This window comes from Acuticoccus mangrovi, assembly GCF_016411865.1.
GTDB classification, from domain to species: Bacteria; Pseudomonadota; Alphaproteobacteria; order Rhizobiales; family Amorphaceae; genus Acuticoccus; species Acuticoccus mangrovi.
Genome location: NZ_JAEKJA010000009.1, coordinates 113,302 through 169,284 on the forward strand (window position 1 = coordinate 113,302; position 55,983 = coordinate 169,284).

At 70.0% G+C, this 55,983-nt stretch carries 54 protein-coding genes and 1 pseudogene (2 of these 55 cut by a window edge); 30 read left to right on the forward strand and 25 right to left on the reverse strand.

Annotated features, from left to right (window positions below; translation table 11 throughout):
• The 4 genes from plsX to JCR33_RS12385 form a co-directional block, all read left to right on the forward strand.
• On the forward strand, positions 1 to 87 hold the end of the coding sequence (gene plsX, locus JCR33_RS12370; RefSeq protein WP_198882393.1) for a phosphate acyltransferase PlsX. It extends 963 nt beyond the left edge of the window; 87 of the gene's 1,050 nt are visible here — the last part of the coding sequence; its start codon lies off the left edge, out of view; its stop codon occupies positions 85 to 87.
• 76 nt (positions 88 to 163) lie between these two features.
• Positions 164 to 1,138, forward strand: coding sequence for a beta-ketoacyl-ACP synthase III (locus tag JCR33_RS12375; RefSeq protein WP_232372548.1), 975 nt, complete (start codon positions 164 to 166; stop codon positions 1,136 to 1,138).
• A 152-nt stretch (positions 1,139 to 1,290) separates the two neighbouring features.
• A complete protein-coding gene (locus tag JCR33_RS12380) occupies positions 1,291 to 1,602 on the forward strand; it encodes an integration host factor subunit alpha (protein ID WP_198882394.1) in 312 nt (103 codons plus the stop codon).
• 43 nt (positions 1,603 to 1,645) lie between these two features.
• Complete coding sequence (locus tag JCR33_RS12385; protein WP_198882395.1) at positions 1,646 to 2,140, forward strand: MerR family transcriptional regulator; 495 nt, start codon at positions 1,646 to 1,648, stop codon at positions 2,138 to 2,140.
• Between the two features lie 101 nt (positions 2,141 to 2,241).
• On the opposite strand, the gene lexA is transcribed toward JCR33_RS12385, so the two are convergent.
• The 6 genes and pseudogenes from lexA to JCR33_RS12410 all read right to left on the reverse strand — a co-directional run bounded on the left by lexA (position 2,242) and on the right by JCR33_RS12410 (position 8,495).
• Positions 2,242 to 2,973: a transcriptional repressor LexA gene (gene lexA, locus JCR33_RS12390; protein ID WP_198882396.1), complete on the reverse strand. Its 732-nt coding sequence runs from the start codon at positions 2,971 to 2,973 to the stop codon at positions 2,242 to 2,244.
• Positions 2,974 to 3,120: 147 nt separating this feature from the next.
• Positions 3,121 to 4,290, reverse strand: coding sequence for a molybdopterin molybdotransferase MoeA (locus JCR33_RS12395; protein ID WP_198882397.1), 1,170 nt, complete (start codon positions 4,288 to 4,290; stop codon positions 3,121 to 3,123).
• Positions 4,287 to 4,724 (reverse strand): cyclic pyranopterin monophosphate synthase MoaC, encoded by a 438-nt coding sequence (gene moaC, locus JCR33_RS25630; RefSeq protein WP_232372549.1) that lies wholly within the window; start codon positions 4,722 to 4,724, stop codon positions 4,287 to 4,289. The genes JCR33_RS12395 and moaC overlap by 4 nt, the downstream gene beginning before the upstream one ends.
• Positions 4,725 to 4,760: 36 nt before the next feature.
• Positions 4,761 to 5,558 (reverse strand): annotated as a pseudogene (trpC, locus tag JCR33_RS25635) (indole-3-glycerol phosphate synthase TrpC); the annotation flags it as partial.
• Positions 5,558 to 6,580, reverse strand: a complete 1,023-nt coding sequence (gene trpD / locus JCR33_RS12405) for an anthranilate phosphoribosyltransferase (RefSeq protein WP_198882399.1) — start codon at positions 6,578 to 6,580, stop codon at positions 5,558 to 5,560. The pseudogene trpC and the gene trpD, both read right to left, overlap by 1 nt.
• A gap of 28 nt (positions 6,581 to 6,608) precedes the next feature.
• Positions 6,609 to 8,495 (reverse strand): peptidylprolyl isomerase, encoded by a 1,887-nt coding sequence (locus JCR33_RS12410; RefSeq protein WP_198882400.1) that lies wholly within the window; start codon positions 8,493 to 8,495, stop codon positions 6,609 to 6,611.
• Between the two features lie 110 nt (positions 8,496 to 8,605).
• Here JCR33_RS12410 and tpiA point away from each other — a divergent pair, with 110 nt between their 5' ends.
• Complete coding sequence (gene tpiA, locus JCR33_RS12415; protein ID WP_198882401.1) at positions 8,606 to 9,346, forward strand: triose-phosphate isomerase; 741 nt, start codon at positions 8,606 to 8,608, stop codon at positions 9,344 to 9,346.
• Here the strand turns inward: tpiA and JCR33_RS12420 are convergent.
• Both JCR33_RS12420 and JCR33_RS12425 read right to left on the reverse strand, forming a co-directional pair.
• Entirely contained in the window at positions 9,310 to 9,999 is a 690-nt protein-coding gene (locus tag JCR33_RS12420; protein WP_332461174.1) for a ceramidase domain-containing protein, read from the reverse strand. The two genes, tpiA and JCR33_RS12420, sit on opposite strands and share 37 nt — an antisense overlap.
• A gap of 61 nt (positions 10,000 to 10,060) precedes the next feature.
• Positions 10,061 to 10,675, reverse strand: coding sequence for a glutathione S-transferase family protein (locus JCR33_RS12425; protein ID WP_198882403.1), 615 nt, complete (start codon positions 10,673 to 10,675; stop codon positions 10,061 to 10,063).
• A 140-nt stretch (positions 10,676 to 10,815) separates the two neighbouring features.
• Here JCR33_RS12425 and JCR33_RS12430 point away from each other — a divergent pair, with 140 nt between their 5' ends.
• On the forward strand, positions 10,816 to 11,829 hold the full coding sequence (locus JCR33_RS12430; RefSeq protein WP_198882404.1) for a methyltransferase: 1,014 nt from the start codon (positions 10,816 to 10,818) through the stop codon (positions 11,827 to 11,829).
• A 36-nt stretch (positions 11,830 to 11,865) separates the two neighbouring features.
• Here JCR33_RS12430 and JCR33_RS12435 read toward each other — a convergent pair whose 3' ends face one another.
• Both JCR33_RS12435 and parE read right to left on the reverse strand, forming a co-directional pair.
• Positions 11,866 to 13,467, reverse strand: coding sequence for an APC family permease (locus JCR33_RS12435; protein WP_232372537.1), 1,602 nt, complete (start codon positions 13,465 to 13,467; stop codon positions 11,866 to 11,868).
• Positions 13,468 to 13,587: 120 nt separating this feature from the next.
• Positions 13,588 to 15,648, reverse strand: a complete 2,061-nt coding sequence (gene parE, locus JCR33_RS12440; protein ID WP_198882405.1) for a DNA topoisomerase IV subunit B — start codon at positions 15,646 to 15,648, stop codon at positions 13,588 to 13,590.
• Positions 15,649 to 15,768: 120 nt separating this feature from the next.
• Here parE and JCR33_RS12445 point away from each other — a divergent pair, with 120 nt between their 5' ends.
• On the forward strand, positions 15,769 to 16,314 hold the full coding sequence (locus JCR33_RS12445; protein ID WP_198882406.1) for a thioredoxin family protein: 546 nt from the start codon (positions 15,769 to 15,771) through the stop codon (positions 16,312 to 16,314).
• 864 nt (positions 16,315 to 17,178) lie between these two features.
• On the opposite strand, the gene JCR33_RS12450 is transcribed toward JCR33_RS12445, so the two are convergent.
• The 4 genes from JCR33_RS12450 to erpA all read right to left on the reverse strand — a co-directional run bounded on the left by JCR33_RS12450 (position 17,179) and on the right by erpA (position 19,709).
• Positions 17,179 to 17,607: a VOC family protein gene (locus JCR33_RS12450; protein WP_198882407.1), complete on the reverse strand. Its 429-nt coding sequence runs from the start codon at positions 17,605 to 17,607 to the stop codon at positions 17,179 to 17,181.
• Positions 17,608 to 17,679: 72 nt separating this feature from the next.
• Entirely contained in the window at positions 17,680 to 18,507 is an 828-nt protein-coding gene (locus tag JCR33_RS12455) for a helix-turn-helix domain-containing protein (RefSeq protein WP_198882408.1), read from the reverse strand.
• A 90-nt stretch (positions 18,508 to 18,597) separates the two neighbouring features.
• Positions 18,598 to 19,380, reverse strand: coding sequence for an exodeoxyribonuclease III (gene xth / locus JCR33_RS12460; protein WP_198882458.1), 783 nt, complete (start codon positions 19,378 to 19,380; stop codon positions 18,598 to 18,600).
• Positions 19,377 to 19,709, reverse strand: a complete 333-nt coding sequence (erpA, locus tag JCR33_RS12465; protein ID WP_198882409.1) for an iron-sulfur cluster insertion protein ErpA — start codon at positions 19,707 to 19,709, stop codon at positions 19,377 to 19,379. Before erpA ends, xth begins: the two co-directional genes overlap by 4 nt.
• 45 nt (positions 19,710 to 19,754) lie before the next feature.
• On the opposite strand from erpA, the gene JCR33_RS12470 reads away from it, so the two are divergent.
• The 13 genes from JCR33_RS12470 (at position 19,755) to JCR33_RS12530 (ending at position 33,664) form a co-directional block, all read left to right on the forward strand.
• Positions 19,755 to 20,954 (forward strand): deoxyguanosinetriphosphate triphosphohydrolase, encoded by a 1,200-nt coding sequence (locus JCR33_RS12470; protein ID WP_198882410.1) that lies wholly within the window; start codon positions 19,755 to 19,757, stop codon positions 20,952 to 20,954.
• 102 nt (positions 20,955 to 21,056) lie between these two features.
• Positions 21,057 to 22,784, forward strand: coding sequence for an arginine--tRNA ligase (argS, locus tag JCR33_RS12475; RefSeq protein WP_198882411.1), 1,728 nt, complete (start codon positions 21,057 to 21,059; stop codon positions 22,782 to 22,784).
• A 170-nt stretch (positions 22,785 to 22,954) separates the two neighbouring features.
• Positions 22,955 to 25,039: an SPOR domain-containing protein gene (locus JCR33_RS25515; protein ID WP_198882412.1), complete on the forward strand. Its 2,085-nt coding sequence runs from the start codon at positions 22,955 to 22,957 to the stop codon at positions 25,037 to 25,039.
• A 4-nt stretch (positions 25,040 to 25,043) separates the two neighbouring features.
• Positions 25,044 to 26,045 carry a beta-N-acetylhexosaminidase gene (gene nagZ / locus JCR33_RS12485; protein WP_198882413.1) on the forward strand — a complete coding sequence of 334 codons (1,002 nt, stop codon included), beginning with the start codon at positions 25,044 to 25,046 and terminating at the stop codon, positions 26,043 to 26,045.
• Positions 26,042 to 26,845 carry a segregation and condensation protein A gene (locus tag JCR33_RS12490; protein ID WP_332461175.1) on the forward strand — a complete coding sequence of 268 codons (804 nt, stop codon included), beginning with the start codon at positions 26,042 to 26,044 and terminating at the stop codon, positions 26,843 to 26,845. The genes nagZ and JCR33_RS12490 overlap by 4 nt, the downstream gene beginning before the upstream one ends.
• Positions 26,838 to 27,491 carry an SMC-Scp complex subunit ScpB gene (gene scpB / locus JCR33_RS12495; RefSeq protein WP_198882414.1) on the forward strand — a complete coding sequence of 218 codons (654 nt, stop codon included), beginning with the start codon at positions 26,838 to 26,840 and terminating at the stop codon, positions 27,489 to 27,491. Before JCR33_RS12490 ends, scpB begins: the two co-directional genes overlap by 8 nt.
• Positions 27,466 to 28,545, forward strand: coding sequence for an ABC transporter ATP-binding protein (locus tag JCR33_RS12500; protein ID WP_198882415.1), 1,080 nt, complete (start codon positions 27,466 to 27,468; stop codon positions 28,543 to 28,545). The genes scpB and JCR33_RS12500 overlap by 26 nt, the downstream gene beginning before the upstream one ends.
• A gap of 148 nt (positions 28,546 to 28,693) precedes the next feature.
• The gene (locus JCR33_RS12505) at positions 28,694 to 28,921 is read left to right on the forward strand and encodes a twin-arginine translocase TatA/TatE family subunit (RefSeq protein ID WP_198882416.1); all 228 of its coding nucleotides are present in this window, start codon (positions 28,694 to 28,696) and stop codon (positions 28,919 to 28,921) included.
• 17 nt (positions 28,922 to 28,938) lie between these two features.
• Positions 28,939 to 29,421, forward strand: a complete 483-nt coding sequence (gene tatB, locus JCR33_RS12510) for a Sec-independent protein translocase protein TatB (RefSeq protein ID WP_198882417.1) — start codon at positions 28,939 to 28,941, stop codon at positions 29,419 to 29,421.
• Entirely contained in the window at positions 29,418 to 30,209 is a 792-nt protein-coding gene (gene tatC / locus JCR33_RS12515; protein ID WP_198882418.1) for a twin-arginine translocase subunit TatC, read from the forward strand. Before tatB ends, tatC begins: the two co-directional genes overlap by 4 nt.
• A 108-nt stretch (positions 30,210 to 30,317) precedes the next feature.
• On the forward strand, positions 30,318 to 31,601 hold the full coding sequence (serS, locus tag JCR33_RS12520; protein ID WP_198882419.1) for a serine--tRNA ligase: 1,284 nt from the start codon (positions 30,318 to 30,320) through the stop codon (positions 31,599 to 31,601).
• Positions 31,598 to 32,251 (forward strand): protein-L-isoaspartate(D-aspartate) O-methyltransferase, encoded by a 654-nt coding sequence (locus JCR33_RS12525; RefSeq protein WP_332461176.1) that lies wholly within the window; start codon positions 31,598 to 31,600, stop codon positions 32,249 to 32,251. The genes serS and JCR33_RS12525 overlap by 4 nt, the downstream gene beginning before the upstream one ends.
• 246 nt (positions 32,252 to 32,497) lie before the next feature.
• A complete protein-coding gene (locus tag JCR33_RS12530; protein WP_198882420.1) occupies positions 32,498 to 33,664 on the forward strand; it encodes a peptidoglycan DD-metalloendopeptidase family protein in 1,167 nt (388 codons plus the stop codon).
• A 21-nt stretch (positions 33,665 to 33,685) separates the two neighbouring features.
• Here JCR33_RS12530 and JCR33_RS12535 read toward each other — a convergent pair whose 3' ends face one another.
• From JCR33_RS12535 to folK, 3 genes are read right to left on the reverse strand one after another with little or no spacing between them, the layout of a single operon-like run.
• Positions 33,686 to 34,534 carry an ATP-binding protein gene (locus JCR33_RS12535; protein ID WP_198882421.1) on the reverse strand — a complete coding sequence of 283 codons (849 nt, stop codon included), beginning with the start codon at positions 34,532 to 34,534 and terminating at the stop codon, positions 33,686 to 33,688.
• Entirely contained in the window at positions 34,495 to 35,361 is an 867-nt protein-coding gene (gene folP, locus JCR33_RS12540; RefSeq protein ID WP_198882422.1) for a dihydropteroate synthase, read from the reverse strand. Before folP ends, JCR33_RS12535 begins: the two co-directional genes overlap by 40 nt.
• Positions 35,358 to 35,843 (reverse strand): 2-amino-4-hydroxy-6-hydroxymethyldihydropteridine diphosphokinase, encoded by a 486-nt coding sequence (folK, locus tag JCR33_RS12545; RefSeq protein ID WP_198882423.1) that lies wholly within the window; start codon positions 35,841 to 35,843, stop codon positions 35,358 to 35,360. The genes folP and folK overlap by 4 nt, the downstream gene beginning before the upstream one ends.
• A 233-nt stretch (positions 35,844 to 36,076) precedes the next feature.
• On the opposite strand from folK, the gene yajC reads away from it, so the two are divergent.
• From yajC to JCR33_RS12570, 5 genes are read left to right on the forward strand one after another with little or no spacing between them, the layout of a single operon-like run.
• Positions 36,077 to 36,409, forward strand: a complete 333-nt coding sequence (gene yajC / locus JCR33_RS12550; RefSeq protein WP_198882424.1) for a preprotein translocase subunit YajC — start codon at positions 36,077 to 36,079, stop codon at positions 36,407 to 36,409.
• The gene (secD, locus tag JCR33_RS12555; protein WP_198882425.1) at positions 36,409 to 38,028 is read left to right on the forward strand and encodes a protein translocase subunit SecD; all 1,620 of its coding nucleotides are present in this window, start codon (positions 36,409 to 36,411) and stop codon (positions 38,026 to 38,028) included. Before yajC ends, secD begins: the two co-directional genes overlap by 1 nt.
• A gap of 4 nt (positions 38,029 to 38,032) precedes the next feature.
• Positions 38,033 to 38,998 (forward strand): protein translocase subunit SecF, encoded by a 966-nt coding sequence (secF, locus tag JCR33_RS12560; RefSeq protein ID WP_198882426.1) that lies wholly within the window; start codon positions 38,033 to 38,035, stop codon positions 38,996 to 38,998.
• Positions 38,998 to 39,387: an Mth938-like domain-containing protein gene (locus JCR33_RS12565; RefSeq protein WP_198882427.1), complete on the forward strand. Its 390-nt coding sequence runs from the start codon at positions 38,998 to 39,000 to the stop codon at positions 39,385 to 39,387. The genes secF and JCR33_RS12565 overlap by 1 nt, the downstream gene beginning before the upstream one ends.
• Complete coding sequence (locus JCR33_RS12570; protein WP_198882428.1) at positions 39,387 to 40,241, forward strand: squalene/phytoene synthase family protein; 855 nt, start codon at positions 39,387 to 39,389, stop codon at positions 40,239 to 40,241. Before JCR33_RS12565 ends, JCR33_RS12570 begins: the two co-directional genes overlap by 1 nt.
• Before the next feature lie 25 nt (positions 40,242 to 40,266).
• Here the strand turns inward: JCR33_RS12570 and JCR33_RS12575 are convergent, their stop codons facing one another.
• Complete coding sequence (locus tag JCR33_RS12575; RefSeq protein WP_198882429.1) at positions 40,267 to 42,090, reverse strand: PHA/PHB synthase family protein; 1,824 nt, start codon at positions 42,088 to 42,090, stop codon at positions 40,267 to 40,269.
• 174 nt (positions 42,091 to 42,264) lie between these two features.
• Here JCR33_RS12575 and JCR33_RS12580 point away from each other — a divergent pair, with 174 nt between their 5' ends.
• The 5 genes from JCR33_RS12580 (at position 42,265) to JCR33_RS12600 (ending at position 47,953) form a co-directional block, all read left to right on the forward strand.
• A complete protein-coding gene (locus JCR33_RS12580; protein WP_198882430.1) occupies positions 42,265 to 42,813 on the forward strand; it encodes a flagellar biosynthesis protein FlhF in 549 nt (182 codons plus the stop codon).
• Between the two features lie 34 nt (positions 42,814 to 42,847).
• Complete coding sequence (locus tag JCR33_RS12585) at positions 42,848 to 44,062, forward strand: LL-diaminopimelate aminotransferase (RefSeq protein ID WP_198882431.1); 1,215 nt, start codon at positions 42,848 to 42,850, stop codon at positions 44,060 to 44,062.
• 4 nt (positions 44,063 to 44,066) lie between these two features.
• Positions 44,067 to 45,368 (forward strand): homoserine dehydrogenase, encoded by a 1,302-nt coding sequence (locus JCR33_RS12590; RefSeq protein WP_332461177.1) that lies wholly within the window; start codon positions 44,067 to 44,069, stop codon positions 45,366 to 45,368.
• A 395-nt stretch (positions 45,369 to 45,763) separates the two neighbouring features.
• Positions 45,764 to 46,753 carry a class II fructose-bisphosphatase gene (glpX, locus tag JCR33_RS12595; protein WP_198882433.1) on the forward strand — a complete coding sequence of 330 codons (990 nt, stop codon included), beginning with the start codon at positions 45,764 to 45,766 and terminating at the stop codon, positions 46,751 to 46,753.
• A gap of 96 nt (positions 46,754 to 46,849) precedes the next feature.
• The gene (locus tag JCR33_RS12600) at positions 46,850 to 47,953 is read left to right on the forward strand and encodes an amidase family protein (RefSeq protein WP_198882434.1); all 1,104 of its coding nucleotides are present in this window, start codon (positions 46,850 to 46,852) and stop codon (positions 47,951 to 47,953) included.
• A 13-nt stretch (positions 47,954 to 47,966) separates the two neighbouring features.
• On the opposite strand, the gene recJ is transcribed toward JCR33_RS12600, so the two are convergent.
• The 7 genes from recJ to JCR33_RS12635 form a co-directional block, all read right to left on the reverse strand.
• Positions 47,967 to 49,778 (reverse strand): single-stranded-DNA-specific exonuclease RecJ, encoded by a 1,812-nt coding sequence (gene recJ, locus JCR33_RS12605; RefSeq protein ID WP_198882435.1) that lies wholly within the window; start codon positions 49,776 to 49,778, stop codon positions 47,967 to 47,969.
• Between the two features lie 115 nt (positions 49,779 to 49,893).
• Positions 49,894 to 50,700 carry an enoyl-CoA hydratase/isomerase family protein gene (locus tag JCR33_RS12610; RefSeq protein ID WP_198882436.1) on the reverse strand — a complete coding sequence of 269 codons (807 nt, stop codon included), beginning with the start codon at positions 50,698 to 50,700 and terminating at the stop codon, positions 49,894 to 49,896.
• 71 nt (positions 50,701 to 50,771) lie between these two features.
• Positions 50,772 to 51,629, reverse strand: a complete 858-nt coding sequence (locus tag JCR33_RS12615) for a C40 family peptidase (RefSeq protein WP_198882437.1) — start codon at positions 51,627 to 51,629, stop codon at positions 50,772 to 50,774.
• The gene (locus tag JCR33_RS12620; RefSeq protein ID WP_408628756.1) at positions 51,626 to 52,984 is read right to left on the reverse strand and encodes a leucyl aminopeptidase family protein; all 1,359 of its coding nucleotides are present in this window, start codon (positions 52,982 to 52,984) and stop codon (positions 51,626 to 51,628) included. Before JCR33_RS12620 ends, JCR33_RS12615 begins: the two co-directional genes overlap by 4 nt.
• Positions 52,985 to 53,234: 250 nt before the next feature.
• A complete protein-coding gene (locus JCR33_RS12625) occupies positions 53,235 to 53,453 on the reverse strand; it encodes a hypothetical protein (protein ID WP_198882439.1) in 219 nt (72 codons plus the stop codon).
• A gap of 106 nt (positions 53,454 to 53,559) precedes the next feature.
• Positions 53,560 to 55,059, reverse strand: coding sequence for a phosphomannomutase/phosphoglucomutase (locus JCR33_RS12630; RefSeq protein ID WP_198882440.1), 1,500 nt, complete (start codon positions 55,057 to 55,059; stop codon positions 53,560 to 53,562).
• Positions 55,060 to 55,170: 111 nt separating this feature from the next.
• Positions 55,171 to 55,983, reverse strand: partial view of a glycosyl hydrolase family 8 gene (locus JCR33_RS12635; RefSeq protein ID WP_269751184.1) — the 3' portion only. 324 nt of this gene lie beyond the right edge of the window; only the last 813 of its 1,137 coding nucleotides appear in the window; its start codon lies off the right edge, out of view; it ends in the stop codon at positions 55,171 to 55,173.

Here is a 55,983-nt window from a genome sequence, read left to right on the forward strand (position 1 = left end):
GACATGGTCCGCAACGAGTTGCAGCGCCGCATCGCGACGGATGTTGCCGCCCTCAAGGAGAGTCAAGAGTTTGCAGACGCGGGTTGATCCTCACGACGCCATGAGTGCGGCGCGCGACGGCGTGGCGAAAGACGACAGCGGCGCGGTAAGCCGATCGAACCGGCTGCCGGCCGCGACGGTCGTCGGCGTCGGCGGGGCGCTTCCCGAGCGTACGCTGACCAACCACGAGCTGGCCGAGATGGTCGACACGTCCGACGAGTGGATCGTGTCGCGCACCGGCATCCGCCAGCGCCACATCGCGGCCGAGGGGGAGTTCACCTCCCACCTCGCCGAGCGGGCGGCGCGCGAGGCGCTGTCGGCCGCAAGCCTCGCGCCGGACGACATCGACCTGATCGTGCTCGCGACAGCGACGCCGGACAACACCTTTCCGTCCACCGCGGTGATCGTGCAGGAGCGGCTCGGCATCACCCGCGGCGCGGCGTTCGACGTCGCCGCCGTGTGCTCCGGATTCGTCTATGCCCTCACCACGGCCAACGCGCTGATCGCCGCCGGGGCGGCGACGCGGGCGCTGGTGATCGGGGCGGAGACCTTCTCGCGCATTCTCGACTGGAGCGACCGCACCACGTGCGTGCTCTTCGGCGACGGGGCCGGCGCCGTGGTGCTCGAGGCGAACGGCGCGGGCCGGGGAGGTCCCACCCCCCGCGGCATCATCGCGACCAGCCTGCGCTCTGACGGGTCGCACAAGGAAAAGCTCTACGTCGACGGCGGCCCATCCTCCACGGGCACCGTCGGGCACCTGCGGATGCGGGGACAGGAGGTGTTCCGCTTCGCGATCTCCGCCACCGTGGACGTGGTGGAGGAGGTGCTCGGCAAGGCCGGCATCAGCGCGGCGGAAATCGACTGGTTCGTCCCCCACCAGGCGAACAAGCGGATCATCGACGCCAGCGCCAGAAAGCTCGGCATCGCGCCCGAGAAGGTCATCCTGACCGTGTCGGATCATGGCAACACGTCGGCCGCGTCGATCCCGCTGGCGCTCGCCGAAGCGGTGTCGGCGGGTCGCATTCGGCCCGGCGATCTGGTTCTCCTGGAGGCGCTCGGGGGCGGCTTCACCTGGGGGGCGGCGCTCATCCGCTGGTGAGCCCGCGGGCGGAACCGCCTGCTGCGAAACGCGCATTGACCGTGGATTAACCTCCGCATAGATTTTCAGTGCGTGATAGTCAGATAAGAACAGGTCCTCAGGCGGTCACCGATCCGGTATCGGCTAGTGCAATGGGCCATTGGGCAGGGCAAATGGCGGGTCGCACCATTACACGAGCGGATCTTTCCAATGCGGTCTGCCGCAAGGTGAAGGTTTCGCGGACCGAAGCGTCGGATTTGATCGACCAGATCATCGAAGAAATCGTCAGCGCGCTGGAGCGGGGGGAGCCCGTGCGGCTCTCGTCTTTCGGCGCGTTCGAGGTGCGGCAGAAGAAGGAGCGCATCGGCCGCAACCCCAAGACGGGGCAAGAGGTGCCGATCGAATCGCGCCGTGTGGTGACGTTCCGCCCCAGCGATGTGCTTAAGCGCTACATTAACTTCATGAAGGCCAACTCGTCCGACTGACTGACAGCGCCGGGAAATGGCCGGCGGAGAGCCGGAGGGCGCGATGGGGAAGGCTGGCGCAGGCGAGGAGACGGGCTCGGGCCGCGCCATCATCACCGCCGGCCGTCTGGCGACCCTCCTCGGCGTGCCGGTGTCGATCCTCGCCTATCTGGAGGCGCGCGTTCCTGAGATCCGGGCGCTGGTGGAAGGGCGCGAGCGCGTCTATCGCGCCAAGGATGCGGTGCTCCTCGCGGGTCTTTCCGAGCTTCTTTACGGCGAGGGTCTGTCGTTCCGCGAGGTCGTGGAGCTGATGCGCTCCGGCGGCCGGCAGAAGATCGTGGAGCGTGGGAGGCGCCGTCTCGCCGGGGCGCTCGGACCGGCGCGCAGCACCCCGCGCGCCGGCGAGCGCCGCGCGATCCCGCCCGATGCGATGGTCCGCCCCAAGGGGCTGCAGCCGGTCAACGGGACGGGACACCGTACGCCGGCGCTCTCGCGCGAAGCGGCGTCGGTGCTGTCGGAGCTGATGGAATGCGTGCGGCTGTTGGAGGCCGCGCGGTAGGGCGACGCGGCGGCAGGGTAGCGACGCGCGGGCTGTGGCGCGACGGTGCGACGTGAGGGCGCCGGAGACGCCCGGCGGCTGCGAAGTTGGTCTGGCGCGCTCTAGTAGTGGCGGAGGAGGGCCGTCAGGCGGCCTTGGATACGCACGCGGTCGGCACCGAAGATGCGCGTTTCGTAGTCCGGATTGGCCGCCTCCAGCGCGATGGTGTTGCCGCGCTTGCGCAGGCGCTTCAGCGTAGCCTCCTCCTCGTCGATCAGCGCCACGACGATCTCGCCCGTGTCCGCCTGGTCGGTGCGGCGGATGACCACCGTGTCACCGTCGTGGATGCCCGCGTCGATCATCGAATCGCCCTGCACCTCGAGAGCGAAATGTTCGCCGGGGCCCAGCATGTCCGCCGGCAGGTGGATCGCATGGGTCTTGTGCTGGATCGCCTCGATGGCGACGCCGGCGGCGATGCGGCCCATCACCGGAATGTCGATCACGTCGTGGGCGGCGGCGACCGGGCGCAGGGGCGGGCGGCGGAACTCGCGGCTCCCGTCGAAGCCGATCGGCCGGCTCGGACCCTCGATCACCGATGGGGAGAAGCCGCGGCTGCGGACGGGCGGATCGGCCGACACCGAGTCCGGCAGGCGCAGCACTTCCAGCGCGCGGGCCCGGTTGGGCAGGCGGCGGATGAACCCGCGCTCCTCCAGCGCCGTGATGAGGCGGTGAATGCCCGACTTCGACTTGAGATCGAGCGCGTCCTTCATCTCTTCGAACGAGGGTGGCACGCCGGTGCTGCTCATCCGCTCGTGAATGAACATCAGAAGATCATACTGCTTCTTGGTGAGCATGGCTCGCGACGGTCCCGTTATGGCGCGGTCAGCGCGTTGCAGGTTTGCGAATCGTTTCCCTCGATTCGCTGAACACCTATACACGTTCGTCGTGTGTTCTACAACCCCTGGCTGGAGGCGGCCGCATACTCGCGTGGCCGCGAACGCCTAGAGAGGCAGATATTCGCAGGGGCTCCCTGCTTCAGCCGGCGGTGCACCAGGCGGACGCACCAGAAGAACTTCGGCCCGGGACAGAATCGAGAGCATCGAGGAATCCTGCACCTCGAAGGGGTTGATCCGCCCGTCCACTACCTGCGCGCGCATATGGTCGCGGCGGGGTCCGTTCTGCGGCACGTCGGCGCCGAGGATGCCGGCGAGCGGCTGCGGCCCCGGCGAGGCGACCCCCTGCAGCGCCTCCACCAGCGGCACCAGAAAGAGGAGGGCGCACACCACGCTGGAGACCGGATTGCCGGGCAGGCCGAGCACCAGCGGGTCGGAGGCGAACATCAAGGGCTTGCCCGGGCGGATCGCGACGCGCCAGAAGTCGATGGCAATGCCGAGATCGGCGAGGGCGGGGCGGACGAGGTCGTGGTCCCCCACCGACGCGCCGCCGAGGGTCACGAGAATGTCGGCGGTGCTGAGGCCGGCCCGGGCGCGGGCGACGATCTCGGACCGAATGTCTGGCGCGATGCCGAGGTCGATGGCTTCGGCGCCCGCCGCCGCGACCATCGCCGACAGGGTAGGGGTGACGGAGGCGACGATCTGGTCGGGCCCAGTCGGCTCGCCGGGCGAGACGAGCTCGTCGCCCGTCGCGAGGAAGGCGACGCGGGGACGGCGGACCACCTCGAGCCGGGCGTGGCCGCCCGCCCCGGCGAGGGCGAGATGGCGCGGCGCGAGCCGGGTTCCGGCCGGCAGCAGCGTGCCCCCCGCCTGAAAATCGAGTCCCATCGGGCGAATGTGGGCGCCGACCTCGACGGTGTCGGTGGCGGTGAGGAGGTCGCCGTCGCGCTGCGCGTCCTCCTGGATCAACACGGTGTCGGCGCCGTCGGGCACCGGGGCGCCGGTGAAGATGCGCACCGCTTCGCCCTTGCCGAGCGCGCCGTCGTGGCGGCGTCCGGCGACGGATTCGCCGACGACCCGGAGCGGTCCGTCGGCGAGGTCGGCGGCGCGCAGGGCATAGCCGTCCATCGCCGAGGCGGCGAAAGGGGGTTGGGTGCGCAGCGCGGGCAGCGGGGCGGCGAGCGTGCGGCCCGCGGCGTCGGCGAGTGCGACCGTCTCGGTCGGCAGCGTCGCGGCGGCGGCGAACAGCCGCTCGCGGGCCTCGTCCACGCTGATCATCGTGCGGCGCGCCATTCGCCGGAGCGGCCGCCCGACTTTTCCAGGAGCCGGATCGGACCGATCTCCATCCCCCGATCGATCGCCTTCGCCATGTCGTAGAGGGTGAGGCAGGCGGCGGACACAGCGGTGAGCGCTTCCATCTCGACGCCGGTCTTGCCGGTGGTCGTGGCGCGGGCGGTGACGCGGTAGCCGGGCAGATCCGCGTCGGCGACGAGATCCACCGACACCGAATCGAGCGGCAGCGGATGGCAGAGCGGAATGATGTCCGCAGTCTTCTTCGACGCCATGATTCCCGCAATGCGCGAGACGGCGAGCACGTCGCCCTTCTTCACGTTGCCGGCCTCGATGGCGGTGAGGGTGGCGGGCGCCATTCTCACGCATCCCTCGGCCACCGCCACGCGCTGGCTGACCGCCTTCTCACCGACGTCGACCATGCGCGCCGCACCTGCCGCGTCGAGATGGGTGAGGCCGCCGCCGAGGAGGGCGCGGGTCGCGGCGGCGACGTCGTCCTGGCGCATCAGGCTCTCGCCGACGAGGAAGGCGGCGCAGCCGGAGCGCTGCAGGCGCACCACCTCGGCGTTGGTGGCGATGCCGGACTCGGCGATGAGGAGGCGATCGGGCGGCACCAGGGGGGCGAGGCGCTCGGTGACGGCGATGTCGGTCTCGAACGTCCTGAGGTCGCGATTGTTGACGCCGATGAGGGGGGAGGGAAGGGCGAGGGCGCGCTCGAGATCGCGCTCGTCGTGGACCTCCAGGAGGGCGGCCATGCCGACGGCGCCGGCGGCCTCCACCAGCGCACGGGCGAGGCGATCGTCGACCGCGGTCATGATGACGAGGATGCAGTCCGCCCCCCACACGCGCGCCTGCCAGACCTGCTCGGGGACGTACATGAAGTCCTTGCGCAGCACCGGCAGCGTGCAGGCCTCGCGCGCCGCCCTCAGGTACTCCGGCGCGCCCTGGAAGGAGGGACCGTCGGTGAGCACCGAAAGGCAGCTCGCGCCCCCCGCGGCGTAGGCGCGCGCGAGCGCGGGCGGGTCGAAGTCGGCGCGGATGAGGCCCTTCGACGGGCTCGCCTTCTTGATCTCGGCGATGAGGCCCGGCCGCCCTGCCGCGGCCGCCGCCCGCAGCGCGCCGACGAAATCGCGCGGCGGCGGCGCGGCGTCGGCGCGAACGCGCCAGAGGGCGGCGTCCTCGACGAGGCGCGCGTCGGCGATCTCATCGCGCTTGTAGGCCTCGATGCGGGCGAGAATGTCGGGCGGTGAGTCCATCAGGGAGCAACAGCCTGGGAGACGGCGACGAGGGCGTCGAGGCGACGCTCGGCCGCCCCTTCGTCGAGAAGCTTTTGGGCGAGCACGACGCCTTCGGCAAGCCCCTCCACCTTCTCCGCGACGACGAGGGCGCCGGCGGCGTTGAGGCAGGCGATGTCGCGATAGGGTCCGGGCTTGCCGGCGAGGACGGCACGCAGGGCCGCCGCGTTGTGGGCCCCGTCGCCGCCGACGAGCGCGTCGAGCGGCACGGTGGCAAGCCCCACGTCGGCCGGGTCGACGGTGAAGGACCGCACCGTGCCGTTCTCCACCGCGGTCACGTCGGTGGGGCCGACGGTGCTCATCTCGTCGAGCCCGCCGGCGCCGTGGACCACCCAGGCGCGGCTCGTGTCGAGCGTCGCCAGCACCTCCGCGATCGGCTCCACCCACTCGCGCGCGAAGACGCCGACGAGCTGGCGGTCGACACCGGCCGGATTGGAGAGGGGGCCGAGGAGGTTGAACACCGTGCGCGTGCCGAGCTCCACCCGCGCCGGCCCCACGTGCTTCATCGCCGCATGGTGGGCGGGGGCGAACATGAAGCCGATGCCGGCCTTCTCGATGCAGGCCGCGATGCCGATCGGCGACAGGTCGATGCGCACGCCGAGCGCCACCAGCACGTCGGCCGCGCCGGACTTCGAGGACAGGGCGCGGTTGCCGTGCTTGGCGACGGGCACGCCGGCGGCCGCCACGATGAAGGCGGCGCAGGTCGAGACGTTGTAGGTGCCCGAGGCATCGCCGCCGGTGCCGACGATGTCGATGGCGTCGGCGGGGGCCGTCACCCGCGTCATCTTGGAGCGCATCACCTCCACGGCGCCGGCGATCTCGTCGACCGTCTCGCCGCGCACGCGCATCGCCATCAACAGCCCGCCGATCTGGGCGGGGGTGGCCTCGCCCGACATCAGCACCTCGAACGCCTCGGACGCCTCGTCGCGGCTCAGACGATCACCGGCCGCCGCCTTGGCGATGAGGGATTTCAGGCTCGCCATCACGCGACCTTCCGCATCGTCGTCATCGTCAGGATCCCGCCCGGTCGAGGCCGACGATGCTGTTGATGACCGTCGGGTTCTGCGTCGCGCCGACCTCCTGCTGCCAGCCGTTGAGGAAGCCGAGGAGGAGGGCGGTGCCCATCCCGTCGTCGAGGGCACGGCGGATCTGCTGGAGATCGGCGGCCCCCTCGAAGAAGGCGGGCTCGTTCACCTCGGTCACCTTGAGGACCACCTGGGCAAAGTCCCCCGTCATCACGAGGTCGACGTGGCCGAGCGGACCCTCGAACGCGGCGGCCGAGGCCGGCTGCGGCAGCCCTTCGGGCGGCTTACCCTGCGAGAAGGGTTCGCTCACCTGCGCCTCGGCGCCATATTCGGCGGCGACCTCTTCGACGCTCGCGCCCTCGCGCACCTTCTTCTCCGCCTCTTCGGCCACCGCCTCGATGCGCTTGGCCTTCTCCGCCTCGGTCCAGGCGAAGCGGACGTCGCCCTCGACCTTCTCGAAGGGCTGATCGGCGGCCTCCTTCACGCTGTCGACCTGTACCCAGATGGTGGCGTCGCCGTCCTCCACCGGGCTCGCGTCGTCGCCCGGCGCATCGCTGAAGGCCTCGGTGAGGACGGTCTCCTTGGCCGGGATGTCGACGGGGGCGCCGTCCTCGCCGAAGCCCTGGCGGCTGACATAGGAGATCGTCGCGACGGGCAGGTCGAACCGGTCGCCGATCTCGGCGACGCTGGCGCCGCCCGCGACGGCGTCCTCGACGTTCGCGACGAGGGTGCGCATCTGATCGTGTGCCTCCTCAAGGGCGAGCTCCTGGCGAATCTCGCCCTCCACCTCCTCGAACGGGCGCTTTTGCGCCGGCACGATCTCGCTGACGCGCACGAGCACCGGGCCGAAGCGTCCGTCGACGGCGGCCGCACCCTTCACGTCGAGCGAGAAGGCGGCGTCGGCGACGGCGGGGTCGACGAGGGCGGAGCGCTCCACGAGGCCGAGATCGACGTCGGCGAACTTGCGGTCGAGCTCGGAGAGGATCGCGGCGAAGGCGACGCCATCGTTGAGTGCGGCGGCGGCCTTCTCGGCGAGCGCCTTGTCGCTGAGCACGATCTGCTGGACATGGCGGCGCTCTCCGGTGCCGTAGGCGCCCGACGCCTCGTAGGCGCGGCGCACGGCGTCGGCGCTCACCTCGGCGGGCTTGGCAAGGGCCTCCGGGCTCAGCGTGACGGTGGAGAAGCTGCGCCGCTCCGGCGAGCGAAACTCGGCCTGATGCTCGTCGTAGAACGCTTTCAGCGTGTCCTCGTCGGGGTCGGGGATCGCGTCGATCATCGAGTCGTCGACGGTGAACCAGGTCACCCGGCGGGTCTGGTTGGCGTAGCGGTTGAACGCCTCGAGGTAGGGCGTCGGCGCGGTGACGCCGCCGACGACGCCGTTCACCCACATCTCCTGCGCCGCGGCGTCGCGCTGCAGCTCGATGAAGTCGGCCTCGTTGTAGCCGTTCTCGGCCATCAGGCGGTTGAAGCGGGCGCGGCTGAAATTGCCGTCGGGGCCGGCGAAGGCCCTGTTCTCGCGGATGCGGCTCGCGAGCGTGTCGTCGCCGAGGTCGACGCCGAGGGCGTGGGCCGCGTCGACCTGCAGCGCTTCGGAGACGAGGCTGTTCAGCACCTGCTGCGGTAGGCCGATCGCCTGCGCCTGGCTCGGGGTGATCGGGCTGCCGAGCTGCTGCGATAGCCGGTTCGCCTGCGCCTGATAGACGCGGGCGAAGTCCTGCGCGCTCACCGGCGTGCTGCCGACGCGGGCGACCTCGGTCGGGTTGACCTGGTTGACGAAGCCGGAAATGCCCCACACGGCGAAGGAGAGGACGAGGATGATGATGAGGATCTTCGCGAAGATCCCTTTCGATCCGCGCCGGAGTGCGTTGAGCATAATGAACTGGGCTTTGCTGTGGTTGTTCGGCGAACCCGCTGTTCCGCAGGCACGGCGATGATAAGAAGGGCAAAGAGTGCCCGCAAGGCACGCAAGGGAAAGGGCACGGGATGCTAATCGCTGGCAACTGGAAAATGAATGGCGACCCGTCCTCGATGGACGAATTCGGCCGCATGATCGCCAGGGCGCCGGAGGCGACGGCTCGTGGGGTGGACCTGATCGTCTGCCCCCCGGCCATCTTGATCGCGAAGTTCGTCGACCGGGCGACGGTGTCGAAGATCGGGATCGGCGGCCAGGACTGCCACGCCGAGCCGAAAGGGGCGCACACCGGCGACATCTCCGCCGAAATGCTGGCCGCCTGCGGGGCGACGGCGGTGATCGTCGGCCACTCCGAGCGCCGCACCGACCACGGCGAGACCGACGAGATGGTCGGCAAGAAGGCGCTCGCGGCGCAGCGGGCGGGCCTCACCGCCATCGTGTGCGTCGGCGAGACCGAGGCCGAGCGTGACGCCGGCGAGGCGGAGGCGGTGGTGGGCCGCCAGCTCGCGGGCTCGCTGCCCGAAGGGCTCGACCCGGCGCGACTCGTGGTCGCTTACGAGCCGGTCTGGGCGATCGGCACCGGCCGCACCCCCTCGCTCGACGACATCGCGGCGATGCACGCCTTCATCCGCGCGACGCTCACGGCCCGCTTCCCGGAGACGCCCGTGCAAATCCTCTATGGCGGGTCGGTAAAACCCTCCAATGCCGCCGAGATCCTCGCGGTGGAGAATGTCGACGGGGCCCTCGTGGGCGGCGCCAGCCTCAAGGCCGACGACTATCTCGGCATCGCCCTCGCGGCGCCCGCCGCCTGAGGCCTTCCGAACCGCACCATCGCGATCAGCAGATAGCCGAGCAGCAACCCGTTCAGCGTGTGCCACAGGAAGTGGGTGCCGATGGGGAGCGCTGCGCATACCGCCATGTCGACGGTGCGGAAGGTGAGCGAGACGGCGAAGATCGCCGCGGCGACGATCAGCGCGCCACCCGGTCCGCGTCGCCCCGAAAGGACGAGGGCGACGCCGACCAGGAGGAGGGCGGCGAGCGGCGGCAAATAGCCTTCCGAGCCGTTGAGCGAGACGCCCGCCCGGTCGAGGAGGGCGCCGCCGGCGACCGAGAAGACGATGAACCCCACCGTCGCCGCGCCGGCGGCCCACCAGGCGATCCCCACGAAGCGCCGCATCGCGAGTGCGAAATAGGTGAGGATGAAGAGCTGGATCGGCACGATGTCGGCGAACGCCGCCCACCGCGTCGCCACGGTGTGGAACAGGAAGGAGCCCACACCGACGGCGAGGGTGATCGCGACGAGCACGGCGAGCGGCCAGTCGAGCGATCTGCGCCGCAGAGCCACACGCAGCGCCACGAGGGCCGCCACCACGAAGGCGGCGTTGGTGACGGCGTTGAGCGGCTCGGCCCAGAACTCGGGGCCCAGCCGCTCGCAGTAGTTGTCGATGGCGGCGTTCCAGTCCACGGCGTCCTCCGCGAGCGGTCCCCGAGCCGGCCGGGACGGTCCGAAGGGTGGTCTCTGTGGCTCAGTCGGTCCGCCCGGCGAGGCTATCGTCGATCGACCGCGCCCGCACATAGGCCGGGCGCGCCGTCATCCGCGCGATCATCTCGGTGAAGGCGGGGCGGGGCTCCACGATCTTCATCAAGATCCCGAAGGTGATCTGGGCGCCGAGATAGAGGTCGGCGGCGGTGAAGTGGTCGCCGGCGAGATAGGGCCCGTCGGACAGCGCCCGTTCCACCACATCGAGCGTCCGGTCGACCGTGCCGTAGCCGAGCATCCGCTCCTTGTCCGGCTGCTCCTGATGGAGGGCGCGGGCGGTGACGGCGGCCTCCAGCGGCCCGGCCGCGAAGAACAGCCAGCGATAATAGGCGCCCCGCTCGCCCGGAGGCGGCGCGAGGCCGGCGTCGGGAAAGGCGTCGGCGAGGTAGGCGCAGATCGCGGCCAACTCCGTCACCACCGTGTCGTGATGGCGCAGGGCCGGCACCTTGCCCATCGGGTTCACCGCCAAATATTCCGGTGCCTTCATCGTCGTGTCATAGTCGAGCACGACGGTCGAATAGTCGGCGCCGATTTCCTCAAGCATCCAGCGGGCGGTGCGCCCGCGCGAGAGGGGATTCGTGTAGAGGATCAGATCGCCCATCGCGCGGCTCCTTCGGCGTCACAATGGCGCGAATCTAATGCGTCGAGCACCGGTCGGCGAGATTCATTGTGCCGCATCGGTTCCATATCTGGCACGGGCTGCTAAATCATAGGCTATCTCAACAGGACAAGGAGCACACGGTGGCGCTTGCGACCAAGGCAGACGAAATTTCCGAAATCGCTTTCGGCTTCATGGGGTCCAAGGCCCTCTTCGCCGCACTTCAGCTCGAGGTGTTCAGCCACCTCTCCAAGGGGCCGCAGACCGCGGCCGAGGTGGCCGAAGCCGCTGGCGTTCACGAGGATCGGATGCTCACGCTGCTGACGGCGCTCGCGGGCCTCGGCCTCGTCGCCTCCGAAGACGGCAAGTGGGTCAATGCGCCGGCCTCCGACGCCTTTCTGGTGAAGGGCGCGAAGTACGACTTCGGCGACTATCTGCGCCTCCAGGTGGGTCGCCAGATGTACGGCCTGCTCGATCAGATCGAGGGCGCCCTCACCAACGACCTGCCGGAAGAGGCGACCGCCTCCTACGCCGACTGGTTCTCCGATCCCAAGGAAGCCCGTCTCTATTCGGAGAGCCAGCACGCGGGCTCGCTCGGCCCGGCGCGCCAGCTCGTCAAGGGGCTCGACCTCTCGAAGGCGAAGACGATGCTCGACGTCGGCGGCGGCACCGGCGCCTTCGCCATCACCTTGTGCAAGGCCTTCCCGAACCTCACGGCGACCATCGTGGAGTTCCCCAACGTCGCCGCCATCGGCCGCGAGTATGTGGGCAAGGCGGGCCTTTCGGACCGCATCAAGTATGTGGAAGGCGACGGGCGGGAGGACATCTGGCCGAAGAACCAGGACGTTCTGTTGATGTCCTACCTCTTCTCCGGCATTCCGGGTGACGCCCACGAGCCGCTGATCGCCCGTGCCTTCGACCACCTCGCGCCCGGCGGCCGCTACCTCATCCACGACTTCATCGTGGATGCGGACCGCACCGGCCCCAAGCTCGCCGCCCTCTGGCAGCTCCAGCACACCGCCTTCACGCCGGAGGCGCGCTCGCTCGACACGGCCTGGCTCGCCGACGCGCTGGAGCGGGCCGGCTTCGAGAACGTCTCGGTGGACACGATGATCCCGGAGATGACGATGCTGGCGCAGGCGACGAAGCCCGCGTGACGCTCGGCGGGCGCCGCCCTGTGGCGGCGCCCGCACTCAGCCGGCCTGCGGCACCTCCGCCGTGCCGTACTCTTCGGCTTCGAGCACCTTTTCCTCGGCGATGAAGCGCTCGTAGTCCTCCCGCGGCAGCCGATCGCGCACCGCCATCACGAAGACGGCGAGGGAGAGGACGGCGACGATCACGCTGTCGAACGGATGGGGCACAATGCCGTAGCCGCCGCCGTAGCCCCCCATCAGCGACATCACCGTCAGCCCGACGAGGTAGGGCGCGAGCCACAGCGCGCCGCGCGGGGAGAGGTCTTCGCGTCCGCCGATCGCAAGGCGCAGCCCGAAGAGGGCGAGGCCGACGACGAGGAGCAGGAGTAACCGCCAGATGGTGTCCCAGCCCGACCAGTAGATCATCAAGGTGGCGACGGCGAAGCCCAGCGCGCCGAGGATCGGCGCGGCGGGGAGGCGGAAGGAGCGCTCGGCGGCGGGGTCGAGCGCGCGCAGCGACACCACCACCACCGGCCCCGCCACGAAGGAGAGGACGATCGCCGCCCCGTTGAGCGCCACGATCTCGGCGAACGGAATGCTCACGAGCAGGACCAGCGCCACCACGTAGTTGAGGAGCAGCGCCCAGAGCGGCACGCCGTAGGCGTTGAGCCTCGCGATGATGCCGGGAAAGACGCCGTTGTTGGCGATCGCCATGGCGAGGCGGCCGTTGGAGCCGACGGCGACGAGGGCGCCGCCGATGGGCGAGATCACCGCGGCGGCATTGAGCAGGCTGACGAGCCACAGGAGGCCGACGGCGGTGGCGAGGGCACCAAGCGGTCCCAGCGTGTGGGCCGATTCCACCGCCGCCCAGCCCGCCTCGAGCTGCGCCGGGTCGAGCGCGCCGATGAAGGCGATCTGGATGCCGCCGTAGACGACGAGGCAGATGACGACGGCGAGGATCAGCGCGAGCGGGATGGTGCGCTGCGGATCGCGCGTTTCTCCCGCCATGTCGATCGCGTGGCGGAAGCCGATGAAGGCGAACACCACGCCCCCCGAGGCGACGGCGGCGAAGATCCCGGACATGCCGTAGGGTGCGAAGCCCTCGTGCGCGACGAAGTTCTGCGGCTCGAAGCGGGCGGCGACGATCGCCACCAGGAAGATCATCGGGATCACCAGCTTGAGCCAGGTGAGGGTGGTGTTGATCTTGGCGAACCAGGCGACGCCGAAGGCGTTGACGAGGGTGAAGACGAGGAGAAGCGCCGCGGCGGCGGCGTAGCCGAGCACGGTGAGCCCGTCGCCCTCACCCTGATGGAGGCCCGGCAGATAGGCCGAGGCGTAGCGCAGCGCCGCTTCGACCTCGATCGGGGCGGTGGTGCAGTAGCCTGCCCACGCGCTCCAGCCGAGGACCATCGCGAGCAGCCGCCCGTGGCTGAACTGGGGGATGCGGGCGATGCCGCCGGCGACGGGAAAGAGCGCGGTGATCTCGGCGAAGGCGAGGGCGAGAAGCAGCATCGCCACCGCGCCGATGCCCCAGGCGAGCACCGCCGCGGGGCCCGCGAGCTGGCTCGCCAGCAGCGGCGCGAACAGCCAGCCGGAGCCCAGAACGCCGCCGACGGCGACGAAGGTGAGGCCCACGAGGCCGATCTCACGCTGCATCGCCATGGTCGACCTCCACGCCCAGTTCGCGGCACGAACGTGCCGCCGATCCGGCCGAGACGACCGACCACTCGCCGCATTCTCTCGGCAATCTTCGAGCCCTGCAACCGCCGCGGCGGGCCGGGATCAGATGTCCAGCGCGTCGGCCTCGGCGAACGCGGCGTTCTCCTGGATGAAGGCGAAGCGGGCCTCGGGCTTGTTGCCCATGAGGCGATCGATGGTGGAGCGGGTCGCGTCCGGCTCGCTGGCGATGACGACACGCAGCAGCGTGCGCGTCTTCGGGTCCATGGTGGTCTCCTTGAGCTGACCCGGCATCATCTCGCCGAGGCCCTTGAAGCGGCCGATCTCCATCTTCTTGTCGCGGTTGAACTCGCTGGCGAGCAGCGCCTCGCGGTGGGCGTCGTCGCGGGCATAGAGCGTCTTCGCCCCCTGCGTCAGCTTGTAGAGCGGCGGCACGGCGAGGAAGAGGTGGCCGGCGTCGATCAGCCCCGGCATCTCGCGGTAGAAGAAGGTGATGAGGAGCGAGGCGATGTGGGCTCCGTCGACGTCCGCGTCGGTCATGATGATGACGCGCTCGTAGCGCAGCTTCGTGAGGTCGAAATCCTTGCGCATGCCGCAGCCGAGGGCGAGCACGAGGTCGGAGAGCTGCTGGTTGGCGCTCACCTTCTCCCGCCCGGCGTTGGCGACGTTGAGGATCTTGCCGCGCAGGGGAAGCACCGCCTGGGTGGCGCGGGCGCGGGCCTGCTTGGCCGATCCGCCGGCCGAGTCGCCCTCCACGATGAAGATCTCGGTGTCGTCGGCCTTCGACTGGGTGCAGTCGGCGAGCTTGCCGGGAAGGCGCGTCTTGCGCGTGGCGGAGCGGCGGGCGACGTCCTTCTCGGCGCGCCGCCGCAGCCGCTCGTCGGACTTCGCGACCACCGCGTCGAGCACTTCGGTGCCGCGGGCGCGGTCGAGGGCGAGCCACTCCTCGAAGCTCTCGCGCACCGCGTTCTCAACCTGACGCGTGGCGATGCTGGAGGACAGCTTGTCCTTCGTCTGACCCACGAACTCCGGCTCGCGCACGAACACGGAGAGGACGGCGGCGGTGGCGGCGACCACGTCGTCGCCCGTCACCTGGGCGATCTTCTTGTTGCCGACGCGCTCGCCATGGGTCTTCAGCGCCTTGAGGAGGGCGTTGCGCAGCCCGGTGACGTGCGTGCCGCCCTCGGGCGTCGGGATGGTGTTGCAGTAGGAGCGGGTGAACTCGTCGACCGGCACGAAGCCGACGGCCCATTCGACCGAGCCCTTGCGCCCGGCCTCGCCGGCGCGCCCGGCGAAGATCGCATCGACCACCGTCGGCCGACCGGCGAGCTCGGCGGACAGGAAGTCGGCGAGGCCGCCGGGGAAGTGGAAGTTCGCCTCCGCGGGCGGCGCACCGTCGCCTTCGAGCAGCGAGGGGTCGCAGCGCCAGCGCAATTCGGCGCTCGCGAAGAGGTAGGCCTTGGCGCGCGTCTGGCCGAACAGCCGCTTGGGGTCGAAGCGGCAGTCCTTGAAGATCAGCGGATCGGGACGGAACGACACCGTGGTGCCACGCCGGTTGGGGGCGGCGCCGACCTCCTGAAGCGGCCCGTCGGGATGGCCGCGCGAAAAGGTCTGGCGGTAGAGCTTCTTGCCGCGGGCGACCTCGACCACGAGCTCCTCCGACAGCGCGTTCACCACCGACACGCCGACGCCGTGGAGGCCGCCGGACGCCTCGTAGGCCTTGGAATCGAACTTTCCGCCGGCGTGGAGCGTCGTCATGATGACTTCGAGCGCCGACTTGTCGGGAAAGCGGGGGTGCGGCTCCACCGGAATGCCGCGGCCGTTGTCGGTCACGCTGATGCGGCCGGGCTCGACGCGCACCTCGATGAAGCTCGCGTGGCCAGCGACGGCCTCGTCCATCGCATTGTCGAGCACCTCGGCGAAGAGGTGGTGGAGGGCCCGCTGGTCCGTGCCGCCGATATACATGCCCGGACGCCGGCGGACCGGCTCGAGCCCTTCCAGCACCTCGATGTCGGCGGCGGTGTAGCCGGCCTCGCCGCCGTCGCCGGCAATGGGCGCGCGTGCGTTGGCGCGGCTCTCCTTCGACGGGGTGCGCGTGCGCGACGTCTGCGCGCGGGGGGCCGCCGGCTCGCGGCTGTCGTCGCTGAAAAGGTCCTTGTCGGCCATTCTCGCCCTCGTGCTGCGGGCCACTAAGTAGCGAATGAAGCCCGCCGTGGCGACGGCGGGCGGAGAGTTGACCCCCGAAAACGGCATCTTCGTGCCGATTTGACACCAAGGAGTGAACCCATGATCGCAACGGATACTGCGCTGGGGCTCGACGCGCCGGACTTCACCCTGCCGGCGACGGATGGACGGATGGTGTCGCTCGCCGACATCATGATGGACCACGGCGCCGTCGTCGCCTTCATCTGCAATCATTGTCCCTATGTGGTGGCGGCGGCGCGGCGCATTGCCGACGACGCGCGCACGCTGATGGGCGAGGGGGTCGGCTTCGTCGCCATCTGCAGCAACGATGCCAGCCGCTATCCGGCCGATTCGTTCGAGCGGATGGGCGAGTTCGCCACGGCCTACGGCTTCGCCTTTCCCTATCTGCACGACGAGGATCAGCGTGTCGCTGCGGCGTATGGTGCGGTGGTGACGCCGGACTTCTTCGGCCTCGATGGGCGAGGGCGGCTGCGCTATCGTGGTCGCCTCGACGCCGGCGGAAGCGGTCGCCTGCCGCCCGAGGCGCCGCGCGAGCTCGTCGACGCGATGCGCACCGTCGCCGCGACGGGCGACGGCCCGGCGAGGCAGCACCCGCCGGTGGGGTGCTCCATCAAGTGGCGTGTCTGAAAAAACGAACCGGCCGGCGGACATGCCACCGGCCGGCCGTTGGGCGCCTCCCTCGACGCTGACGCTCTCGTCGCCATCGCGGCTCTTCGACCGCTTCGTGGCGACGGCAGCGGATCCGTGGGGGCGGGTGACGATCGGCCCGGCCGTCCCTGGATCCAGACGTTCTCTATCCAACACCCGACAGGTTCCCGTCAGGCGTGGTGGTAAGCTTGTTCTTTGCGGCCGAAGCCATTTTTCTTCTGTGGCAGAAGGCTGGCGAACAACGCGAACCGTGTGCCGTTGGGGGAGACAATTGAAGGCACATGTCGAGCACGGCAAGCCTTAAATTTCTATGCGATGATAATTTAATGCTAGACAAGATGAACGCGAGTCGCTCCACGGCCTACTTTTGCACTGCAACATAGCGGTCGATCGTCGGACGAGATCACCATGGGCCTGTGGATGATCGGGGGGGCACGGCGCGGGCCGCGGCTGGGACACTTGGTGTGGCGATCGGGCCACGATCGGGCCGACCGCCAGGCAATGCGGCATTTTCTGTCCACCGATCGTCCCGCCACGCGGGCCGAAGCTCGGGCGAAGCTGGGGACGATCCGATCCTGCTTGTGCTCAAGGGGGCGCCAATGGGCCGCAATGCCTTGTCAGCGCGCAGAATCATGGCAACATCGGGATCGTGTTCAACGCAGTGAAAGGAGGTGATCCAATGTCGAGTGGGATTTCTGTGCGGACGGCGACGTCTGGATCGAAACGGCGGACTGAAGAGCAGCCTCTTTCTCTCTGCTGAACGATCGGGTTGACGCCGGGCTCACTGTCCGCCGTTTCTCACGAGGGGTCGCGCAAGCGGCCCCTTTTGTTTTGGCGCGCCGATCAGGCGAGCGGTGGCTCGCCGACGCTCGGCCAGTAGGTGCCGACGCTCCACAGGTTGGCTTCCGGGTCGCGAAAGGCGAAGTCGCGGCTGCCATAGTCGGTGTCGTGGGGATCCATCGCGATGGTCGCGCCCGCGGCGATCACCTTGGCGTGGAGCGCATCGGGGTCGGCGACGGCGAGGTAGAGGGCGTCGGTGCGCCGCCCGTCGAGGTCGCCGGCGAGCTCGCCATAGGCGTCGTCACGCGCCGTGCCGAGCATCAGGATCGAGGAGCCGTAGGCGAGTTCGGCGTGCTTGACCGCCGCGCCCTCGCGGTAGGCGGCCCTCAGGGTGAAGCCGACGACGTCGGTGAGGAAGGCGATCATCGCGTCCGCATCGCGGCAGCGCAGGGTGGGATAGAGCCGCGGCGGCTCGACGGGAGTCTTCGTCATGGGGGCCTCGCTTCGGGTTCCGTGCCGCCATCTGGGGCGAGGGCCGTGGGCGAGGCTTGAAGAAATGTCGGCTCAGTCGAGGGGCTCGGGGCGGCGCAGGCGCGGGTCGAGATGGGCGCGGCGATGCGCCCAGGCGGAGGGCGTCTCGCCGGCGAAGGCCCGGAACTCGCGGGCAAGGTGCGCCTGGTCGCTGTAGCCGGCCGCGACCGCGATGGCGGCCCACCCCGTCTCCCCGCCACCCTCGGCAAGAGCGCAGGCGGACTGGAAGCGCACGATGCGCCCCACCGCCTTGGGCGGCAGGCCCAAGGTCGCCCGGACGCACGCCGAGAGGTGCTGGCGGCTCACCCCGATGTCGTCGGCGATCGCGGCGACCGGCCGCCGACCCCCGCTCGCGAGGAGGTCGTGGAGGGCGTGCCGCACCGTCGCGCCGGGCGGCGTGCCGACGCGGGGGAGGAGGAAGGCTTCGACGAGGTCGCAGCGCGCTCCCCAATCGCTGGTCGCGCCGAGGCGGTCGACGAGATCGCGCCCGTCGCGGCCGAAGAGGGCGCCGACGTCGACCATCCGGTCCGCCATCGCGGCGAGGAGGCCGCCGAACAGGCGACAGGCGCCGCTGAGCGTGAAGTTGACTTGCACGCACTCCGCGCCGCCGTCGGAGAGGATGTGGACGGGCCGCGCCGACACGCCGGCGCCGAAGCTCGGCTGGGCGTCGGCCGCCGTCGGCTCCCGCCCGAGGCCGATCCGGAAGGGGGTACCGAGGTTGATGATGAGCGGCACCGTGAGGCTCGCCGTCTCGCGCTGGGGCGGCGACAGGCCGCGCTCGCGATAGACGACGATCTCGCGCACCAGCCCCGCGAGCGGCGGGGAGGGGGCGCGCCGCAGCAGCGCGAAGGGCGGCGTCATCCGCCGTGCCCGCCGCGAGTGGGCGCGCCGCAGGTCTCGAGGGGCCGAAGGGGAGGTGGGCGCAGGCGGATCGGCGCGCCCACGGCGACCTCAGACGTCGAGGGTCACGACCACCGGGACGTGGTCGGACGGCTTCTCCCAGCCCCGCGTCTGCTTTTCGACGTTGACGCCCGACAAGCGGTCGGCGGCGGCGGGGGAGAGCATCAGGTGGTCGATGCGGATGCCGTTGTTCTTCTGCCAGGCGCCGGCCTGATAGTCCCAGAAGGTATAGATCCCCTCGTCACGGCTAACGGCGCGCTGGGCGTCGGTGTAGCCGAGATTGACGAGGGCGCGGTGCCGGCTGCGGCTCTCGGGCTGGAACAGGGCATCGTCGACCCAGCGGTCGGGAAAGCGGGCGTCCTTCGGCTCGGGGATCACGTTGTAGTCGCCCGCGAGGACGATCGGCTCGTCGGTCGCAAGGAGCTCCTGCGCGTGGGCGAGCATCCGGTCCATCCAGGCGAGCTTATAGGGGAACTTGTCGGTGTCGACAGGATTGCCGTTGGGCAGGTAGAGGCTCGCCACCCGCACCGCGCCGGTGTCGGTCGATACCGTCGCCTCGATCCAGCGGGAGTGGGCATCGTCGTCGTCGCCGGGCAGGCGGCAGGTGATGTCCTCGAGCGGCCGCTTGGACAGGAGGGCGACGCCGTTGAAGCCCTTCTGCCCGTGCGTCGCCACGTTGTAGCCGAGCCGCTCGATCGCCTCGGCGGGGAACGCCTCGTCGACCGACTTGATCTCCTGCAGGCACACGACGTCGGGCTCGGCCTCGCCGAGCCACCGCGTCAGCCCGTCGATGCGGGCCTTGACCCCGTTGATGTTCCAGGTCGCGATCTTCACAGCAGCGAGAAGGACGTGCCGCACCCGCAGCTCGACTGCGCGTTGGGATTCTTGATCTGGAAGGACTGGCCCATCAGATCGTCCACGAAGTCGAGCTCGGCGCCGGCGAGGAAGGGGAGCGACACGGGGTCGACCACCACGGTCGCCGCCTCGCCCTCGATCACGAGATCGTCGGCCTCCGGCCCGTCCACCAGGTCGTAGCGATACTGGAAGCCGGAGCAGCCGCCCCCCTCCACCGACACGCGCAGCGCGCGCGCCTCTTCGCTCGACAAGATCTTGGCCACCCGCGTCAGCGCGCGGTCGGTTACCTGAAAGGATGCGTCGGTCATAGCGCTCGACCCTCGGAAACTGTTACCCCCCTTGATATAGGTTGCATGCGACAGACGCCAGAATCAGGAGCTGAGCCGTTGCAGAATGTGCGTCCTTCGCCGCGCTTGCTCGCCCCCTTCGCCACGGATCCCGGGAAGAGCCGCGGCCGCCGCATCGCCGAGCCGCCGTCGTCGACACGCACGCCCTTCCAGCGCGACCGGGACCGAATCGTCCACTCCTCGGCCTTCCGGCGGCTGACCCACAAGACGCAGGTGTTCATCACCACCGAGGGCGATCACTACCGCTCCCGCCTGACCCACAGCCTGGAGGTCGCCCAGGTCGCCGGCTCCATCGCCCGCGTCCTCTCGCTCGACGAGGACCTCACCGAAGCGCTCGCCCTCTCCCACGATTTCGGCCACACCCCCTTCGGCCACGAGGGCGAGCGGATCCTCGACGATCTGATGGCCGGCTATGGCGGGTTCGACCACAATGTGCAGGCCTACCGCATCGTGACGCGGCTCGAGCGGCGCTACGCCCATTTCGACGGCCTGAACCTCACCTACGAGATGCTCGAGGGCCTCGTGAAGCACAACGGGCCGCCCTCGCCGGACGGCCCGTTCATGGCCGAGGCCGAGCTCGAGGATCTCGACCTCACGTCGGAGGCGAGTCTCGAGGCGCAGATCGCCGCGATCTCCGACGACATCGCCTACGACTGCCACGACATCGACGACGGGCTGCGCGCCTGCATCCTGACCTTCGAGGTGCTGCGCGAGGTGCCGCTCGTCGCGACCGTCATCGACGAGGTGGACGCCGAGGCGCCGGGCCTCGTGCCGGTGCGCCGCACCCATGAGATCGTCCGTCGCCTGCTGACGCGGATGATCGAGGACGTGATCGCCGAGACGATCCGGCGCATGGCGCGCGCCGGTGTCGCGACGGCGCGGGACGTGGCGCGCCATCGCGGCCGGCTCGTCGCCTTTTCTGAGGAGATGGCCCTCGCGGAGAAGGCGTTGAAGCGCCTCCTCTACCGCGAGCTCTACCGCGACAGCGACGTGCTCGCCGCCCGCGAGAAGGCGGGGCGCGTGGTGCGCGAGCTCTTCGAGGTGTTCGCCTCCGATCCGGCCCTCCTGCCGGCCGACTGGCGGGTGGAGGCGGACAGCGAGGCACGGCGGTTGCGCCGGACCTGCGACTACATCGCCGGGATGACGGACCGGTTCGCCCTCGGCGAGCACCGCCGTCTGGTGGGCGGGACCCCCGACCTCGGCTGAGCCTGCCCGCTCGGGCGGCCGGCAGCCATGCGTGCCGAGGCGCCTCGCTTTGGCCGACGTCTCTTGATAAGAGGCGCCGCACAACCACCGGCACAGGCGACCATGCACCTCTTCGAGACACTGAAACAGCGCGTCACCACCATCGCTCAGGGGGAGGGCCTGTCGGTCGGTCTCGATCGCATCGCCGTGGAGACGCCGCGTGATCCCACCCACGGTGACCTCGCGACCAACGCCGCGATGGTGCTCGCGAAGCCCGCCAAGCGCAATCCGCGCGAGCTCGGCGAGATCATCGCCGCGCGCCTCGTCGAGGATCCGCTGGTCGCGGGGGCGAGCGTCGCCGGGCCGGGCTTCGTCAACATCACCATCGCGCCGGAAGCGGGGGCGAAGGTGGTGAAGGCGGCGCTCGACGGGGCGGCCTTCACGCGCCTTGCCGAGACCGACGCGCCGCAGAAGGTGAACGTCGAATACGTCTCGGCCAATCCCACCGGGCCGCTTCATGTCGGCCATGCGCGCGGCGCCGTCGTGGGCGATGCGCTGGCGAACGTGCTCGCCCTGCGGGGGCACGCCGTCACGCGGGAATATTACATCAACGACGCCGGATCGCAGGTCGACGCGCTCGCCCGATCCGCCTTCCTGCGCTATCGCGAGGCGCTCGGCGAGACCATCGAGATCCCGTCCGGCCTCTATCCCGGCGACTATCTGGTGCCGGTCGGCGAGGCGCTCGCCCGCGAGCACGGCGAGGCGCTGCGCGACATGGCGGAAGAGGCGTGGCTGCCGATCGTGCGCGAAGTGTCGATCGCGGCGATGATGGCGGCCGTGCGGGAGGATCTCGACGTCTTGCAGATCCGGCACGAGGTGTTCTTCTCCGAGCGGAGCCTCCAGGTGCCGACGGACATCGTCGCCGCCACCATCCAGCGGCTCGAAGGGGAAGGGCTGATCTATCAGGGCGTCCTGCCGCGGCCGAAGGGGCAGGCGGACGACTGGGAGGATCGCGAGCAGACACTCTTCCGCTCCACCCAATATGGCGACGACATCGACCGGGCGCTGAAGAAGTCGGACGGCTCATACACCTATTTCGCGTCGGACATCGCCTACCACGACGACAAGATTCAGCGCGGCTTCGACCGGCTCATCGACGTGCTCGGTGCCGACCATGGCGGCTACGTGAAGCGGATGACGGCGGCCGTCGCGGCGCTCAGCCACGAAAAAGTGCAGCTCGACTGTCTACTTTGCCAACTTGTTAAGCTCTACCGGGCGGGCGAGCCGGTGAAAATGTCGAAGCGGGCCGGCGATTTCGTGACGCTGCGCGACGTCGTCGACGAGGTCGGCGCCGATCCGGTGCGCTTCATGATGCTCTACCGCAAGTCCGACGCTCCGCTCGATTTCGACTTCGCCAAGGTGACGGAGCAGAGCCGCGACAACCCGGTATTCTACGTGCAATACGCCCACGCCCGCTGCGCTTCGGCGAAGCGGCAGGCGGTCGAGGCGCTGGGTGCCGACGTGCTCGACGATCTCTCGGAGGCGGCGGCCGAGCAGCTTGTGGATGCCGGGGAGAAGGCGCTGATCATCCTGCTCGCCCAATGGCCGCAAGTGCTGGCGGCGGCAGCGGATTCGGCCGAGCCGCACCGCGTTGCCTTCTATCTTCATGAACTTGCATCGGCCTTGCATACGCAATGGAACAGAGGCAAGGATGACACGGCGCTACGGTTCGTTAATGCCGAGGCGCGAGACTTGACGCGGGCGCGCCTCGCGCTCGTCGAAGCGGTCCAGGCGGTGTTGCGCACGGGTCTCTCGGCGTTAGGCGTCAGCGCTCCGAGCGAGATGCGGTAACGGCACCATGCCGCAGCACGCTCTTCGGGACAGTCGTGCCCGGGGGGCAGGCCACGGGAGTGTGCGAGTTGAGTGGCGGGCGAACCATGAATGGTCCGACGCGGTCCACATCGTTCGATCGACGTGCGCCCCTGAGGGCGGGCGATCATCGTAGTGCGGGCGCCGCAGATGTGTTCGATGAACTTGATCAGTTCGTCGATTCCGAGCCTGTCGGTTGGGCCTCGGGCCCCCGTCGGCCGTCCCGTGCCCCGATCGCCCGCGACGATGATACGGCGCCGGGCGCCGAGCGCGAGCCCCGCGACGCCGAACCGGAGCCGCAGGCCGAGGAGCGGGCCGACGCGGCCTTCAGCCAGCAAGCGGCGACGGGCCGGCGCGATGCGTTCGCCAAGCGGCTGAGCGACGAGCTGTCGCGGCCGCCGGAGGCGAAACCCCAGTCCAAGCCGCAACCGCAGCCCCAATCGCAGTCTCGGCCGCAGTCCGGGCCGGAGCGAGGGGACGAGGAGCCGCCGCGGCGGCAGCGCGTCGAGCAGCCGTCGCGCGAGGGGGCGTCCGAGCGGTCGGTTGCCCGCGCCGCCGACGACGCCTCCGTGAGGAGGGAGACGGCGCGTCCCGTCGCGGATACGGCCGAGCGGCCGGAGATCGCTGCCTCCGCGAATCCGGAGGAGGCGGCCCTCCCGTCCACGCCGGCCGACGCGCTCGAGTGGGAGCTCGACAACGCCATCGGTGCGATCATCGCCAACGGCCGCGCGCCGCAGGAAGAGCCCCCGCCGCTGCCGCCGCCGGTACCGGTCGCGCAGGAGCCCGAGCCGGTTCGCGCTGCGCCGCCGCCGCCTCCTCCGCCCGCTCCGGTCCGGAAGGCCGACAAGGTGGAGAAGGTGGAGCGGGCGCCGACGCCCCCCGTCGGTACCGCGCCGTTGAGCGGCAAGCGCGTGAAGCCCATCCCCACCTTCCGCTTCGAGCGGCGGGAGGAGCCGGCCGAGCCGTTCCCGGTCGCCCCGCCCGACGCCGACGACCCCCTCGCGAGCGTCTTCTTCCCCGACGCTCGCGACGCCTTCAAGAAGGCCCATCCCTACGACGATGACGAGGGACATCTCTCCGAGCTCGAGCAGATCGAGGTGGTCGATCCCGACGATCTCGACGACTACGAGACCGGCTACGACGAATATGAGGAGCTGCCGCCGTCGCTGAGCCGGGCGGCGCGGCCGGTGCGTCGTGGTCGCCTGTCGCTGCGCTCGCCGCTGATGCTGTCGCTGATCGGTGGCGGCGTGGTGGTGGTCCTCGCGGCGCTCGTCGGGCTGCTCGGCCTTTCGAGCTCCGACTCGCCGACGGGCGCGCCGCCGGTGATCCACGCCGACGCGCGCAACGTGAAGGTGCGGCCGGAGGATACCGGCAGCGACGCCCGTCCCGACATCACCGAGCGAGCCGCCCTCGGCGAGACCGACCGGCTGGTGATGCCCGAGCGGGTGCGGCTCGAGCCGACCATCGCGACGCCGCCGCCGGACGAGGACGAGGGGCTCGTCTCGCGCCAGGTGCGCACCGTGGTGGTGCGCCCCGACGGCACCATCGTGCCGGCCTCCACCGTCAACGACCGCGCCGCCGACAGCGTCGCCCGTCGCTCCGAGACGCCGAGCGAGCCCGAGCCGCAGGACGTGCCGAGCGAGCCGGCGGTGGCGAGCGGCGGCGCCGTCAGCCCTCTCGATCAGACGCCGCCGGCGCAGACCACCGACAACGACGCCGATGCCGAGGCGGCGCCCGCCTACGACCCCGCCGGCGAGGCGGACGACGTGCTGGTGCCCCGTCCGCGGCCGGCGCCGCCGCGCCCCACCCACACCGCGAGCGCCTCGACCCCGACTTCGACCAGCGGCCCGGTGGACCTCACCCCGTCGACGGCGCGCACCTCGCAGCCCGAGACCCGGGCCCAGCCGCAGCGCCAGACCCAGGCCGAGACCAGCGTGGTGCGCCCCTCCGAGGTCACCGCCTACGCGGCGCCGGCGAGCCCGGCGGCCAGCGCACCGTGGGCCGTGCAGGTCTCCTCGCAGCGCAGCCGGGCGGACGCGGAGCGCTCCTTCCGCAACCTGCAGCGGCGCTATCCGGCGATCCTCGGCAACGTGGAGCCGCTCATCGTCCCCGCCACCGTGGGCGACCGCGGCCAGTTCTACCGCGTGCGCATCGCGGCGCAGTCGCGCAGCGAGGCCGCGAGCCTCTGCCAGCGGCTGAAGTCGGCCGGGGCGGACTGCTTCATCGGGCGCAACTGAGGCGATGCGCGCCCCTCTCATCGTGGGTCTGGCCGGCACCGGCCTCGGCGAGGCGGAGTGCGCCTTTCTTGCCCGGGTCCGGCCGTTCGGGCTGATCCTCTTCCGTCGCAATCTCGGCACTGCCGAGGCGATCGCGACGCTGATCGCGGAGGCGAAGGCGGCGTCGGGTGCGAGCCTCGTGTTCGTCGACCAGGAGGGCGGACGCGTCCAGCGCCTGCGCCCGCCGCTCGCGCCGCGCTACCCGGCGGCCGCCGTCATCGGCGCGCTCCATCGCCGCGACCCGGCGGCGGGACGGCGGGCCGCCTTCCTCGCCGGGCGGCTCATCGCCGCCGATCTGCTGCCCTTCGGCTTCAACGCGCCGTGCCTTCCCGTCGCCGACGTGCCGGTGCCGGGCGCGCACGACGTCATCGGCGATCGTGCCTACGGCGCGGAGCCGGAGCGCGTCGCGATCCTCGCGGGCGCGGCCGCGGAAGGGGTGCTCTCGGTGGGCGCCTTGCCGGTGGTGAAGCACATCCCGGGTCATGGTCGCGCCTTCGCCGACAGCCACCTGTCGCTCCCCGTGGTGGATGCGTCCCGCGCGGCGCTCGACGCCGACTTCGCCCCGTTCCGCGCGCTCGCCGCGATGCCGGCGGCAATGACCGCGCACGTCGTCTACACCGCGCTCGACGCGAGCCGCCCGGCGACCCTCTCGCCCACCGTCGTCGGCGACACGATCCGCGGCGAGATCGGCTTCGACGGCCTGCTGATGACCGACGACATCTCGATGGGCGCGCTGACCGGCGACATCGGCGAGAACGCCGCCGCCGCCATCGCCGCCGGCTGCGACTGCGTCCTCCATTGCAACGGCGACCTCGGCGAGATGGAGCGGATCGCCGCGGCGCTGCCGCCGATGGGCGAGGCCGCGGCGCGTCGCCTCGCCGCCTGCGAGGCGGTGCTCGGCCGCGAGCCGGGGGACCTTGCCGACGAGCGGGCCGAGTTCGTCGACCTCGTCGGAACGCCGGCGTGAGCGTCGACGACTTCGAGGATCCGCCCCGCGCGCCCGCGCTTCCCGTCAACGACGAGGGCATGCTGGTCGTCGACCTCGCGGGCTACGAAGGTCCGCTCGACCTTCTTCTCGACCTCGCCCGCCGCAATCAGATCGACCTCACCTCCATCAAGATCCTGCCGCTCGCCGAGCAATATCTCGACTTCGTGCAGCGGGCGAAGGCGCTGCGGATCGAGCTCGCCGCCGACATTCTGGTGATGGCGGCCTGGCTCGCCTTCCTCAAGAGCCGCCTCATCGCGCCCGCCGAGGACGACGAGGGTGCCGACGGGGAGGAGCTCGCCGAGGATCTCGCCTTCCGCCTGCGACGCCTGGAGGCGATGCGGGAGGCGGCCGACCGCCTCTTCGCCCGTCCGCGGCTCGGTCGCGAGGTGTTCGGCCGCGGTGCGCCGGAGGTCACGACGGTGCGCCAGGAGCGCACCTTCAAAGGCTCGCTCTACGATCTCCTCACCGCCTACGGCGCGATCCGTCAGGACGAGATCGTGCGCGAGACCACCATGGAGAAGCGGCCGGTGTTCTCGCTGGTCGACGCGCGGCGGGTGATGGAGCGCATCGTCGGCGGGCATGCCGACTGGCTGCCGCTCGACGTGCTGGTACAGGCGATGCCACCGGGGCAGGATCGCCGGGCCGTCATCGCGAGCACCTTCGGCGCGGCGTTGGAGATGGCCCGCGAAGGCAAGATCTCGGTGCGCCAGAACGGCCCGTTCGCGCCGCTCTTCCTGCGCGCCACCACGGAAGCTGAGAGGAGGGAGGCCGATGGCTGAGACGGTCACTCTGTTCGGCGGCGATCCGCGGCAGGGCGAGCGGCTGAGGGAGCTCGAGGCGGTACTCTTCGCCGCCGCGATGCCCCTGAGCGAGGCGGCGCTGACGGAGCGGCTGCCGGAGGAGACCAACCTCGACGAGCGCCTGCGCCAGCTCCAGACCATCTACGCCAACCGGGGTGTCAATCTCGTGGAGGTGGCCGACGGGTGGGCCTTCCGCACCGCGCCGGACCTTGCCCACCTGATGACCGCCGAGCGCGTCTCGGAGCGACGCCTGTCGCGCGCCGCCATGGAGACGCTCGCGATCATCGCCTACCATCAGCCGGTGACCCGGGCCGAGATCGAGGAGGTGCGCGGCGTCGCCGTCGCCAAGGGCACGCTCGACATTCTGCTCGAGACCGGCTGGGTGCGGCTGCGCGGCCGACGCCGCGTGCCCGGGCGACCCGTGACGTTCGGCACCACCGGCGCCTTCTTGGAGGCGTTCACCCTCGCCACCATCTCCGACTTGCCGGGCCTCGACGATCTGCGCGGGGCGGGGCTTCTGGAAGGCACGCCGCCGGCGGGCTTTTCGATCCCGCTGCCGCGCGACGACGATGCCCTCGACCCCGACGAGGACCCCCTCGATGCAGATGACGGCGAGCCGCGCTGATCCAAAGTCGCCCCAGGGCGAGCCCGCTCCGCTCGCCATGGAGGGAATCGGCTACTCGATCGGTGGTCGGCGGATCCTGTCGGACGTGTCGCTGACGGTCGCGCCGCGCGAGATCGTGTGCCTGCTCGGCCCGTCCGGCTGCGGCAAGACGACGCTGCTGCGCATTGCCGCCGGCATCGAGCGGCAGGACGAGGGGACGGTGCGGATCGCCGGCACCGTCGTCGCCGATCGGCATACCTTCGTGCCCGCCGAGGCGCGCAAGATCGGCTTCGTGTTTCAGGACCTCGCCCTGTTTCCGCATCTCCGGGTGGCCGACAACGTGCTCTACGGCCTGTCCGTCAAGGCGCGCGGCCCGCGTCAGGCGAGCGAGGCGCTCGCCCATGTCGGCCTCGAGGGCTACGAGCGGGCCTATCCGCATCAGCTCTCCGGCGGTCAGCAGCAGCGCGTGGCGCTGACGCGCGCCCTGTTGCCGGCGCCGCGCGTGGTGCTCTTCGACGAGCCGTTCTCCGGCCTCGATCGGGGGCTGCGCGACACCGTGCGCGAGGACACGGTGCGGATCCTGCGCGAGCGGCAGGCGACCGCCGTCATCGTCACCCACGATCCGGAGGAGGCGCTTGCCATGGCCGACCGCATCGCGCTGATGCGCGAGGGGCGGATCGTGCAGACGGCGACGCCGGAGGAGATCTGGCGCTGGCCGGTCGACCTTGAGGCGGCGCGGGTGTTCTCGAGCCTCAACAGCTTCACCGGCCGCGTCGAGGGCGGCATCGTGGAGACGCCCGTCGGACGCGTGCCGGTCGGGGCCGAGCGGGAGGGGGAGCGCCTCGTCGTCGCCTTCCGACCGGAGGCGCTGCGCGTCTTTCCGGTGGACCGCGGGGCGGGGGTGGAGGCGACGGTGGAGCAGCGCCGCTTCTTCGGCACCCACGTCGAAATCGTGGCGCGGGTCGGGGAGGTGGTTCTGAAGTTGCGGGCCGATCCCTATCTCGTGCCCCATGCGGAGACGGTGCGGGTGGTGCCGGACCTGCGTCAGGCGATCATCCTGCCGGTCGGTGAATAAACCCATAGGCGCGGGCGTTCTCACGCGCTATAGGTGGCGGCCGGAGCCGTGTTAGGGATACCCGATACGGCGGACGATGCGTCGAGCGCCGAGGCTCGCCGGCGGCGGGCAGTGTAGGGGCGCTTTGGTAAACAGAGGATAAGTGACCATGGGTATCAGCGTCTGGCAGATCCTCATCATCGGTGTGATCCTGGTGCTCCTCTTCGGGCGCGGCAAGATCTCCGATCTGATGGGTGACGTCGCCAAAGGCATCAAGAGCTTCAAGAAGGGCATGGCGGAGGACGACGACGACACGTCGACCACCGCGCGCACCATCGATCATGAGCCAGCATCCACGGTGAACACGAAGGATGCCCAGAACAGCCGTAACGCCTGAGATAAGGCCAGCGGCCAGTGTTTGACGTTGCCTGGACGGAAATCCTCGTCGTCGCGGTGATCGCCATCATCGTCGTGGGTCCGAAGGAGCTGCCGGGCATGCTGCGCGCCTTCGGCAAGACGTTCGGTCAGGTCCGACGGACCGCGCGCGAGTTCCAGAACACCTTCAACGACGCTCTGCGCGAGGCGGAGCGTCAGGCGAACCTCGACGAGGTGAAGAAGGATCTCAACGCGGTGCGGACGATGGATCCGACGAAGGACCTCAAGAAGGGCCTCGACGACGCCAAGAAGGAGCTCGGCGCCAAGGTGAGCGACGCCGCTCCCCCGAAGCCTGACGCCGCGCCGATGCCGGCGGCGGCCGCGGAGCCCGCACCGGCGCAAGCTCCCGTCGCGCCCGCGCCATCTGCCGAAGCGCCTGCCGCGCCGGCGCCGGCGTCATCCTCACACGCGTCATCCCCGGAGGCGGTCGAGCCTGCCGCCGCCGGAGCGGAGCGGCGATGACGCACGACGACATCGAGGCGTCGAAGGCGCCGCTCATCGACCACCTCATCGAGCTGCGCTCGCGGCTGATCAAGTCGGTGATCGCCATCGCGATCGCCTTCGTGATCTGCTTCTACTTCGCGTCGGACATCTTCAACATCCTGATCGTCCCCTACGAGCGCGCGGCGGGGAGCGTCCGGGACATCGAGTTCATCTACACGGCGCCGCAGGAATATTTCTTCACCCAGCTCAAGCTGGCGCTGTTCGGCGCGCTGTTCCTCGCGTTTCCGGTGGTGGCGAGCCAGCTCTACATGTTCGTGGCGCCCGGGCTCTATCGCAACGAGCGCGGGGCATTCCTGCCCTTCCTCGTCGCCACGCCGATCCTCTTCCTGATGGGCGCCTGCCTCGTCTATTTCCTGGTGATGCCGCTCGCCATGGGTTTCTTCCTGTCCATGGAGCAGCAGGGCGGCGGCGGTCAGGCCTCGATCCAGCTCCTCGCCCGAACGTCGGAATATCTCGGCCTCATCATGGTGCTGATCTTCGCGTTCGGCATCGTGTTCCAGACGCCGGTCATCCTGACGCTGCTCGGCCGGGCGGGCCTGGTGACGGCGGCGCAGCTCCGCTCGAAGCGCAAGTATGCCATCGTGATCGCCTTCATTCTGGCGGCGGTGCTGACCCCGCCGGACCCGATCAGCCAGATCGGGCTCGCGATCCCCACGCTTCTGCTCTACGAGGTCTCCATCCTGTCGGTGCGCTACATCGAGCGCCAGCGCGAGAAGCGCGAGCGCGAGGAGGCGGCGGAGGACTGAACCTCCGCCACGCCCCGCGTCGGAGCCCCCGCGCGGGGGTCCGGCCTCGTCAGCGCCGGCCGATCGGTCTAAAGACGCAGCGACGATCGACAGAGCCGAGCTTGAAACATGTTTGACATTCGCGCCGTTCGCGACGCGCCCGAAGCCTTCGACGAGGCGATGCGCAAGCGGAGCTTCGACCCCGCCGCCCAGCGCCTCATCGATCTCGACGACGCGCGCCGCGCCATCGTGACCCGCCTGCAGGAGGCGCAGACCCGCCGCAACGCGTCCTCGAAGGCCATCGGCAGGGCCAAGGCGGCGAAGAACGAGGCCGAGGCCGCCCGGCTGATCGAGGAGGTGGCGACCCTCAAGGCCGACATCCAGAAGGACGAGGACGCCGAGCGCGAGGCCTCCGCCGCGCTCGAGGCGGCGCTCGCCTCGCTCCCCAACATCCCGCTCGACGACGTGCCGGAGGGCGAGGACGAGGCGGCCAACGTCGAATTGCGCCGGGTCGGCAAGCCGCCGGCGTTCGGCTTCCGCCCGAGGTGGCACGACGAGCTCGGCGAAGCGCTCGGCATGATGGACGTGGAGAAGGCCGGGCAGATCGCCGGGGCCCGCTTCACCATCCTCACCGGCAAGCTCGCCCGTCTCGAGCGCGCCCTCGGCCAGTTCATGGTGGACCTTCACACCGGCGAGCACGGCTACACCGAGGTGAGCCCGCCGCTTCTGGTGCGCGACGCGGCGCTCTTCGGCACCGCCCAGCTGCCGAAATTCGCCGAGGACCAGTTCCGCACCACGGACGACCGCTGGCTGATCCCGACCGCCGAGGTGCCGCTCACCAACCTCGTCCGCGAGAGCATCCTCGAGGCCGAGGCGCTGCCGATGCGCGTCACGGCGCTCACCCCCTGCTTCCGCTCCGAGGCGGGGTCGGCCGGCCGCGACACGCGCGGCATGCTGCGCCAGCACCAGTTCACGAAATGCGAGCTGGTGTCGATCACCACGCCCGAGACCTCGCTCGACGAGCAGGAGCGCATGACGGGCTGTGCCGAGGCCGTGCTGAAGGCGCTGGGGCTCGCCTATCGCGTCATCGTGCTGTCCACCGGCGACATGGGCTTCGGCGCCCGCCGCACCTACGACATCGAGGTGTGGCTGCCGGGGCAGGGGACCTATCGCGAGATCTCCTCGGTCTCGCTCTGCGGCGACTTCCAGGCCCGCCGCATGGGGGCGCGCTATCGTCCGGGCCCCGACGCGCCGCCGCAATATGTCCACACCCTCAACGGCTCCGGCGTCGCCGTCGGCCGGGCGCTGGTGGCGGTCATGGAGAACTACCAGGACGAGGATGGCGGCATTCGCGTGCCCGACGTCCTGGTGCCCTACGCGGGGTTCGACCGCATCGAGCCCGACAAGGGGTGAGCGAGGAGGACGAGGAGGCGATCGCCCGGGCCGAGCTGGTGATGCATCTGCGTCGCCAGAACGTCGCGGGACGGGCGACGCTGGCGGCACTCGAACGGGTGCCGCGCTCGCTCTTTCTCGGCGCTCCCCACAAGCGCCTCGCCTATCGGGACCGGGCCGCGCCGATCGACTGCGGCCAGACCATCTCGCAGCCGACCATCGTCGCCATGATGACCGACGCGCTGGCGCTGCAGCCCCACATGCGGGTGCTCGAGATCGGCACGGGGTCGGGCTATCAGACGGCGATCCTCGCCCTCTTGGCGGCCCACGTCTATTCGGTGGAGCGCTATCGCCTGCTCTCCGAGCTCGCCGCCGAGCGGCTCAAGGTGCTGCACGTCGACAACGTGTCCCTGCGGGTCGGCGACGGCCACTTCGGCTGGCCGGAGGAGGCGCCGTTCGACCGCATCCTGTTGACGGCGGCGGCCGCCGCGGTGCCGTCCGATCTCGTGGAGCAGCTCGCCGACGACGGCATTCTGGTGGCGCCGATCGGGCCTGCCGGTCACACGCAGGAGTTGCTGCGCTGTCGGCGGACGGCGGATGGGCTCGTGGGCGAAAAAATTGCCGATGTGCGCTTCGTCCCGATGGTCGCCGGCGTTGCCCGCTCGTTGTGACTGTGTTGCAACACTTCTTTGTCCGTCTGAAAATCACTCTGAATCCCAAGTATTTCTGGCGAATCTGCCGAAGCCTCTTAAAGTTTCGTCAACGACTGCGCCCGCCTTATGGGGCGCGAGAATGTAAGGCGCAGAGGGGTGCGAGTCATGCGCGAGGGTCTGCCGGGCTGCGGACGGTGGCGACTTCCTAGGATCGTTGTGGTTGCGTCGCTGACGGGATTGGCGGCCGGGTGCTCATCCGGCGGGATGCGGATCGGTGGCCAACCCCTTTTCGCCGGCTCCACCGCTCAGCCGGCCAACGGCGCGATCGAGTCCACCGACCTCCAGCCGATCGCCGGGCAGACCCCTGCCGGCGGCGTGATCAGCACGCCGTCGAGCCTGCGCGATCGCGGCTGGAGCGTGGAGGGGGCGCCCATCGTCGAGGTGAGCTCCAGCGACACCGCCGCGACGCTGAGCCAGGGCTTCGGCGTGCCGGTCAGCGTGATCCTCGAAGCCAACAGCCTGACGAGCGCCGATCAGGTGCGCCCTGGCCAGCGCCTCGTCATTCCGACCTACGTCTACCGCGACACCCCTGCGGGCTACACCGATCCTACCACGAGCGAAGATCCGACGCAGAAGGGCGCCACCCCGGCGGCGCCCACGGTGGTGGCCGCCGGCCCCGGGACCCCGCCGACGACGCTCAATCAGCAGGCCGCCAATCTGTCCACCGCGAGCCGCCACGTGGTTCAGCCGGGCGACACGCTCTATTCCATCGCGCGGATGTATCGCGTGCCGACGGAAGCGGTGGCCAAGCTCAACAATCTGCCGCCCGACGGCACCGTGAAGGTGGGCACCACCCTCGCCATTCCCGACGCGGCCAAGCTCGCCGGCAACACTCAGGTCGCCGCGCTGCCGCCCGAGCAGACGCCGAGCGGCGTGATGACCGACGCCAACCCGCCGCTCGACGAGAAGAAGGCGGTCGAGAAGGCGGCGCCGCCCAACGTCGCGGCGACGACGCCGCCCGCCGGCGCCAACGGGGCCGCCTCGGACGGCGCGGACGGGTTCCGCTGGCCCGTGCGCGGCCGCATCATCGCCGGCTTCGGCCGCCAGTCCGACGGCGCCCGCAACGAGGGGATCAACCTCGCCGTGCCCGCCGGCACCCCGGTCCACGCCGCCGAGGCCGGCACCGTGATCTATGCCGGCAACGAGCTCGAAGGTTACGGCAACCTCATCCTGGTGCAGCACAAGGACGGATGGGTGTCGGCCTACGCCCACAACGAGTCGCTCAAGGTGTCGCGCGGCGACCAGGTGAAGCGCGGTCAGATGATCGCGAGCGTGGGCAAGTCCGGCTCGGTCGACCAGCCGCAGCTCCACTTCGAACTGCGCAAGAACTCCAAGCCGGTCGATCCGCTGCCGCACCTGTCCGGCGCCTGAGGCGCCGGCGGCACGGCCGGCTCAGCGGGCGGTGAGATGCGTTCCCGTCCGCCCCGCCAGCTCCTGAACGAACTGCCAGGCGACGCGGCCGGAGCGTGATCCCCGCGTCGTCGACCATTCGAGGGCCTCGCGGCGCAGCGCGTCGGGTTCGGTCGGAATGGCGAAGGCGTTCACATATCCCTCCACCATCGACAGATACTCGTCCTGCGAGCAGCGATGGAAGCCGAGCCACAGGCCGAAACGGTCCGAGAGCGACACCTTCTCCTCCACCGCGTCGCCCGGATTGATCGCCGTGCCGCGCTCGTTCTCCACCATGTCGCGCGACAGAATGTGGCGGCGGTTCGATGTCGCGTAGAAGAGGACGTTCTCCGGCCGCCCTTCGACGCCGCCGTCGAGCACCGCCTTCAGCGACTTGTAGGAGGTCTCGCCCGCATCGAACGAGAGGTCGTCGCACAGGATCAGGAAGCGATGCGAGGCGGGGCGCAGCAGCCCCATCAGCGCGGGCAGGCTCGCGATGTCCTCGCGGTGGATCTCGACGAGCTTCAGCCCCGGGATCGAAGCGTGCACGGCCTTCACGAGGGAGGACTTGCCCATACCGCGCGCCCCCCACAGGAGGGCGTTGTTGGCGGGAAGTCCCTTGGCGAAACGCTGCGTGTTGTCGATCAGGCGGTCGCGGTTGGCGTCGATGCCCTTCAGGAGGGTGAGGTCGACGCGGCTCACGACGGGAACGGGAGCGAGCACGCCCGTCTCCGCCTGCCACATGAAGGCGTCGGTGACGGTGAAGTCGGGCACGGGGCGCACGGGCGGGGCCCAGCGCTCCAGGATAGCGATCAATGCGTCGAGGCGCGCGACGAGCTCGTGGTCGGACATGAAAGGGCCTTGTGGCAGTCGGTCGAATAGGACGGCGCTTCGCGGCGGATCGTGTCGATCAGCGCGCGATGGCGGGCAACCTCGTGGATGCGGATATAGTCGACGCGGCGGCTGAGGAGGGCGGCGGAGATCGCCAGCGTCACGTCGCCGCGCTCGGCAGCCGGCCGGCTCGTGAAGAGCTTCAGGAACGACTTGCGCGAGTGGCCGATGAGGATCGGTCGGGCGAGAGCGGTGAAGGCGTCCGGATGGAGCGCCAGCCAGAGCGACTGGGCGGCCGTCTTGCCGAAGCCGAGGCCGGGGTCGAGGATCACCCGGTCGCGTGCGATGCCGGCGCGCTCCATCAGGTCGAGCCGGGCGGCGAAGAACTCCATCAGCGTGGTGAGGACGTCGGCCCCCTCGGGCAGGAGCACGGTGGGGTCCACCGGCACCTTGAGCGAGTGCATCAGGACGAGCCGCCCGTCGCTGTCGGCGACGACGGCGCGCATCTCCGGGTCGGCGAAGCCGGTGACGTCGTTGATCCAGTCGACCCCCGCCGCGAGGGCCAGACGCGCCGTCGCCGCGTTGCGCGTGTCGACGCTGATCGCGACGCCGCGCTCGCGCGCCGCCGCGAGGATCGGCGACAGGCACGGGCCGAGGCGGGCCCATTCCTCTTCCGGATCGAGGGAGGTGGCGTTGGGGCGCGTCGATTCGGCGCCGATGTCGACCACGTCGGCGCCTTCCTCGATCATGGCGAGGGCATGCTTCACGGCCGTGCGATGGTCCACCCGATTCTCGGTTTCGGAGAAGGAATCCGGGGTGACGTTCAAAATGGCGACGAGTTTCGTCATGTGGACCTCGCGGCAAGGAGCTCGGCAACCGTGCGGCCGTCGATGGGGTGGCGCCAGTGCGGCGCGATCTCGGCCCACGGCGCCAGAACGAAGAGCCGGCTCGGGACGCCGGCATGGGGAATCTCGATCCCGGGCGCCTGAATGACCCGGTCCCCATAGGCGAGAATGTCGATGTCGATATAGCGCGGCGCCCAGCGCGGCGCGGCGCGGCGCCCGAGATCGGCCTCGATCTGCTGCGTCGCCGCCAGGAGCACGGCGGGGGCGCACGTCGTGTCGATCGAGATCACCTGATTGAGATAGGGAATGTCCCAGTCGGGCGGGGCGCCTTCGGGCAGGAGCGCCGGGGTCTCGTGGCGGCTGGAGCGCTCGACGACGGCAATGTCCGGATGGGCGTCGAGACGGGCGATGGCGCCGTCGAGGAGCGCATCTCGATCCCCGAGATTGCTGCCAAGGGCGAGATAGGCGCGAGCGGGGCAGGGCATCCGAGAGTGGGGTATCCTTCGCGAGGAACGGGGCGCGGGGCGGCCGCGGCATCGGGGTCGCGGGGCAGTGGGGCGCGTCCCGAATACCGGCACCGGCCGCCACGCTCGCCTTCTTGCCGCCTGTTCCGCTCCATTGCAATCGCCGGAAGCGATCATATAGAAGGAGGGCCCGCGCGGCGCGGTGGGCAACCGCCTACCCGACGACACGCGCCAGCACAAAAAAAGGTTGCCCCATGTTCGTGACTGAGGCCTACGCTCAGGCTCCCGGAGCAGGTGGCGGCGCAAGTTTCATCATCCAGCTCGCGCCCTTCCTGCTGATCTTCGTCATCATGTACTTCCTCATCATCCGCCCGCAGCGGCAGCGGATGAAGTCCCACCAGGCGATGATCGCGGCGCTGAAGCGCAACGACACGATCGTCACCGCCGGCGGCATGATCGGCAAGATCACGAAAGTGGTGGACGACGCCGAGGTCGAGGTGAAATTCGGCGAGAACCAGCCCGTGCGCATCGTGCGCTCCACCATCTCCGAGGTCCGGGCGAAGCCCGAGCCGGCAGCCAACGACTGATGCTTCACTTCGCCCGCTGGCAGATCGTCGGCATCATCGGTGTCATTCTCCTCGGCGTTCTGGCGGTCGTGCCGAACCTCGTGCCGAAGAGCTGGCTCGACACCTGGCCGTCCTGGCTGCCGCATCAGCGGATCGTGCTCGGCCTCGACCTGCAGGGCGGCGCGTATCTTCTCTACCAGGTCGACCGTGACGACTACATCGAGAAGCGCCTTCGCTCGATGACGGGCGAGGTGCGCAACGCGCTGCGCTCCGAGCCCCGCATCGGCTACACCGGCCTCGGCGTGGTGGACGGCGGCGTGCAGGTGCGCATTCGCGACGCCAGCCAGCTCGAGGAGGCGCGTGACCGCCTGTCCGGCCTCACCAACCCGCTCGGCCAGTCGCTGTTCGGCTCGCCCGCGGTCGAGGAATTCGCCCTCACCGAAGGCTCGGACGGCCTGTTGCGCTTCACCTTCACCGAGGAGGGTCTCGCCCAGCGCATCCGCTCCATCGTCGATCAGTCGATCGAGGTGGTGCGGCGGCGTATCGACGAGCTCGGCACCACCGAGCCTTCGATCCAGCGCGAGGGAGAGAACCGCATCCTCGTCGAGGCGCCGGGCGGCAACCCGGAGCAGCTCAAGGGCCTCGTCGGCACCACGGCGCAGCTGACCTTCCACCTCGTCGACACCAACGTCGACCCGCAGCAGGCGCTGCAGACCCGTCCGCCGGCCGGCTCCATGGTGCTGATGGGCTCGGAGGACGATCCCTACGATCCCGGCCGCGCCTATGTGGTGGAAGAGAGCCCGCTTCTCACCGGCGAGGATCTCGTCGACGCCCAGCCGGGCTTCCAGCAGCAGACCAACGAGCCGATCGTGACGTTCCGCCTGACGACGTCGGGTGCGCGGCGCTTCGGCGAGATCACCTCGCAGAACGTCAATCGTCCGTTCGCCATCGTGCTCGACGACGAGGTGATCTCGGCGCCGGTGATCCGCGAGCCCATCACCGGCGGCTCGGGGCAGATCTCCGGCAGCTTCTCGGTGCAGAGCGCCAACGACCTCGCGATCCTGCTGCGCGCCGGCGCGCTGCCCGCGGCGCTCACGCTGGTGGAAGAGCGCACCGTCGGGCCCGGCCTCGGCGCCGACTCCGTCGCCGCCGGCGAAACGGCGTCGATCGTCGCGGCGGTGCTCGTCGCCGCATCGATGATCGCGGTCTATGGTCTCTTCGGCTTCTTCGCCAACGTGGCTCTCGTCACCAACGTGGTGCTGATCCTGGGGCTTCTGTCGCTTCTCGGGGCGACGCTGACGCTGCCGGGTATCGCCGGCATCGTGCTGACGATGGGCATGGCGGTGGACGCCAACGTGCTCATCTACGAGCGCATCCGCGAGGAGGGCAGGGCGGGCCGCTCGCCAATCCTCGCCATCGACGCGGGCTTCTCCCGGGCCTTCGCCACCATCCTCGACGCCAACGTGACCACCCTCATCGCGGCCGTGATCCTGTTCCAGCTCGGCTCCGGCCCGGTGCGCGGCTTCGCCGTGACGCTGGCGATCGGCATCCTTACGACGGTGTTCACCGCCTTCCTGTTCACGCGGATGATGGTGGCGTTGTGGGTACGCCGCCGCCGTCCCTCCGCCATTCCGATCTGACGCCATGAAGCTCTTGTCCCTTCCCACCGACACGAAGATTCCCTTCATGCGCTGGCGCAAGCCGGTGATGCTGGGGGCGCTGGTGGCCGTGATCGCCTCCATCGTGCTGTTCTTCACCGTCGGCATGAACTTCGGCATCGACTTCCGCGGCGGCACCGTCGTGGAGATGCGCTTCGAGAAGCCGGTCGACATCGCCGAGCTGCGCTCCGAGATCGGCGATCTCAACTTCGGCGACGTGCAGATCGTGGAGTTCGGCCAGCCGACCGACGTGATGGTGCGCGTGGCCGAGCAGCCGGGCGGCGACGAGGCGCAGCAGCGCGTCGTGATCATGCTGCGCGAGCTCTACGACGAGGAGGCGGAGTTCCGCCGCGTCGAGGTGGTCGGGCCGCGCGTGTCGGGCGAGCTCGCCGAGGCGGGCATCATCGCCGTGGTGGTCGCCCTCCTCGCGATCATGGCCTACATCTGGCTGCGCTTCGAATGGCACTTCGCCGTGGGCGCCGTCGTCACCACCGCCAACGACGTGTTGTTGACGCTCGGCCTCTTCTCCGTGACCCAGCTCGACTTCAACCTCACCTCCATCGCGGCGGTGCTGACGATCGTCGGCTATTCGCTCAACGACACGGTGGTGGTGTACGACCGGTTGCGCGAGAATCTGCGCCGCTACAAGCGCATGCCACTGCCGGAGCTGATCGACCTGTCGATCAACCAGATGCTGTCGCGCACCCTGATGACGTCGGGCACCACGGTGCTCGCCCTCATCGCGCTGGCCGCGTTCGGCGGCGAGGTGATCCGCTCCTTCACCATCGCCATGATCTGGGGCGTGGTCGTCGGCACCTTCTCCTCGATCTTCATCGCCGCGCCGATGCTGATCACGCTCAACATGCGGCCCGGGCGCACGTCCGGCACCGCCGGCAAGGGTTCGGACGCCGACGGCGACGAGGCGGACGAGCCGCAGCCGGCCAACGCCTGATGGCCGGCGGCCTCGTCATCCGCGACGCCCACTATCCAGGCCGGGCGCCGATCGATGCCTATGGCAACGGCGGCTTCCGCTTCGCCGAGATGAGCCATGTGGGCTCGATCCTGTGCGTGCCGTCGGGAATCTACGGCTGGGCTCCGGCCTATGCGGGCGAGGTCGACGCCGAGGCGCTCGCGCGGGTGATCGCCGAGCGTGAGGAGATCGATGTGCTGCTCCTCGGCGTGGGGGCGATGCCCGCTCCGCCGCGGCCCGACGCCGTCGCCGCGCTGCGCGGCGCGGGTGTGCGCTTCGACACCATGACCACCGGCGCCGCGCTGCGCACCTTCAACGTGATGATCGCAGAGGAGAGGCGGGTCGCGGCGGGCCTCATCGCCGTCGACTGATGAGCCTCGACGAGACCGTCCGCCAAGGCGATCGGACGGCCTACCTCGCTGCGCTCTTCGCCCCGCCCGAAGCGCGCGGGGCGCTGATCGCGCTCGCCGCCTATCGGCTGGAGCTCGCCCGCGTCGTCGCCATGGGGGTGGAGCCGATGGCGGCGGAGATCCGGCTCCAGTGGTGGCGCGACGCGATCCGCAACGAGGGCTTCGGCGAGGGTGCCTCGGTGCCGCTGGTCACGGCGTTGCGCGAGGCGGCGGCGCGTTATCGCTGGCCCATCGACACGCTGTGCGGGGTCAGCGAGGGCTATATCCACGACCTCTACGCCGACCCCTTTGCCGACCGCGACGCGTTCGACGGCTATGCCGGCGAGACGCGTGGGGCGCTCGTCCAGCTCGCCGCGATGGCGCTCGGGGTGGAGGCGCTCGGCGAGGCGGAGGGCCTTGCCGCGGCGCGTACCGCGGCGGTGGCGGCGGGCTATGCCGGGGTGGCCCTCGTCGCCGCCGAGGCCGCGCTCGCAGTGGTGCCGGAACTCACCCGCGGCCGCTCGATGATCCCGGCCGACGCCTTCGAGGACGCGGCCGGCGCTCCCTTGTCGGCGGTGCTGCCCGAGGGGGGCGCGACGCTCCCGGACGCGGCGAAGACGGCGGCGGTGCGCGCACTGATCGATCACGGTTTCGCGGCCGAGCAGGAGATGCGGCGCCATCTCGGCGGTGTCGCCGCCGAAGTGCGGGCGGCATTCCTGCCGGCCCTCACCGCGCGGCTATCGCTGGAGCGGGCCGCCCGCCGGCCGCTGGCGCCGCGCCCGCCGGGGGCGCTGGCGCTCCAGCTCGCTCTCTGGCGCGCCGCGCGCCGCCTCTGAGCGCCGACAACGCCGACTGGCCGCGTCAGTAGCGCTGGCGGACGTAGCGGCCCGGTGCGGCCTCGATGGCGTTGAACACGGCGCCGCCGGGCTTGCGGCCCGGCACGCGCTCGCCGCTGCGATGGGCACCCAGCCACTCGTGCCAGATCGGCCACCACGAGCCGGGGGTCTCCTTGGCCGTCTCCATCCAGTGCTTCAGCGTGCCGGAGGCGTCGCCGCCGGTCCACACCTGGTACTTCTTGCGCGCCGGCGGGTTGACGATGCCGGCGATGTGCCCGGAGCCGGTCAGCACGAACTCCGCCTCGCCGCCGAGCAGCCCGTTGCCCTCGAACACGGAGAGGGCGGGGGCGATGTGGTCCTCCCGCGTCGCCACGTTGAACACCGGGATGGTGATGTCCTTCGGCGAGACGGCCACGCCGTCGAAGATCAGCTCGCCCTTGGCGAAGTTGTTCTCCAGGTAGAAATTGCGCAGATAGTAGGCGTGGTTCGCCGCCGGCATCCGCGTGGAGTCGGAGTTCCAGTAGAGGAGGTCGAAGGGGAAGGGATCCTTGCCCTTGATGTAGTTGTTGACGACGTAGGGCCAGATGAGGTCGTTGGCGCGCAGCATGTTGAACGCCGAGGCCATCGCCGCGCCGTCGAGATACCCCTTGGCGCGCATCTTGCGCTCCAGCGCCTCGAGCTGCTCCTTGTCGACGAAGAGCTTCAGGTCGCCGGCGTGGCGGAAGTCGATCTGGGCGGTGAGGAAGGTGACCGAGTTCACCCGTGCGTCGCCCATGCGGCGCATGTAGGCGAGCGAGACCGCGAGCAGCGTCCCGCCGACGCAATAGCCCACCGTGTCGAGCGTGTCGGCGTCGGCCGCCTTGAGGGCGGTGTCGATGCCGAAGAAGATGCCCTCGCGCATGTACTCGGTGAAGTCCTTGTCGGCATGCGTCTCGTCGGGGTTCACCCACGAGATCATGAACACGGTGTGGCCCTGCTCGGTGAGCCACCGCACCATCGACTTCTCCGGGTTGAGGTCGAGGATGTAGAACTTGTTGATCCACGGCGGGACGATGAGGATCGGCTCCTTGGCCACCGTCTCCGTCGCCGCGTCGTACTGGATGATCTGGCAGAGTTCGTTCTCGGCGATCACCTTGCCGGGCGTGAGCGCCATGTTCTCGCCGACGCGAAACTGGTTCGGGTCGGTTTGTCGCAGCCGCAATTCTCCCTGCCCGCGGGCGACGTCCTCGGCGAACATCTTCATGCCCTTGGCGAGGTTCTCGCCCGAGCGCGATGCGGTCTCGCGCAAGAGCTCGGGGTTGGTGAACACGAAGTTGGAGGGGGAGAGGGCGGCCGAGAGCTGGCGCACGTAGAAGGCGGCCTTCTGACGCGTGTGCTCGTCGAGGTCGTCGGTCTCCTGCACCAGCCCTTCGGCCCAGCGCGTGGTGATGAGATAGGCCTGCTTCAGAAAGTCGAAGAACTGGACGGTGGACCAGTCGGTGTCCCTGAAGCGCTTGTCGCCGGGCTCCGGTTCGGCCACGGGGGAGGCCTCCTCACCCGCGAGACGCCGCATGGCGAACGAGTAGAGGCTCATCCAGTCGTTGGCGAGGCGGGCCTGCGCCTCGAACGTGCGCTTGGGGTCGGCGAGCCAGTAGTGGCCGACGCGCGAGAGGGTGCGCATCCACTCGGTGATCTCGTCCGAATAATCCGCCTTGATCTCGCCCTGTTGCACCGGCTTGGCGTAGGCCTGCAGCGCCTCGTTGGCGTGCTCCACCATCTTGGCGAGGTTCTTGGCGAACGCCTCCGGGTTGTCGATGATATAGTTCAGAACAGGGTCGCGTGGTGTGTCGACGCTGCCACGTTCGTCCATGTTCCTGGTCCTCCTAGGGTCCCGATGTGTGGCCAGCAGTTTCCTTCGTGGCGCACTCGTGGGACGTGAGGGATCGGTGGCCGAATGTCCAGTGGTTAAGTCATTGGTTGCGATTGTCGTGCGTTTCTAGAGCGCCGATCCCGCCACGCCGCGAACATTGAGGGAGACGTTAGTTTGTTGCGCTCATCACTTGCAACGTCGGTCATCGCGACCCTGGCGCTCGTGGCCTGCAGCGCCGATCCCGGCGCGCCCCTCATTCCGACGCCGGAGCGCATGGCCTCGGTCTCTCCCTCGCAGGTCGCCCCGGTGCGGGCGGACGGCTTCCCCAACATCCTCGCCGACCCGGCGACGGCGCCCGGCCTGGTGCGCCCCGCTGCGCGCAACGAGGCGGATCAGGCGGATCTCGAGGCGCGCGGCCGCCAGTTGGCCGCCGCCACCCGGGGTCTCGCCGGGCCGAGCAACGCGGCGGCCCTCGCCGCGCGCGGCCGCCAGCACGTCGCCGACGCCAAGCGCGAGATCGAGGCGGGGGCGCGGCCCCAGGAGGAGGCGCCGCCGCCGTCCGAGGTCGAGATCCCGACGGGCTCGGAAAAGCCCGAATCCCTTGCCGAGGAAGCCGACCTCGACACCACCGACCCGGTGCGCAAGGTGGCTCCGGACTTCATGGAGCCGCCCGACATCGGGCCTTCTTTCGACGACGGCCTGCTTGAACAGCAGGACGACTAACCGTATTGGCAAGTCCCGTTCGGAGTGTTGCCCGATGCAGAATTTCCATAAGATCCGCCGCCTGCCACCCTACGTCTTCGAAGAGGTGAACCGGCTCAAGGCCGCAGCGCGTGCCGAGGGGGCCGACATCATCGACCTCGGCATGGGCAATCCCGACCTGCCGACGCCGCAGGTCATCGTCGACAAGCTGGTCGAGACCGTGGCGAAGCCGCGGACCCACCGCTACTCGGCGTCGAAGGGGATTCCGGGTCTGCGCCGCGCCCAGGCCGCCTACTACGACCGTCGCTTCGGGGTGAAGCTGAACCCCGACACCGAGGTGGTGGCGACGCTCGGCTCCAAGGAAGGCTTTGCCAACATGGCCCAGGCGATCACCGCGCCGGGCGACGTGGTGCTGACGCCGAACCCCTCGTACCCGATCCACGCCTTCGGCTTCCTGATGGCGGGCGGCTCGATCCGCTCGCTGCCGGCCGAGCCCGGGCCGGACTTCTTCCGCGCGCTGGAGCGGGCGGTGGTCCACTCGGTGCCGCAGCCGATCGCGATGGTGCTGTGCTATCCGTCGAACCCCGGCGCCTACATCGCCGACCTCGACTTCTACCGCGACGTGATCGCCTTCGCGAAGAAGCACGAGATCTTCGTGCTCTCCGACCTCGCCTATTCGGAGATCTACTTCGACTGCGCGCCGCCGCCCTCGATCCTGCAGGTGGAGGGGGCGAAGGACGTCGCCGTGGAGTTCACCTCCATGTCGAAGACGTTCTCGATGCCGGGCTGGCGGATGGGCTTCGCCGTCGGCAACGAGCGCCTGATCGCCGCCCTCGCGCGGGTGAAGTCCTATCTCGACTATGGCGCCTTCACGCCGATCCAGGTGGCGGCGGCCGCCGCCCTCAACGGTGGTGACGAGCCGATCGTGGAGATCCGCGAGACCTACCGCAAGCGGCGCGACGCGCTGGTCGACGCCTTCTCGCGGGCGGGCTGGGACATTCCCTCGCCGGCGGCCTCGATGTTCGCCTGGGCGCCGATCCCGCCGGCGATGGCGCATCTCGGCAGCCTCGAATTCTCCAAACGCCTTCTGGAGGAGGCGCACGTCGCCGTGGCGCCGGGCATCGGCTTCGGCGAGCACGGCGACGGCCACGTGCGCATCGCCCTGGTGGAGAACGAGCAGCGCATCCGTCAGGCCGCCCGCGGTCTGAAGCGCTTCCTCGACAACCACGCCGCCTCCAATGTCGTCCCTCTCAACGCGGCGGTCCGCTGATTCAGTGACTTCTCTCAAGATTGGCATCGCAGGTCTCGGCACGGTCGGTGCCGCGACCATCAAGCTGCTCCACGCCGAGCCGACCCATGGCGGCTCGGGACGCAACATCGAGGTGGCGGCGGTCTCGGCCCGCTCGCGCGACCGCGATCGCGGCGTCGACCTCTCCGGCGCCACCTGGTTCGACGATCCGGTGGCGCTGGCGACGAGCGACATCGACGTCTTCGTGGAGCTGATGGGCGGGGCCGAAGGGTCGGCGCTCAAGTCGGTGGAGGCGGCGCTTGCCGCCGGCAAGGCCGTGGTGACGGCCAACAAGGCGCTCCTCGCCGCCCACGGCATGCACCTCGTGACGCTTGCCGAGGCCTCCGGCGCTCCGCTCCTCTATGAGGCGGCGGTGGCCGGCGGCATCCCGGTGATCCGCACCGTGCGGGACGGTCTCGCCGGCGTGCCGATCAAGAGCGTGCTCGGCATCCTCAACGGCACCTGCAACTACATCCTGACGCGGATGGAGAACGAGGGGCTGACCTTCGACGAGTGCCTCGCCGAGGCCCAGCGGCTCGGCTACGCCGAGGCCGACCCGACCTTCGACGTCGACGGCTTCGACACCGCCCACAAGCTCGCCATCCTCTCCTCGATCGCCTTCACCACCGAGCTGCGCGCCGACGGCGTGTCGGTGGAGGGCATCCGCGGCATCGAGCCGGCCGATCTGATGGCGGCGAGGGAGCTCGGCTTCCGCATCAAGCTCCTCGGCATCGCCACGATGACGGAGGACGGCGTGGACCAGCGGGTGCATCCGACGATGGTGCCGCTCGGCTCGGCCCTCGCCGAGACGTCCGGCGTCACCAACGCGGTGTCCATCCGCGGTCCGGCCTTCGGCGAGCTCGTCCTGTCCGGTCCCGGTGCCGGCGGCGACGCGACGGCGAGCGCCGTGGTGTCCGACCTCACCGACCTCGCCCGCGGTCTCGCGCCGACGCCGCTCGGCCGCCCCACCTCGGCGCTGATGCCGTTCAAGAAGCCCGAAGCGGGCGGCCACCGTGGTGCCTTCTACGTGCGCCTGCCGATCGCCGACCGCGCCGGCGCCTTCGCCGCGCTCGCCCAGCGGATGGCCTCCGAAGGCATCTCGCTGGAGCAGATCGTTCAGAAGACGCCGCATCGGCCGGACCATCTGCCGCCGCTCCAGGAGCAGACGGTGGTGCTCGTCACCTACACCACCGACGAGGCGGCGCTGAAGCGCGCCCTCAAGGCGATCGCCGACGACGGCGTGATCGTCCGCGCCCCTCACGTGATCCGGATCGCCCAGACGCTCTGATCACCCGCGGGACGCGCGGCCGCGTCCCGCGTCCCGCGTCGCCGCCGGCCCGCCTGCGCGCCGTGCGCGGGCTCTGCCGCGCGAATCACCGCGCGCGCGGCGAGCCGGCCGCGGACTGAGGATTCCGCACCGGTCGGGTCCGGATTTTTTCGCTGGTTGAAGCAAATCAGAGCCATGCTCAAGTTGTGTGCGTTGCGCCGACAATAGAGCACGCCTAAAGAACGGAAATTGAGCAAATATTATCATTTTGTGTCAGCGGATGGTGCCAAAGACGTCAGCATTTCGGCAAGGCAGCCGTACCGTCTTGGGTGAGCGGATGGCGTGTTATTGCTTGCACGCGAACGGCTTGCGCGTCAGAAAGGAGCCGTCCTGCCAGCCGGAGTGTAAGCCACCCCATGACCGAAGATCGTACTCCCAAGGGCGCTCTCGACCGCGTCCTCACCGTTGAGGTGATGCGCGTGACCGAGCGCGCCGCGGTGTCCGCCGCCCGTTTGCGCGGCCGGGGTGACGAGCGTGCCGCCGATCAGGCCGCGGTCGACGCGATGCGACGCGAGCTGAACCGCCTTGCCATCGAAGGCATCGTGGTGATCGGCGAGGGCGAGCGCGACGAGGCGCCGATGCTCTACATCGGCGAAGCCGTCGGTGCCGGCGGCCAGCGCGTCGACATCGCCCTCGATCCGCTCGAGGGCACGACCTTGTGCGCCAAGGATATGCCGAACTCGCTGGCGACCCTGGCGCTCGCTTCGGGCGGCGCGCTGCTCAACGCGCCCGACGTCTACATGGAGAAGATCGCCGTCGGCCCGGGCTACCCCGACGGTATCGTCGACCTCGACATGCCCGCCGACGAGGCCGTGCGCCGTCTCGCCAAGGCGAAGGGCGTCGACGTCCACGAAATCTCCGCCTGCATCCTCGACCGCCCCCGCCATGCCGATATCATCGCCGCCGTGCGTTCCACCGGTGCCGCGGTGCGCCTCATTGGTGACGGCGACATCGCCGGGGTGATCCACACCACCAACCCGATCGAGACGGGCGTCGACATCTACATGGGCACCGGCGGCGCGCCGGAAGGGGTGCTGGCGTCGGCGGCGCTGCGCTGCATCGGCGGCCAGATGCAGGGCCGGCTGATCCTCAAGACCGACGAGCACAAGGCGCGCGCGGAGCGCATGGGCATCATCGATTTCGACCGCGTCTACTCCCACGAGGAGATGGCGAAGGGCGACGTCTACTTCTCCGCCACCGGCGTGACCGACGGCAACATGCTGCAAGGCGTGCGCTTCTACCCCGATCACATCACGACCGAGACCATCGTGATGCGCTCCTCCACCGGCACGGTGCGCACCATCAAGGCGAAGCACACCGACTTCTCGAAGTTCATTCTCGACTGATCATGCCGAGACGGGCGGATGGACACTCCTCCCGATCGCGACGCAACGGGGGCGCGGCCGAGCATCGGCCGCGCCCTTTCTGCTAATGTGCCACCCATGAAGCTCGATCCCTACGGGGCGTTCGTCGACCTCGCCGTCGATCCGGGGCCCGGTCCGCGCGTCGCGGTCAAAGACATGATCGCCGTCGAAGGCCTCCTCCAGACGGCGGGTCTTGCGACGCGCAGCGACACGCGTGCCGTGGCCGACGCCCCCGCGGTGGCGGCGCTGCGTCGGGCGGGGTTCGCTATCGTCGGCACCACCTGCACCGACTCGGCGGGGTTCGGCACGATGACGCCGACGGTCACGAACCCGCGCCATCCCGAGCGGGCGGTGGGCGGCTCGAGCGGTGGCGCCGCGGCGGCCGTCGCCGGCGGCCTCGCCGAGGTCGGGCTCGGCACCGACACCGGTGGCAGCGGCCGCATACCGGCCGCCTACTGCGATCTCTTCGCCTTCAAGCCCGGCTCGCGCACCAACCTCGAGGGCGTGGTGCCGCTGTCGCCCACCTTCGATTCGCTGGCCGTGATGAGCGACGATCCGGGTCATCTTGCCGCCGCTGCGGCGGCGATCACCGATGGCTGGCGGGACGCCGAGCCCTCGCCCGCCCGGTGGCGCTACGACGAGAAGGCGGCGGCCTTCGCCGTGCCTGCGGTCGGCGCCGCCTTCGCCCGCGCCGTCGATCGCCTGCCGGCGGGAGAGGCCGCTCACAACCCGATCCCGTGCGGCTCGCTGGCCGTCGCCCACGCGGTGATCGTGTGCGCCGAGGCGCAGCTCGTCCATCGGGACGACTATGTCCGCCACCCCGACCTCTTTCCCTACGAGGCGATCGGGGGGCTGTCGATGGAGGTGGGCGCGAGGGAGCTCGCCGCCGCCCGCCTGACGATCGCGCGCGCCCGCGAGGCCTACTCCCGCTTCATGGCGCCCGACGACATCCTGGTGCGGCCGACCCTGCCGATGATGCCCGCCGGCCGGCACGAGCGCTCGGTCCGGCTCCACGACGAGGACATGCCCATCACCAACGCCAATATCCGCTTCACCATGGAGTTCAACGTGGCGCGGCTGCCGGTAGTGGTGGTGCCGATGGAGGGGATCTCGCTGCAGTTCGTCGGCGCGCAGGGGCGCGACGAGTGGCTGCTCGCGACCGTCCTCGCCGCGATCGGCTGACGCCGAAGGGGCCTCAGGCGGCGCGGCTCATGGCGGCTGCGGCGTCGGCGACGTCGACCACGCAGACCTCCGCCCGGGGCACGCCGCGGAAGGAGCCGTGCGAGACCTCGACGGCGACGTGCACCGCCGTGCCGCGCCGGCGCAGGCGCTCGCCGATGGGGCCGTTGGCGCGGAAGGCCATCGCCTCCACGCTCGCCCCGCCGAGCGCCCCGAGGCGCAGGCGCAGGCTATCCCCGGCCGCTCCGACGGGAACGGCGCTGTCGACGGTGACGCCCTCGAGCGCCAGCACGGGCTTCGGCCGCCCCGCACCCCAGGGGCCGAGGGCGGAGAGGGCGCGCGCCAGCGTCTCGTCGATGGCGCCGGGCGAGGCGATGGCGTCGATCTTCAGGCTGTCGGCGGCGCGAGCGGCGGCGATCTCGCCGGCGAGGCGGTCCGTCAGCCGGTCGACGAGGCGCGCGATGCGCTCCGGCGCCACGGTGAGACCGGCCGCCATCGCATGCCCGCCGCCCTTGATGAGGAGCCCGTCGGCCGCCGCCTCGCGGATCGCCGCGCCGATGTCGACGCCGCGGATTGAGCGGGCCGAGCCCGTGCCCGCGTCCGCCTCCAGGGCGATGGCGATGGCGGGCCGCCGGTAGCGCTCCTTGAGCCGCGCCGCCACGAGCCCCACCACGCCCTTGTGCCAGGTGCCCGCCACGACGATGAGCGGGGCGTCGGGATCGGCCATCGCCTCGGCTTCGGCGAGGGCGTCGGTCTCGAGCGCTCGCCGCTCCCGATTGAGGCGGTCGAGAAGCTCGGCGATCCGCTCGGTCTCCGCCGGGTCCTCGGAGGTGAGGAGGCGGGCGCCGAGCCTCGAATCGCCGATGCGACCCCCGGCGTTGATGCGCGGGCCGAGAACGTAGCCGAGGTGGGTGGCGTCGATCGGCCCGCCGAGCCGCGACACGGTCGCGAGCGCGGAGAGGCCCGGATTCGTTCGCCGCGCCATCGCCGTGAGCCCGGTGGCGACGAAGGCACGGTTGAGCGGGGTGAGCGGCACGACGTCGGCGACGGTGCCGAGGGCGACGCAGTCGAGGAGGGCGAGGAGGTTGGGCTCGGGCGAGGCCGCGAAGCGCCCGCGGCGGCGCATCTCCCGCACGAGCCCGACCATCGCGACGAAGGCGACGCCGACGGCGGCGAGATCGCCGAGCCCGGAGAGGTCGTCCGGCCGGTTGGGGTTCACGATCGCGTCCGCCGGCGCGAGCGCGTCGACCGGGTGGTGGTCGATCACCAGGAGATCGAGGCCGCGCTCCTTGGCGGCGGCGACGGGCTCGATCGCGCCGGCGCCGCAGTCGAGGCACACGACGAGATCGGCGCCGGCGTCGGCGATCTCGTGCATCGCGGCGACGGAGGGGCCGTAGCCGTCGGTGATGCGGTCGGGGATGACGATGCGGCACGCCGCGCCTAGGGCGGCGAGCGTCCGGCTGACGAGGGCGGCGGACGTCGCCCCGTCGACGTCGTAGTCGGCGAAGAGGACGATGCGCTCGCCCCGCTCCACGGCATCGGCGAGACGGGTGGCGACGGCGTCGCCGTCGGTGAGGCGGGAAGGGTCGGGCAGGAGGTCGCGGATCTTGGGGGCGAGCTCGGTGGCCGCGTTCTCCAGCGTGACGCCGCGGCCGGCGAGCACGCGGGCGGCGATGTCGGAGAGGGTGTGGCGCTGGGCGAGGGCGGTGGCGGTGCGCTCGCCCGCCACGTCGAGCCGCCGCAGCCAGCGCCGGCCGCTCACCGAGCGCGCGACGCCGAGGAGCGGAACGGGGTCAGGGGCGGGAGCGGTGGAGAGGCTTTGCGACATCGGACCTTGCGCGGGACGTGACGATGTAGACATCGCCGATTCGGCACCCGATGCGTTGCCGAAAGGTAAATCGTGCCCGTTCTTTTCCCCTGCCGCGCCCGCTTCTGTGGACGGTTCAGCGCCCTTCGAAGTGTGGCGGGCGCTTCTCCATGAAGGCGGCGCGGCCTTCGACGTAGTCGTCGCTCGCGTCGGCGAGGTCGACGAGGCGCCAGGCTTCCTCCATCAACGTGGGCTCGGTGCCGTCGGCGACGGCCCGCAGCGCGACCTTCGCGGCGGCGAGAGTGAGGGGCGCGTTCTCGGCGAGGCGTTCCGTCAGCCGGTCGACCGCCTGGTCGAGATCCTCGGCCGGCAGCACCTCGTGAACGGCGCCCGTGACGAAGGCCCGCTGGACCGGCAGGCGCCCGGCGGTGAGGAGGATCCAGCGCGCCGTCGCCTCGCCCATCACGCGGGTGAGGCGGGCGATGCCGCGCGGGTCGTAGCCGAGGCCGAGGCGGGCGGCGGGGACCATGAAGAAGGCGTTGTCGGCCGCGACGCGCAGGTCGCAGCTGATCGCGAGGGCGGCGCCGGCACCCACCACCGGGCCTTCGAGCCGCGCGACCGTCGGCTGACGGATCGCCTCGATGGCGCGGCAGGCGAGCTCCAGCTGATCGTCGTAGACGCGCGCCCCGTCGCGGTCGGAGCGGTCGTCGTCGAAGCCGGTGATGTCGGCGCCCGCCGAGAACACGTCGCCGGCGCCGCGGAACACCACGGCGCGGATCTCCGGATCGGTGGTCACTTCGAGGGCGAAGGCTTCCAGCTCGCGCCACATCCCCATGGAGATCGCGTTGCGTCGGGTGGGGTTGGTGAGCACCACGGTGGCGACCTCGCCGTCCTGATAGGTCGCGATGTGCGGCGGTTCGATGGCGGTTTCGTCAAGCGACACGGAAGGCCTCTTCGAGAAGGTGCGACGGCCGAGTTTAGAAGCGGTCGAGGTTGGAACGCCAGCGGCGAGAATCAGGCGACGAGCCGGCGCCGCGCGGTGGGCTCGAGCCCGATGCCGGCGAGCCGCTCGATGGTGGTGACGAGCGGCTCCACCGCAGTCACCATGTGGAAGCCGTTGGCGTGGAGGAGCCGCGCCTCGTCGAGCATGATGCCGACGTGACCGCGCCAGAAGACGAGGTCGCCACGGGTGAAGTCGGCGTCGGGCGAGATCGGTAGCGCCTCGCCGAGCTCGGCCGCCTGCATGTCGCTGTCGCGCGGGGCGAGGCCGCCGGCGACCTCGATGGCGAGCTGTACCAGGCCCGAGCAGTCGATGCCGTTCCACGTCTTGCCGCCCCAGAGATAGGGGGCGCCGATGAAGGTCTCGGCGATCGCCACGTAGTCGCCCCCTGCCGCGGCGAGGGGGGTGATGTGCTGATCGAGCACATAGCTGCCGTCGGAGAGGCGATGGAAGTGCTCGGCGCCCGCCATCACCTCCTCGGCGACGTCGACGCGCGAGCCCATCGGCAGGCGCATGATCGGCGGGACCTTGATGGAAGGGGCGGGGAAGACGAGGGCAAGCGGCACCGAGACGCGATGGGTGGGGCGGCCGAGCGCGCCGAGCGTGTCCGTCGCAACATAGCCGACATAACCGTCCACCGTGCTCTGGACCCAGGCCCAGCCCATGGTGGCGTCGAACACGTCGACCACCTCGCCGAAGAAGAACTCGGTGTCGAGGGGCGCGTCGGCGCCGGGGCGGCGGCGGCAGGGGGCGACGGCGGCCACCACACGGCGCTGCGCTGGGCTGGTGAAGCGGCTGGCCTCCACCTCTCCGCGCAGTCGCTCGTCGGCGAGATCGGGGCGGAAGGCGTGGCGGCGGGCGTCGAGGGTCATCGTCCGTAGCGCTGGCCGAGCCATTGATAGAGGGCGCGGATGGTCTGCGCCTCCCCACCCTTGGGCCGGCCGGGCCGCTCCTCCGCGTTCCAGGCGAAAAGGTCGAAATGGACGTAGGCGCCCGCGTTCTCCACGAAGCGGTGGAGGAAGAGGGCGGCGGTGGTGGCGCCGGCGAAGGGCTGGCTCGAGATGTGGTTGATGTCGGCGATCGAGGACTTCAGCCATTTCTCGTAGCGCGGCCAGAGCGGCAGGCGCCACATCGGGTCGGCGACGTCCTCGCCGGCGAGGGCGATTTCCTCGGCCACGCCGTCGTCGCGAGTGAAGAGGCCCGGAAGGTCCGGCCCCAGCGCCACGCGGGCGGCGCCGGTGAGGGTGGAGAAGTCGATGAGAAGCTCGGGGCTCTCCTGATCGGCGAGGGCGAGAGCGTCGGCGAGGACGAGGCGGCCTTCGGCGTCGGTGTTGCCGATCTCGACCGAGAGGCCTTTGCGCGAGCGCAGCACGTCGCCGGGACGGAAGGCGGCGCCGCCGATGGCGTTCTCCGCCGCGCCGATGAGGACGCGCAGGCGCACCGGCAGGCCGCAATCCATGATCATCTGGGCGAGGCCCAGCGCCTGGGCCGCGCCGCCCATGTCCTTCTTCATCAACAGCATGGCGCGGTCGGGCTTGATGTTGAGGCCGCCGGTGTCGAACACCACGCCCTTGCCGACGAGGGTCAGCTTGGGCGCGTCGGCGTTGCCCCAGGTCATGTCGATGAGGAGCGGCGGGCGGGCCGAGGCCGCGCCCACGGCGGCGATCATCGGAAAGCCGTTCTCCAGCGCCTCGCCGTCGGTGATGTCGACCTTGGCGCCGTGCTTGCGGGCGAGCGCCTGGGCGGCGTCGGCGAGCTCGGCGGGTCCGAGATCGTTGGCCGGCGTGTTGATGAGGTCGCGCGTCAGATAGACGGCGTCGGCGATCCGTCTGACGTCGACCACGTCCACCCCGTCGGGCGCGACGAGACGCAGCGTCTTCGCCTTGCCGGGCGCGTAGTTGTCGAAGCGGTAGAGGCCGAGGAGAAAGCCTAGAGCGCCGAGGGTGGGCTCGCTCCACCCCTCGCCGAGCGCGAAGGCGCCGTCGGGGAAGCGGGTGAGGGCGGCGGTGGCGAAGGGATCGTCGTCGTCGCCGACGCCGAGGAGGACCATCGCGATCCGCCCGGCGGCGTCGGGCAGGGCGAGGAGCTGGCCGGACGCGCCCTCGAAGCCGTTGAGCCGCGCGAAGGTCGCGTGTTCGGAGGAGAGGCGCCCGATGAAACGGGCGGCCTCGTGCTTCGGAACGGCGTGGACGGGCGCGGAGCGGTCCACCTCGTGTCGGCCAACGATCACGACCTCGACTCCAGACTGTTTGCGATGGGGAAGACGAGGAGCAACGCGACGCGGCACCCGGGACGGACCGCGGATGCCGACGAGGCGCGGCTCTCAAGAAGGGGGGTGGTCTCGAAGGGGGCGTTTTGCGGCGAGGGCGCGGGCCGCGTCGAGGCGGCAGGCCCATCGAGCCGGAAGAAGACGCCGTGCCGGGGGGAGGCGGCCGCGGCGAGCCCGGCGGCGAGAGCCGGGAAGGGGAGAGCGGGCGCTAGCGCGCCCAGGCGATGTCGAGGCCGGCGATCATCTCGAGGACCGGGCCGCCCGCGACCATCGCCGCGACGACCACCGCGGCCACGAGGAAGGCCGCGATCATCGTCAGCTCGGATAGCGCCTCGGCGCGCGGCGGCTTGGCCCCACGGCGGCGCGTTGGCATGTCGGCCCCTTTGCCCATGTCGTTCTCGTGACCCTCGTCCGACGGTTTCATCACGAGCGAAACTCACTGGCTCACCTTTGTGCCGGGTTAACGTCGTGCTCTCCCCCGTGTCCGACAAATCGTTTGTCTCGATAAGCTTAATGGGTGGTGACCGAGTTGCTTAGATGGACTGATTGTAAGCGCCGACTTCCGGGTTCTCGCGGAGCACACCGTCGACGGCCTTGAACATCGCCCGCATGGCCTCCTCGGAGGTCGGGCTCTCGACCACCACCACCAGCTCGGGCTTGTTGGAGGAGGCGCGCACGAGGCCCCACGTCCCGTCCTCGGTGACGACGCGTACGCCGTTCACGGTGATCAGCTCCTTGATGGGCTGGCCGGCGACGGCTTCGCCGGCGCTCGCCATGTCCTCGAAGCGCTTCACCACGCGGCCGATGACGTCGTACTTCACCTCGTCGTCGCAGTGCGGGCTCATCGTCGGGGTCTGCCACGTCTTCTGCAGCTCGCCGCGCAGCTCGCTCATGGTGCGATCGGGGTTGCGGTCGAGCATCTCCAGGATGGCGATGGCGGAGACGAGGCCGTCGTCGTAGCCGCGCCCGATGGGCTCGTTGAAGAAGAAGTGGCCCGACTTCTCGAAGCCGGCGACCGCCTGGAGCTCGTTGACGCGGCGCTTGATGTAGGAGTGGCCGGTCTTGAAGTAGTCGGTCTTGGCGCCATTCGCGATGAGCACCGGGTCGGTCATGAAGAGGCCGGTGGACTTCACGTCGACCACGAACTGGGCGTCCTTGGTGATCTTGGAGAGGTCGCGGGCGAGCATCACGCCGACGATGTCGGCGAAGATCTCGCCACCGGTCTCGTCGATCACGCCGCAGCGGTCGCCATCACCGTCGAAGCCGAAGCCGACGTCGGCCTTGTGCTCCAGCACCGCATCGCGGATGGCGTGGAGCATCTCCATGTCCTCGGGGTTGGGGTTATAGCGCGGGAAGGTGTGGTCGAGCTCGGTGTCGAGCGGGATCACCTCCACGCCGAGGCGCTCCAGCACCTTGGGGGCGAAGGCGCCGGCGGTGCCGTTGCCGCAGGCGCAGACCACCTTCAGCTTGCGCTTGATGTCGCGTCCCTTGACGAGGTCGTCCATGTAGACCGGCGGAAAGTCGTCGACGAAGACGTAGGAGCCGCCGCCGGCAAGGTCGAACGAGGCGGAGAGCACGATCTCCTTGAGGCGGCCCATCTCGTCGGGCCCGAAGGTGCGCGGGCGGTCGGCGCCCATCTTCACGCCGGTCCAGCCGTTCTCGTTGTGGCTCGCCGTCACCATCGCCACGGCCGGAACGTCGAGGGCGAACTGGGCGAAGTAGGCCATCGGCGTCACCGCGAGGCCGATGTCGTGCACCTTGCAGCCGGCCGCCATCATGCCCTGAATGAGGGCGGTCTTGATGGCGGAGGAATAGGAGCGGAAGTCGTGGCCGGTGACGACTTCCTTCGGCTTGCCCATCTCGCCCAGAAGGGTGCCGATGCCCATGCCGAGCGCCTGGACACCCATCAGGTTCAGCTCTTTGCCGAACAGCCACCGGGCATCGTACTCGCGAAAGCCGGTGGGCTTCACCATCGGCTGCGATTCATACTCGTAGGTGTTCGGGGTGAGCTGGGGGCGAGGCTTTGGAAACATGGGCGCGCTCCGGTCATGCAAGGCAGAAAGGCTGCCTATCCTGTTTGACGGAGCAGGCAAAGGGGCAAAAGGGATTGTCGGGCGAAAGGCGAGGGGAGAGCTCGTCCAGTCTCAACTCATGCCCGGCAAACACTCCGGATGACGTCGATAGAGGACGGCAAACATCATCAGGTGAATCGCCGAGGCATAGTAGGTCGTCGGCGTATAGTTGAAGAGGTTCATATCGACGGGCTGGCCGGTGAGATCGCAGCGGATCGTCTCCGCCAGCGCCTGATATCCCGGATCCTTCAACGCCCCGAGGCTGTGCCCGTTCGGCGAGCGCCGCGTGAGATAGGGGCTGTTGTTGCGATAGAAGAGCTCGAGCGCCTGGTCCCGCTCCGGCCCGTCGAGGAGGAGGAGATTGAGACCCACGCGGATGGCGTTGTAGCCGAATTCGCGCGGTCCCACGTCGCGTGCGGTCTTCGGGTGGCGCGGATCCTCCGCCGAGGTCCAGTCCGTCAGGGTGCCGTTGCGCAGCGAACGGTTGATGAGATCGAAGCCCGATCGCGAGACGCTGTCCCAGTCATATTGCGGCGTGAGCGCCTCCGAGATGTGGAGCGCGGAGAAAACGTAGTAGGAGAGATTGAGCACCGGGCCGTCCGCCTGCGAGCGGGTGCCGAACCCCTTTTCGGCCGGCATCAGCAGGAGCTGACCCCTGTGGTGGCGGATCAGCTTCTTGCCGATCGCCTCCGACGTCCGGATCGCCTGTTCCAGATAGTCGCCGCGGTTCCAGCGGCGGCCGGCGAGCGCCAGCGTCGAGGAGATGATGAGGTCGGCGTCGGTGGCGTTGTTGTTGTCGGTGATCCCGTGGCCGGGAGTGTAGCGCCAGGCGAAGAGATTGTCGGCGCGCAGCATGTGGTTCTTGGTGAAGTTCCAGATTTGCTC

Bases quoted from the DNA above. Each gene is read 5' to 3' on its own strand.
- yajC (WP_198882424.1), top strand. From the start codon at position 36,077: ATGTTCGTGACTGAGGCCTACGCTCAGGCTCCCGGAGCAGGTGGCGGC.
- glpX (WP_198882433.1), top strand. From the start codon at position 45,764: ATGACCGAAGATCGTACTCCCAAGGGCGCTCTCGACCGCGTCCTCACC.
- JCR33_RS12570 (WP_198882428.1), top strand. From the start codon at position 39,387: ATGAGCCTCGACGAGACCGTCCGCCAAGGCGATCGGACGGCCTACCTC.
- folK (WP_198882423.1), bottom strand. From the start codon at position 35,843: ATGCCCTGCCCCGCTCGCGCCTATCTCGCCCTTGGCAGCAATCTCGGG.
- JCR33_RS12380 (WP_198882394.1), top strand. From the start codon at position 1,291: ATGGCGGGTCGCACCATTACACGAGCGGATCTTTCCAATGCGGTCTGC.
- serS (WP_198882419.1), top strand. From the start codon at position 30,318: ATGTTTGACATTCGCGCCGTTCGCGACGCGCCCGAAGCCTTCGACGAG.
- JCR33_RS12565 (WP_198882427.1), top strand. From the start codon at position 38,998: ATGGCCGGCGGCCTCGTCATCCGCGACGCCCACTATCCAGGCCGGGCG.
- JCR33_RS12575 (WP_198882429.1), bottom strand. From the start codon at position 42,090: ATGGACGAACGTGGCAGCGTCGACACACCACGCGACCCTGTTCTGAAC.
- JCR33_RS12385 (WP_198882395.1), top strand. From the start codon at position 1,646: ATGGGGAAGGCTGGCGCAGGCGAGGAGACGGGCTCGGGCCGCGCCATC.
- JCR33_RS12535 (WP_198882421.1), bottom strand. From the start codon at position 34,534: ATGTCCGACCACGAGCTCGTCGCGCGCCTCGACGCATTGATCGCTATC.
- JCR33_RS12445 (WP_198882406.1), top strand. From the start codon at position 15,769: ATGATCGCAACGGATACTGCGCTGGGGCTCGACGCGCCGGACTTCACC.
- secF (WP_198882426.1), top strand. From the start codon at position 38,033: ATGAAGCTCTTGTCCCTTCCCACCGACACGAAGATTCCCTTCATGCGC.
- JCR33_RS12600 (WP_198882434.1), top strand. From the start codon at position 46,850: ATGAAGCTCGATCCCTACGGGGCGTTCGTCGACCTCGCCGTCGATCCG.
- scpB (WP_198882414.1), top strand. From the start codon at position 26,838: ATGGCTGAGACGGTCACTCTGTTCGGCGGCGATCCGCGGCAGGGCGAG.
- JCR33_RS12505 (WP_198882416.1), top strand. From the start codon at position 28,694: ATGGGTATCAGCGTCTGGCAGATCCTCATCATCGGTGTGATCCTGGTG.
- JCR33_RS12585 (WP_198882431.1), top strand. From the start codon at position 42,848: ATGCAGAATTTCCATAAGATCCGCCGCCTGCCACCCTACGTCTTCGAA.
- argS (WP_198882411.1), top strand. From the start codon at position 21,057: ATGCACCTCTTCGAGACACTGAAACAGCGCGTCACCACCATCGCTCAG.
- JCR33_RS12500 (WP_198882415.1), top strand. From the start codon at position 27,466: ATGCAGATGACGGCGAGCCGCGCTGATCCAAAGTCGCCCCAGGGCGAG.
- JCR33_RS12530 (WP_198882420.1), top strand. From the start codon at position 32,498: ATGCGGATCGGTGGCCAACCCCTTTTCGCCGGCTCCACCGCTCAGCCG.
- JCR33_RS12410 (WP_198882400.1), bottom strand. From the start codon at position 8,495: ATGCTCAACGCACTCCGGCGCGGATCGAAAGGGATCTTCGCGAAGATC.
- JCR33_RS12630 (WP_198882440.1), bottom strand. From the start codon at position 55,059: ATGTTTCCAAAGCCTCGCCCCCAGCTCACCCCGAACACCTACGAGTAT.
- JCR33_RS12435 (WP_232372537.1), bottom strand. From the start codon at position 13,467: ATGGCGATGCAGCGTGAGATCGGCCTCGTGGGCCTCACCTTCGTCGCC.
- parE (WP_198882405.1), bottom strand. From the start codon at position 15,648: ATGGCCGACAAGGACCTTTTCAGCGACGACAGCCGCGAGCCGGCGGCC.
- recJ (WP_198882435.1), bottom strand. From the start codon at position 49,778: ATGTCGCAAAGCCTCTCCACCGCTCCCGCCCCTGACCCCGTTCCGCTC.
- JCR33_RS12455 (WP_198882408.1), bottom strand. From the start codon at position 18,507: ATGACGCCGCCCTTCGCGCTGCTGCGGCGCGCCCCCTCCCCGCCGCTC.
- tatC (WP_198882418.1), top strand. From the start codon at position 29,418: ATGACGCACGACGACATCGAGGCGTCGAAGGCGCCGCTCATCGACCAC.
- secD (WP_198882425.1), top strand. From the start codon at position 36,409: ATGCTTCACTTCGCCCGCTGGCAGATCGTCGGCATCATCGGTGTCATT.
- tpiA (WP_198882401.1), top strand. From the start codon at position 8,606: ATGCTAATCGCTGGCAACTGGAAAATGAATGGCGACCCGTCCTCGATG.
- erpA (WP_198882409.1), bottom strand. From the start codon at position 19,709: ATGACCGACGCATCCTTTCAGGTAACCGACCGCGCGCTGACGCGGGTG.
- trpD (WP_198882399.1), bottom strand. From the start codon at position 6,580: ATGGCGAGCCTGAAATCCCTCATCGCCAAGGCGGCGGCCGGTGATCGT.
- JCR33_RS12425 (WP_198882403.1), bottom strand. From the start codon at position 10,675: ATGGGCGATCTGATCCTCTACACGAATCCCCTCTCGCGCGGGCGCACC.
- JCR33_RS12395 (WP_198882397.1), bottom strand. From the start codon at position 4,290: ATGATCAGCGTGGACGAGGCCCGCGAGCGGCTGTTCGCCGCCGCCGCG.
- JCR33_RS12615 (WP_198882437.1), bottom strand. From the start codon at position 51,629: ATGACCCTCGACGCCCGCCGCCACGCCTTCCGCCCCGATCTCGCCGAC.
- JCR33_RS12450 (WP_198882407.1), bottom strand. From the start codon at position 17,607: ATGACGAAGACTCCCGTCGAGCCGCCGCGGCTCTATCCCACCCTGCGC.
- nagZ (WP_198882413.1), top strand. From the start codon at position 25,044: ATGCGCGCCCCTCTCATCGTGGGTCTGGCCGGCACCGGCCTCGGCGAG.
- JCR33_RS12470 (WP_198882410.1), top strand. From the start codon at position 19,755: ATGCGACAGACGCCAGAATCAGGAGCTGAGCCGTTGCAGAATGTGCGT.
- moaC (WP_232372549.1), bottom strand. From the start codon at position 4,724: ATGGTCGACGTCGGTGAGAAGGCGGTCAGCCAGCGCGTGGCGGTGGCC.
- lexA (WP_198882396.1), bottom strand. From the start codon at position 2,973: ATGCTCACCAAGAAGCAGTATGATCTTCTGATGTTCATTCACGAGCGG.
- folP (WP_198882422.1), bottom strand. From the start codon at position 35,361: ATGACGAAACTCGTCGCCATTTTGAACGTCACCCCGGATTCCTTCTCC.